Annotated in this window: 60 protein-coding genes, 1 riboswitch and 1 other annotated feature (1 of these 62 running past the window's edge); of the genes, 44 read left to right on the forward strand and 16 right to left on the reverse strand. The window is 36.2% G+C overall.

Annotation, left to right across the window (positions count from 1 at the left end; translation table 11 throughout):
* Nucleotides 1-233: 233 nt before the first annotated feature.
* The 10 genes from GH715_RS08600 to greA all read left to right on the forward strand — a co-directional run bounded on the left by GH715_RS08600 (nucleotide 234) and on the right by greA (nucleotide 9,277).
* On the forward strand, nucleotides 234-428 hold the full coding sequence (locus GH715_RS08600; RefSeq protein ID WP_018931499.1) for a hypothetical protein: 195 nt from the start codon (nucleotides 234-236) through the stop codon (nucleotides 426-428).
* The gene (locus tag GH715_RS08605) at nucleotides 428-1,501 is read left to right on the forward strand and encodes an AI-2E family transporter (RefSeq protein ID WP_153835051.1); all 1,074 of its coding nucleotides are present in this window, start codon (nucleotides 428-430) and stop codon (nucleotides 1,499-1,501) included. Before GH715_RS08600 ends, GH715_RS08605 begins: the two co-directional genes overlap by 1 nt.
* Before the next feature lie 39 nt (nucleotides 1,502-1,540).
* Nucleotides 1,541-1,748 (forward strand) — a binding site (T-box leader).
* Between the two features lie 63 nt (nucleotides 1,749-1,811).
* On the forward strand, nucleotides 1,812-4,448 hold the full coding sequence (gene alaS, locus GH715_RS08610; RefSeq protein WP_153835052.1) for an alanine--tRNA ligase: 2,637 nt from the start codon (nucleotides 1,812-1,814) through the stop codon (nucleotides 4,446-4,448).
* Nucleotides 4,449-4,522: 74 nt separating this feature from the next.
* A complete protein-coding gene (locus GH715_RS08615) occupies nucleotides 4,523-4,789 on the forward strand; it encodes an IreB family regulatory phosphoprotein (RefSeq protein WP_018931502.1) in 267 nt (88 codons plus the stop codon).
* Complete coding sequence (gene ruvX, locus GH715_RS08620; RefSeq protein WP_153835053.1) at nucleotides 4,786-5,205, forward strand: Holliday junction resolvase RuvX; 420 nt, start codon at nucleotides 4,786-4,788, stop codon at nucleotides 5,203-5,205. Before GH715_RS08615 ends, ruvX begins: the two co-directional genes overlap by 4 nt.
* 13 nt (nucleotides 5,206-5,218) lie before the next feature.
* The gene (locus tag GH715_RS08625) at nucleotides 5,219-5,503 is read left to right on the forward strand and encodes a DUF1292 domain-containing protein (protein ID WP_018931504.1); all 285 of its coding nucleotides are present in this window, start codon (nucleotides 5,219-5,221) and stop codon (nucleotides 5,501-5,503) included.
* Between the two features lie 568 nt (nucleotides 5,504-6,071).
* On the forward strand, nucleotides 6,072-7,235 hold the full coding sequence (gene mltG, locus GH715_RS08630; protein ID WP_153835054.1) for an endolytic transglycosylase MltG: 1,164 nt from the start codon (nucleotides 6,072-6,074) through the stop codon (nucleotides 7,233-7,235).
* A 58-nt stretch (nucleotides 7,236-7,293) separates the two neighbouring features.
* Nucleotides 7,294-7,932: an O-methyltransferase gene (locus GH715_RS08635; protein WP_153835055.1), complete on the forward strand. Its 639-nt coding sequence runs from the start codon at nucleotides 7,294-7,296 to the stop codon at nucleotides 7,930-7,932.
* Between the two features lie 17 nt (nucleotides 7,933-7,949).
* On the forward strand, nucleotides 7,950-8,579 hold the full coding sequence (gene udk, locus GH715_RS08640) for a uridine kinase (protein ID WP_153835056.1): 630 nt from the start codon (nucleotides 7,950-7,952) through the stop codon (nucleotides 8,577-8,579).
* A 221-nt stretch (nucleotides 8,580-8,800) separates the two neighbouring features.
* Nucleotides 8,801-9,277 carry a transcription elongation factor GreA gene (greA, locus tag GH715_RS08645; protein ID WP_153791554.1) on the forward strand — a complete coding sequence of 159 codons (477 nt, stop codon included), beginning with the start codon at nucleotides 8,801-8,803 and terminating at the stop codon, nucleotides 9,275-9,277.
* A gap of 103 nt (nucleotides 9,278-9,380) precedes the next feature.
* Here greA and GH715_RS08650 read toward each other — a convergent pair whose 3' ends face one another.
* The gene (locus GH715_RS08650) at nucleotides 9,381-9,608 is read right to left on the reverse strand and encodes a KTSC domain-containing protein (RefSeq protein WP_153835057.1); all 228 of its coding nucleotides are present in this window, start codon (nucleotides 9,606-9,608) and stop codon (nucleotides 9,381-9,383) included.
* A gap of 168 nt (nucleotides 9,609-9,776) precedes the next feature.
* Here GH715_RS08650 and GH715_RS08655 point away from each other — a divergent pair, with 168 nt between their 5' ends.
* Both GH715_RS08655 and mtnN read left to right on the forward strand, forming a co-directional pair.
* The gene (locus GH715_RS08655; RefSeq protein ID WP_153835058.1) at nucleotides 9,777-10,505 is read left to right on the forward strand and encodes a YrrS family protein; all 729 of its coding nucleotides are present in this window, start codon (nucleotides 9,777-9,779) and stop codon (nucleotides 10,503-10,505) included.
* Between the two features lie 11 nt (nucleotides 10,506-10,516).
* On the forward strand, nucleotides 10,517-11,215 hold the full coding sequence (gene mtnN / locus GH715_RS08660; protein ID WP_153835059.1) for a 5'-methylthioadenosine/S-adenosylhomocysteine nucleosidase: 699 nt from the start codon (nucleotides 10,517-10,519) through the stop codon (nucleotides 11,213-11,215).
* 25 nt (nucleotides 11,216-11,240) lie between these two features.
* Here the strand turns inward: mtnN and sigK are convergent, their stop codons facing one another.
* From sigK to sda, 8 genes are all read right to left on the reverse strand, one after another.
* On the reverse strand, nucleotides 11,241-11,939 hold the full coding sequence (sigK, locus tag GH715_RS08665) for an RNA polymerase sporulation sigma factor SigK (RefSeq protein ID WP_018931512.1): 699 nt from the start codon (nucleotides 11,937-11,939) through the stop codon (nucleotides 11,241-11,243).
* A gap of 186 nt (nucleotides 11,940-12,125) precedes the next feature.
* The gene (mnhG, locus tag GH715_RS08670; protein ID WP_018931513.1) at nucleotides 12,126-12,494 is read right to left on the reverse strand and encodes a monovalent cation/H(+) antiporter subunit G; all 369 of its coding nucleotides are present in this window, start codon (nucleotides 12,492-12,494) and stop codon (nucleotides 12,126-12,128) included.
* A complete protein-coding gene (locus GH715_RS08675; protein ID WP_153835060.1) occupies nucleotides 12,475-12,765 on the reverse strand; it encodes a Na(+)/H(+) antiporter subunit F1 in 291 nt (96 codons plus the stop codon). Before GH715_RS08675 ends, mnhG begins: the two co-directional genes overlap by 20 nt.
* Nucleotides 12,762-13,238 carry a Na+/H+ antiporter subunit E gene (locus GH715_RS08680; RefSeq protein WP_153835061.1) on the reverse strand — a complete coding sequence of 159 codons (477 nt, stop codon included), beginning with the start codon at nucleotides 13,236-13,238 and terminating at the stop codon, nucleotides 12,762-12,764. Before GH715_RS08680 ends, GH715_RS08675 begins: the two co-directional genes overlap by 4 nt.
* Before the next feature lie 6 nt (nucleotides 13,239-13,244).
* A complete protein-coding gene (locus GH715_RS08685; RefSeq protein ID WP_163578562.1) occupies nucleotides 13,245-14,726 on the reverse strand; it encodes a Na+/H+ antiporter subunit D in 1,482 nt (493 codons plus the stop codon).
* Entirely contained in the window at nucleotides 14,722-15,060 is a 339-nt protein-coding gene (locus GH715_RS08690; RefSeq protein WP_153835063.1) for a Na(+)/H(+) antiporter subunit C, read from the reverse strand. The genes GH715_RS08685 and GH715_RS08690 overlap by 5 nt, the downstream gene beginning before the upstream one ends.
* Nucleotides 15,061-17,397 (reverse strand): Na+/H+ antiporter subunit A, encoded by a 2,337-nt coding sequence (locus GH715_RS08695; protein ID WP_153835064.1) that lies wholly within the window; start codon nucleotides 17,395-17,397, stop codon nucleotides 15,061-15,063.
* Nucleotides 17,398-17,788: 391 nt separating this feature from the next.
* Nucleotides 17,789-17,929, reverse strand: a complete 141-nt coding sequence (sda, locus tag GH715_RS08700) for a sporulation histidine kinase inhibitor Sda (RefSeq protein ID WP_018931519.1) — start codon at nucleotides 17,927-17,929, stop codon at nucleotides 17,789-17,791.
* Nucleotides 17,930-18,305: 376 nt separating this feature from the next.
* Here sda and GH715_RS08705 point away from each other — a divergent pair, with 376 nt between their 5' ends.
* The 10 genes from GH715_RS08705 to GH715_RS08750 all read left to right on the forward strand — a co-directional run bounded on the left by GH715_RS08705 (nucleotide 18,306) and on the right by GH715_RS08750 (nucleotide 26,109).
* Entirely contained in the window at nucleotides 18,306-18,824 is a 519-nt protein-coding gene (locus GH715_RS08705) for a YqeG family HAD IIIA-type phosphatase (RefSeq protein ID WP_153835065.1), read from the forward strand.
* Complete coding sequence (yqeH, locus tag GH715_RS08710) at nucleotides 18,824-19,924, forward strand: ribosome biogenesis GTPase YqeH (protein ID WP_153835066.1); 1,101 nt, start codon at nucleotides 18,824-18,826, stop codon at nucleotides 19,922-19,924. The genes GH715_RS08705 and yqeH overlap by 1 nt, the downstream gene beginning before the upstream one ends.
* A 48-nt stretch (nucleotides 19,925-19,972) precedes the next feature.
* Nucleotides 19,973-20,812 (forward strand): shikimate dehydrogenase, encoded by an 840-nt coding sequence (aroE, locus tag GH715_RS08715; RefSeq protein WP_153835067.1) that lies wholly within the window; start codon nucleotides 19,973-19,975, stop codon nucleotides 20,810-20,812.
* A 1-nt stretch (nucleotide 20,813) separates the two neighbouring features.
* Nucleotides 20,814-21,107, forward strand: a complete 294-nt coding sequence (yhbY, locus tag GH715_RS08720; protein WP_153835068.1) for a ribosome assembly RNA-binding protein YhbY — start codon at nucleotides 20,814-20,816, stop codon at nucleotides 21,105-21,107.
* A gap of 6 nt (nucleotides 21,108-21,113) precedes the next feature.
* A complete protein-coding gene (locus tag GH715_RS08725; RefSeq protein ID WP_324186985.1) occupies nucleotides 21,114-21,686 on the forward strand; it encodes a nicotinate-nucleotide adenylyltransferase in 573 nt (190 codons plus the stop codon).
* 44 nt (nucleotides 21,687-21,730) lie between these two features.
* A complete protein-coding gene (gene yqeK, locus GH715_RS08730; protein WP_153835070.1) occupies nucleotides 21,731-22,303 on the forward strand; it encodes a bis(5'-nucleosyl)-tetraphosphatase (symmetrical) YqeK in 573 nt (190 codons plus the stop codon).
* Nucleotides 22,293-22,637 (forward strand): ribosome silencing factor, encoded by a 345-nt coding sequence (gene rsfS, locus GH715_RS08735; protein ID WP_153835071.1) that lies wholly within the window; start codon nucleotides 22,293-22,295, stop codon nucleotides 22,635-22,637. Before yqeK ends, rsfS begins: the two co-directional genes overlap by 11 nt.
* A 1-nt stretch (nucleotide 22,638) precedes the next feature.
* Nucleotides 22,639-23,364, forward strand: coding sequence for a class I SAM-dependent DNA methyltransferase (locus GH715_RS08740; RefSeq protein ID WP_153835072.1), 726 nt, complete (start codon nucleotides 22,639-22,641; stop codon nucleotides 23,362-23,364).
* 322 nt (nucleotides 23,365-23,686) lie between these two features.
* Nucleotides 23,687-24,343 (forward strand): type 1 glutamine amidotransferase domain-containing protein, encoded by a 657-nt coding sequence (locus GH715_RS08745; RefSeq protein ID WP_153835073.1) that lies wholly within the window; start codon nucleotides 23,687-23,689, stop codon nucleotides 24,341-24,343.
* A gap of 86 nt (nucleotides 24,344-24,429) precedes the next feature.
* On the forward strand, nucleotides 24,430-26,109 hold the full coding sequence (locus tag GH715_RS08750; protein WP_153835074.1) for an alpha-L-rhamnosidase-related protein: 1,680 nt from the start codon (nucleotides 24,430-24,432) through the stop codon (nucleotides 26,107-26,109).
* Nucleotides 26,110-26,149: 40 nt separating this feature from the next.
* On the opposite strand, the gene GH715_RS08755 is transcribed toward GH715_RS08750, so the two are convergent.
* Complete coding sequence (locus GH715_RS08755) at nucleotides 26,150-27,283, reverse strand: zinc-dependent alcohol dehydrogenase (protein WP_153835075.1); 1,134 nt, start codon at nucleotides 27,281-27,283, stop codon at nucleotides 26,150-26,152.
* 183 nt (nucleotides 27,284-27,466) lie between these two features.
* Here GH715_RS08755 and GH715_RS08760 point away from each other — a divergent pair, with 183 nt between their 5' ends.
* The 4 genes from GH715_RS08760 (at nucleotide 27,467) to GH715_RS08775 (ending at nucleotide 31,354) form a co-directional block, all read left to right on the forward strand.
* On the forward strand, nucleotides 27,467-28,411 hold the full coding sequence (locus GH715_RS08760) for a helix-turn-helix transcriptional regulator (protein WP_153835076.1): 945 nt from the start codon (nucleotides 27,467-27,469) through the stop codon (nucleotides 28,409-28,411).
* A 149-nt stretch (nucleotides 28,412-28,560) separates the two neighbouring features.
* A complete protein-coding gene (locus GH715_RS08765) occupies nucleotides 28,561-28,977 on the forward strand; it encodes a DUF6438 domain-containing protein (protein ID WP_153835077.1) in 417 nt (138 codons plus the stop codon).
* Between the two features lie 217 nt (nucleotides 28,978-29,194).
* Nucleotides 29,195-29,995 (forward strand): SDR family NAD(P)-dependent oxidoreductase, encoded by an 801-nt coding sequence (locus tag GH715_RS08770; RefSeq protein WP_153835078.1) that lies wholly within the window; start codon nucleotides 29,195-29,197, stop codon nucleotides 29,993-29,995.
* 219 nt (nucleotides 29,996-30,214) lie between these two features.
* Nucleotides 30,215-31,354: a hypothetical protein gene (locus tag GH715_RS08775; RefSeq protein ID WP_153835079.1), complete on the forward strand. Its 1,140-nt coding sequence runs from the start codon at nucleotides 30,215-30,217 to the stop codon at nucleotides 31,352-31,354.
* Between the two features lie 39 nt (nucleotides 31,355-31,393).
* On the opposite strand, the gene GH715_RS08780 is transcribed toward GH715_RS08775, so the two are convergent.
* A complete protein-coding gene (locus GH715_RS08780; RefSeq protein ID WP_163578553.1) occupies nucleotides 31,394-32,071 on the reverse strand; it encodes a DUF421 domain-containing protein in 678 nt (225 codons plus the stop codon).
* A gap of 187 nt (nucleotides 32,072-32,258) precedes the next feature.
* On the opposite strand from GH715_RS08780, the gene GH715_RS08785 reads away from it, so the two are divergent.
* The gene (locus GH715_RS08785) at nucleotides 32,259-32,636 is read left to right on the forward strand and encodes a hypothetical protein (protein ID WP_153835081.1); all 378 of its coding nucleotides are present in this window, start codon (nucleotides 32,259-32,261) and stop codon (nucleotides 32,634-32,636) included.
* 278 nt (nucleotides 32,637-32,914) lie between these two features.
* On the opposite strand, the gene GH715_RS08790 is transcribed toward GH715_RS08785, so the two are convergent.
* Nucleotides 32,915-34,072: an MFS transporter gene (locus tag GH715_RS08790; RefSeq protein WP_153835082.1), complete on the reverse strand. Its 1,158-nt coding sequence runs from the start codon at nucleotides 34,070-34,072 to the stop codon at nucleotides 32,915-32,917.
* A gap of 360 nt (nucleotides 34,073-34,432) precedes the next feature.
* On the opposite strand from GH715_RS08790, the gene GH715_RS08795 reads away from it, so the two are divergent.
* Nucleotides 34,433-35,284 carry a patatin-like phospholipase family protein gene (locus GH715_RS08795; RefSeq protein ID WP_153835083.1) on the forward strand — a complete coding sequence of 284 codons (852 nt, stop codon included), beginning with the start codon at nucleotides 34,433-34,435 and terminating at the stop codon, nucleotides 35,282-35,284.
* A 137-nt stretch (nucleotides 35,285-35,421) separates the two neighbouring features.
* Here the strand turns inward: GH715_RS08795 and GH715_RS08800 are convergent, their stop codons facing one another.
* Complete coding sequence (locus tag GH715_RS08800) at nucleotides 35,422-35,832, reverse strand: VOC family protein (RefSeq protein ID WP_018931544.1); 411 nt, start codon at nucleotides 35,830-35,832, stop codon at nucleotides 35,422-35,424.
* A 337-nt stretch (nucleotides 35,833-36,169) separates the two neighbouring features.
* On the opposite strand from GH715_RS08800, the gene GH715_RS08805 reads away from it, so the two are divergent.
* Together GH715_RS08805 and GH715_RS08810 are read left to right on the forward strand one after the other, a co-directional pair.
* Nucleotides 36,170-36,259 carry a putative holin-like toxin gene (locus GH715_RS08805; RefSeq protein WP_324186986.1) on the forward strand — a complete coding sequence of 30 codons (90 nt, stop codon included), beginning with the start codon at nucleotides 36,170-36,172 and terminating at the stop codon, nucleotides 36,257-36,259.
* 459 nt (nucleotides 36,260-36,718) lie between these two features.
* On the forward strand, nucleotides 36,719-38,047 hold the full coding sequence (locus GH715_RS08810; protein WP_153835084.1) for a CoA-disulfide reductase: 1,329 nt from the start codon (nucleotides 36,719-36,721) through the stop codon (nucleotides 38,045-38,047).
* Between the two features lie 524 nt (nucleotides 38,048-38,571).
* On the opposite strand, the gene GH715_RS08815 is transcribed toward GH715_RS08810, so the two are convergent.
* A complete protein-coding gene (locus GH715_RS08815) occupies nucleotides 38,572-39,681 on the reverse strand; it encodes a DUF2515 family protein (protein WP_240469366.1) in 1,110 nt (369 codons plus the stop codon).
* 205 nt (nucleotides 39,682-39,886) lie between these two features.
* The gene (locus GH715_RS08820; RefSeq protein ID WP_163578554.1) at nucleotides 39,887-40,090 is read right to left on the reverse strand and encodes a zinc ribbon domain-containing protein; all 204 of its coding nucleotides are present in this window, start codon (nucleotides 40,088-40,090) and stop codon (nucleotides 39,887-39,889) included.
* A gap of 170 nt (nucleotides 40,091-40,260) precedes the next feature.
* Here GH715_RS08820 and GH715_RS08825 point away from each other — a divergent pair, with 170 nt between their 5' ends.
* The 10 genes from GH715_RS08825 (at nucleotide 40,261) to GH715_RS08870 (ending at nucleotide 53,977) form a co-directional block, all read left to right on the forward strand.
* Nucleotides 40,261-41,175 (forward strand): LysR family transcriptional regulator, encoded by a 915-nt coding sequence (locus tag GH715_RS08825; protein ID WP_163578555.1) that lies wholly within the window; start codon nucleotides 40,261-40,263, stop codon nucleotides 41,173-41,175.
* 96 nt (nucleotides 41,176-41,271) lie between these two features.
* The gene (locus GH715_RS08830; RefSeq protein WP_153835088.1) at nucleotides 41,272-42,405 is read left to right on the forward strand and encodes a 5-methyltetrahydropteroyltriglutamate--homocysteine S-methyltransferase; all 1,134 of its coding nucleotides are present in this window, start codon (nucleotides 41,272-41,274) and stop codon (nucleotides 42,403-42,405) included.
* 313 nt (nucleotides 42,406-42,718) lie between these two features.
* Nucleotides 42,719-43,609 (forward strand): type II toxin-antitoxin system SpoIISA family toxin, encoded by an 891-nt coding sequence (locus GH715_RS08835; protein ID WP_153835089.1) that lies wholly within the window; start codon nucleotides 42,719-42,721, stop codon nucleotides 43,607-43,609.
* A gap of 108 nt (nucleotides 43,610-43,717) precedes the next feature.
* A complete protein-coding gene (locus GH715_RS08840) occupies nucleotides 43,718-43,930 on the forward strand; it encodes a hypothetical protein (protein ID WP_163578556.1) in 213 nt (70 codons plus the stop codon).
* Nucleotides 43,931-44,030: 100 nt separating this feature from the next.
* Nucleotides 44,031-44,186: a hypothetical protein gene (locus tag GH715_RS08845; RefSeq protein ID WP_018931551.1), complete on the forward strand. Its 156-nt coding sequence runs from the start codon at nucleotides 44,031-44,033 to the stop codon at nucleotides 44,184-44,186.
* Nucleotides 44,187-44,510: 324 nt separating this feature from the next.
* Nucleotides 44,511-50,426, forward strand: a complete 5,916-nt coding sequence (locus GH715_RS08850; protein WP_153835091.1) for a lamin tail domain-containing protein — start codon at nucleotides 44,511-44,513, stop codon at nucleotides 50,424-50,426.
* Between the two features lie 170 nt (nucleotides 50,427-50,596).
* Nucleotides 50,597-50,685: riboswitch (SAM riboswitch) on the forward strand.
* Nucleotides 50,686-50,786: 101 nt separating this feature from the next.
* On the forward strand, nucleotides 50,787-51,893 hold the full coding sequence (locus tag GH715_RS08855) for a 5-methyltetrahydropteroyltriglutamate--homocysteine S-methyltransferase (RefSeq protein WP_153835092.1): 1,107 nt from the start codon (nucleotides 50,787-50,789) through the stop codon (nucleotides 51,891-51,893).
* Between the two features lie 254 nt (nucleotides 51,894-52,147).
* The gene (locus GH715_RS08860) at nucleotides 52,148-52,978 is read left to right on the forward strand and encodes a metallophosphoesterase (protein ID WP_153835093.1); all 831 of its coding nucleotides are present in this window, start codon (nucleotides 52,148-52,150) and stop codon (nucleotides 52,976-52,978) included.
* On the forward strand, nucleotides 52,975-53,634 hold the full coding sequence (locus GH715_RS08865; RefSeq protein WP_153835094.1) for a CPBP family intramembrane glutamic endopeptidase: 660 nt from the start codon (nucleotides 52,975-52,977) through the stop codon (nucleotides 53,632-53,634). The genes GH715_RS08860 and GH715_RS08865 overlap by 4 nt, the downstream gene beginning before the upstream one ends.
* A complete protein-coding gene (locus GH715_RS08870; protein ID WP_153835095.1) occupies nucleotides 53,621-53,977 on the forward strand; it encodes a hypothetical protein in 357 nt (118 codons plus the stop codon). The genes GH715_RS08865 and GH715_RS08870 overlap by 14 nt, the downstream gene beginning before the upstream one ends.
* Here the strand turns inward: GH715_RS08870 and ligD are convergent.
* A complete protein-coding gene (ligD, locus tag GH715_RS08875; protein WP_153835096.1) occupies nucleotides 53,961-55,694 on the reverse strand; it encodes a DNA ligase D in 1,734 nt (577 codons plus the stop codon). The two genes, GH715_RS08870 and ligD, sit on opposite strands and share 17 nt — an antisense overlap.
* Before the next feature lie 104 nt (nucleotides 55,695-55,798).
* Between ligD and ku the strand changes: the two genes are divergently transcribed.
* From ku to GH715_RS08895, 4 genes are all read left to right on the forward strand, one after another.
* Nucleotides 55,799-56,647 (forward strand): non-homologous end joining protein Ku, encoded by an 849-nt coding sequence (gene ku / locus GH715_RS08880; RefSeq protein ID WP_018931562.1) that lies wholly within the window; start codon nucleotides 55,799-55,801, stop codon nucleotides 56,645-56,647.
* Nucleotides 56,648-56,973: 326 nt separating this feature from the next.
* Nucleotides 56,974-57,174 carry a hypothetical protein gene (locus GH715_RS08885; RefSeq protein WP_153835097.1) on the forward strand — a complete coding sequence of 67 codons (201 nt, stop codon included), beginning with the start codon at nucleotides 56,974-56,976 and terminating at the stop codon, nucleotides 57,172-57,174.
* Nucleotides 57,175-57,229: 55 nt separating this feature from the next.
* The gene (locus GH715_RS08890) at nucleotides 57,230-57,409 is read left to right on the forward strand and encodes an H-type small acid-soluble spore protein (protein WP_153835098.1); all 180 of its coding nucleotides are present in this window, start codon (nucleotides 57,230-57,232) and stop codon (nucleotides 57,407-57,409) included.
* 230 nt (nucleotides 57,410-57,639) lie between these two features.
* Nucleotides 57,640-57,671, forward strand: partial view of a sensor domain-containing diguanylate cyclase gene (locus GH715_RS08895; RefSeq protein ID WP_153835099.1) — the start only. It continues 1,516 nt past the right edge of the window; the window shows 32 of its 1,548 coding nt (coding positions 1-32); it begins with the start codon at nucleotides 57,640-57,642; the stop codon falls past the right edge of the window.

The raw sequence follows: 57,671 nt of genomic DNA on the forward strand, positions 1-57,671 counted from the left end.
AAATTAAAACCGCCGGTTCTACCGGCGGATACTTACTTAATGATGATCGACACCGCGTGATGATTATACAACATACAGCGGATCGGTTTTCATTTTTTCACCGCCTTAAAAACTCCATTGATCAAAGCCTCTCTTCATATACAGAAACTATACTTCGAAAAACAATACCGTAGTATATGTATAATTCCCTCCAAAAAGGAAAGGATGAAAAATAAAAATGGAAAAGTGAGGGAATGTTAGTGATTTGTCCGAATTGTCGCAGCAAGAATATCGGAATTATCGGTCCTGAGCAATATTATTGCTGGGATTGCTTCATTGAATTATCTGTCCAAAATGATATGCTGCATTTGCATGAAGTAGAAATGGATGGATCGTTAAGCTCATTAGATGATTTATTTTCTGATGAGGAAAGACGTGTAGAAAGGTAATGAAGTCCAATCAAGCCAAAATTCGTCTCGTTCTGCAACTGATTATTCTTTGCTTAGCAGTTCTGTTTCTCTATTTAATGTACATCCTGTTTCCTTTCTATAAGCACGTGCTTATTGTCATTTTACAGGTGTTGGCACCATTTTTAATCGCAGGATTAATCGCATATCTATTACATCCAGTTGTCGAAAAACTGCATCATTTTCGTATTCCAAGACCATTGGCTATTATTTTCATATATATCCTTTTTTTCGCACTTACTGGGTATGGTATTTATATATCATTTCCAATGTGGATGAAGCAAATACAGGAAATGCAACAGAATATCCCACAATATGTAGATGCTTATCGCACATTTATCTATGATATTTATGATCAAACATCATTTCTGCCAGAGGGATTTCATGATCATTTAGACCAACTCTTTGAAAATATTGAAACAACATTAGGGGAACAGTTTACCAACCTATTGAAAAATATCCCTTTGTTGTTTGATATTTTTGTCATGGTAGCAGTGATCCCCATTTTAGCTTTTTACTTTCTAAAGGATTATCAGAAATTGCAGAGAAGCATACTAAGAATGATCCCGCAAAAATATCAAGCTTTCACGAAAAAATTAGCACTTGACATGGAAGAAAGCCTTGGTCAGTATATTCGCGGTCAAATATTAGTCTGTTTTCTTGTAGGCTTAGTGAGTTACTTTCTGTTAAGATGGGTTGGGATGAATTATGCAGTTGTGTTGGCAACAATTATTGGTTTTACCAATTTCATTCCTTATTTTGGACCGATCATAGGAGCTATCCCTGCTGTGTTAATTGCATTTACCATGTCAACGAAAATGGTGTTTTATGTACTGTTGGTCGTGCTAGCAGTCCAAATAACAGAAGGTAATCTACTTTCACCATTTATAGTAGGAAAAAGCATTCACATACATCCTGTGTATTTAATTTTGGCATTATTTATTGCAGCAAAGACCGCAGGAGTGGTTGGGATGATTTTTGCAGTTCCATTCCTAGCTGTTGCTAGAGTAGCCGTGCCTTTAATGGTTAGACAAGTGAAAGCAATTGACAGATAGCCTAAAGTTATCTATAATATGCTAGCGAAGTTAAATAAATCAAAAACGATGAAAAACCTGAGTACTGGATTATCGTTTCAAAGAGAGGAATTTCCGTGGCTGAAAGAAATTCTAAATGCTCTGATTCAGGAAGCTAGTTTGAAGTGCAGCGAAATACTGCCGGTTCCATCACCGTTACAGATGTTAAGGTGACAGTCACGTTGACTGTAATTAGGGTGGTACCGCGGATATAACTCTCGTCCCTGCTGATTAAGGCAGAGATGGGAGTTTTTTTATTGGAAATTAAGCAAATAAACGGAGGCGATTAATCATGAAGCATTTAACATCTGCTCAAGTGCGACAAATGTTTTTAGACTTTTTTAAAGAAAAAGGTCATGGTATTGAACCTAGTGCATCATTAGTACCAAAAGATGATCCGACATTATTGTGGATCAACAGTGGTGTGGCAACCTTAAAAAAATATTTTGATGGTCGAGTAGTACCAGAAAATCCTCGTATTGCCAATGCACAAAAATCAATTCGTACGAACGACATCACCAACGTAGGCTATACAGCAAGACACCATACTTTCTTTGAAATGTTAGGTAACTTCTCGATTGGTGACTATTTCAAGGAAGAAGCAATCGATTTTGCCTGGGAATTTTTAACCGGTGACAAATGGATTGGCTTTGATCCGGAGAAACTATCGGTTACCGTACACCCGGAAGATGAAGAAGCATATGTGCTATGGCGTGATAAAATCGGCTTACCCGAAGAACGCATTATTCGACTAGAAGAAAACTTCTGGGATATTGGGGAAGGTCCTAGTGGGCCAAATACCGAAATTTTCTATGACCGTGGCGAAGGATATGGTAATGATCCAAATGATCCGGAACTGTATCCAGGCGGTGAAAATGAACGTTATTTAGAGATCTGGAACCTAGTGTTTTCACAGTTTAATCATAATCCGGATGACACATATACACCATTACCGAAGAAAAATATTGATACCGGGATGGGACTTGAGCGTCTAGTTAGTGTGATCCAAGATACGAAAACAAATTTTGAAACAGACTTATTTTTACCGATTATTAAAGAAACAGAAAAGTTCGCTAATACTAATTATCAAGCAAAAGAAGAAACAGATGTGGCATTTAAAGTGATTGCTGACCATATTCGTACTGTAACATTTGCGGTGAGTGATGGCGCATTACCTTCAAATGAAGGTCGTGGCTATGTATTGCGTCGTCTCCTGCGTCGTGCTGTGCGCTATGCTAAACAAATTGGAATAGAGAAGCCGTTTATGTATCAGCTTGTTCCGACGGTAGGAGCGATTATGGAAGCTTTCTATCCAGAAGTGAAGAATAAAACAGACTTTATTCAAAATGTGATGAAAACAGAGGAAGAACGATTCCATGAAACATTACAGGAAGGCTTACAAATCTTAAACACGATCATTGAACAAGAGAAGGCAAAAGGAAATAAAGTATTCCCTGGTGAGGAAGTCTTCCGCCTTTATGACACGTATGGATTTCCAAAAGAGTTAACAGAAGAGTATGCTAGTGAAGCAGGATTTACGCTTGACGTGGCAGGATTTGAACAAGAAATGGCCAAGCAACGTGACAGAGCACGAAATGCTCGTCAAAAAGTCGATTCCATGCAAATTCAGGATGGCGTATTAAATGAAATCAACGCAGAAAGCTCTTTTGTAGGTTATGAATACTTACAAGCAGAAACAACGGTACTAGAAATGGTTGCTGATAAAGATCGAGTAGAATCTGTAACAGCAGGAAGTGAAGCATACGTTATCTTAGCTGAAACACCTTTTTATGCTGAAAGTGGTGGTCAGATTGCTGATAAAGGTACGATCTCCTTTGACGGTGGACATGCAGAAGTACAAGATGTACAGAAAGCTCCTAACGGACAAAACCTTCATCGTATATTGATTCAGGAAGGTACGCTAACAAAAGGACAGGCTGTAAAAGCACAGGTTGACAAAAACTCCCGTCAGTACATCATTAAAAATCACACGGCAACACACCTTTTGCATCAAGCTTTAAAAGATGTATTAGGGGAACACGTTAATCAAGCCGGTTCATTAGTAGCGAGTGAGCGTCTGCGTTTTGACTTCTCTCATTTTGGTGCGGTAACAGAGCAAGAAATTACCGAGATTGAACAGAGAGTCAACGAGAAAATTTGGGCTTCTATTCCGGTATCTATTAGTAATAAAGGAATTCAAGAAGCTAAAGAAATGGGGGCTATGGCCTTATTTGGCGAAAAATACGGCGATATTGTACGTGTAGTCCAAATCGGTGATTATAGTATTGAGTTATGTGGTGGTTGTCATGTTCAGAACTCTGCCGAAATTGGTTTATTTAAGATTGTTTCGGAAGCAGGAATTGGCGCAGGTACCCGAAGAATCGAAGCAGTAACAGCTAAAAGTGCTTATCAATATGTGAATGGTAAACATCAATTGTTACAAACTGCTGCAAATCAACTGAAAACAAAAGAAGATCAAGTACCTGAACGTATTGAACATCTATTTAATGACATGAAAGAACAAAATCGTCAAATTGAATCATTACGAGCCAAGCTTTCCCAATTAGAGGCTTCATCGATCCTTGATGATGTTCAAGAAGTAAATGGAGTAAACGTGTTAGCGAAAAAAGTGGATGTTTCTGATATGAATCAATTGCGTCAAATGGTAGATGAAATGAAACAAAAATTAGAATCAGGTATTATTTTGCTTGCTGCGGTCAATAATGACAAGGTACAGTTAGCATCAGGAGTTACCAAGGATTTAGTAGCGAAAGGGTATCATGCTGGAAATTTAATTAAAGAGACTGCTAAGATTTGTGGTGGAGGCGGTGGAGGCCGTCCAGATATGGCACAAGCTGGTGGTAAAGATGCGACTAAATTATCAGAAGCTCTTGCTTATGTAGAAAAATATGCGCAAGAGGTACAATAATTTTGGTAATTTTTATTAATAGAAGGTATAATAGATAGATACAAATCGTTGTAATATTATTTGGGGGTGCTTCCATGGATGGAATGGACAAGACAATGAAATTTGATTTTTCTGAAGAGCCCATTGAGCAGAATGTGGAAGAAGTGTTGTTGTTAGTGCATAATGCGCTCGAGGAAAAAGGATATCATCCAATCAATCAAATTGTTGGATATTTATTATCAGGTGACCCGGCTTATATTCCACGACATAAGGATGCACGAAATTTAATAAGGAGAATTGAGCGCGATGAAATCATTGAAGAATTAGTCAAGTATTACATTAGCGCCAATAACAAGAAATGACAAAAGTATTAGGACTAGATGTAGGATCAAAAACGATCGGTGTGGCGATCAGTGATGCATTAGGGTGGACTGCCCAAGGTTTAACAACGATTCATTGGCAGGAACCAGATTATAAATCGGTACAAGATACGTTTAAACAATTGATCGATGAACATACTATAGAAAAAGTCGTCATTGGCTTACCTAAAAATATGGATGGTTCAATCGGCTTTAGAGGTGAAGCATCGCAAGATTTTGCGAAGTTTATAGAAGATACCTTTTCAAAAGAGGTTATTCTTTGGGATGAACGACTCACAACATTGGCTGCAGAGAAGGTTTTATTAGAGGCGGATATGAGCCGTTCAAAACGCAAGAAAGTAATTGATAAGATGGCAGCCGTCATGATTTTGCAAGGTTACTTGGATAGTCAACCATGAAGGAGGATTACAAATGGCACTAGAAGAAAAAGAACGTATCATCATTCCTGATGAGAACGGCGAAGAACATTTATTTGAAGTTCTGTTTACATTTGATGTCGATCAGACACAAGAATCTTACGTAGCAGTAGTACCAGCTGAACAGAAAGAAGACGAAGAAGTAGAAGTATTCGCATTCCGTTACGAAGAGAAAGAAAACGACGATGATCTCGCTTTGTATCACATTGAATCTGATGATGAATGGGACATGGTCGAAGAAGTATTAAACACAGTAGCAGAAAACGATCTAACAGAATAAAAAGAACAAAACTGACTGGGGTTGCCAGTCAGTTTTTTATTGTTGTCGCATTGAATTCAACTGGTTACAAAGGAATGCTATGTCGCAATAAACAAATGCAATAATGATAAAAAGGTGAACTTTTTAAAAGAGGTAAGCTAATATATTTAGTATTCATCGAACTATGATAAACTAACTTCTTACGCGGAAAACTGTTGATTTGCACGGATAGATTTCCCTGTTAATTAACCTTTACACGGAAATCTTACAGCTTAATTTGGCTGTTTTCCTCGTGAAACGGGCTTTTCTCAGTTGATTCTAAAGTTTAACGGGTGCACTAAGTCTTTTTTCGTTTGGAAAGAGAGAATAAAATTGGTGCATCAACCGGATAACCTCGACTCCGACTGTCCACTTTCCTTTCTGTGGGTTTTGGCCCTTCAGCTAGCTTTTTTTTCGAGCCAAAATTATTCGACAATGTGGATCTTCATGTCAGATCCATTGTAGTGATATTTATTACTTCCTTTTTTTCCGTATGTTTCCCTTTTGCAAAATTTGTAGTATAATATATCGGGTGAAAGGGGAGACCTATATGAGTAATGATAAAAGTAAAGAAAAAGAAGAGAAAAACAACAAGTCTAAAAAGAAACTTACATATAAAGAAATTTCTCAAGAACGGGCGAAAGAAGCTAGTGTTGCACGAAGAATTATCTTAATTGTTTTTATCGTGTTAACAGCAGTTATCATAATTGGCGGCTTTAGCGGTTATAAGTACGTAAAAAAAGGTTTAACACCAGTTGATCCGGACAGTGATGAAACGGTCAATGTTACGATACCATTAGGATCATCAAGCTCAGATATTGCTAATATATTGGAAGATGAAGGTATTATTTCCAATAGTTTGATCTATCGTTTTTACGTTAAATTTAATAATGCTGCTGATTTTCAAGCAGGGGATTACAGTTTGTCACCTTCCATGACGTTAGCAGAAGTGACAGAAGAGCTGGGAACAGGGTCGCTTCAGCAAGAAGCACAATTACGTGTTACAGTACCGGAAGGTAGAAATATTGAAGAAATTGCATCCATCTATCAGGAACATGCAGGAATCGACAGTGAAGAATTTTTAGAAAAAATGACAGATCAGTCATATATCGAAGGTTTGATCGAACAGTATCCAAATGTATTAACGGAGGAGATCTTAGCAGAAGATATTATTTATCCATTAGAAGGATATTTATTCCCGGCAACTTATGCATTTTATACGGATGAACCTACTATCGATGATATCATTACCCAAATGCTCAATAAAACCAATGACGTTGTTGTTGCATACTATGACCAGATAGATGCACTAGATCTCTCCATCCATGAAGTGATTACTTTCGCATCTTTAGTAGAGGAAGAAGCACCATCTGAAGAAGATCGAAGAGAAATCGCGGGCGTGTTTAATAATCGATTGAAAGAAGGAATGAAATTACAAACAGACCCAACTGTTATCTATGCCCATGGAGAGCATATTTCAAGGTTAACGTATGATCATTATGAAATAGATTCACCATATAATACGTATCAAGTACAAGGATTACCAGTTGGTCCAATTGCTAACTTTGGGGAAAGCTCTTTATCTGCAGTGCTTGATCCTGAAGAAAATAACTACTTATACTTCTTAGCAGATTCAGATGGAAATGTACATTATTCCACTACGTATGAAGAACATCAAAACCTGGAAGATGAGTATATTCATAACGAGGAATAGCAAAGCAGGGGGAAACTGCCCCTGCTTTTTACCTTGTTTTAGAAGGGAATGACAAAAAATGAATCATACAGATGTAATCAAATATCTGGATACAATAACGCCAAACCAACCTGATTGGGTTTACCAATTAGAGGAAGAAGCGGAGCAAAATCATGTACCGATAATGGATAAACAAGGGATTGCTTTCATCCAACAATTGATTCGTCTCCATCAGCCAACCAAAATACTTGAAATTGGCACTGCAATCGGGTACTCTGCTTTAAGAATGTTAGAAGCAAAATCTGATGCCCAAATAGTCTCGATCGAAAGAAACCAGGAAATGTATGATCGGGCGGTAAAAAATATACAGGTGCAGAATCAAAAGGAACATATTGATGTTATTTTTGGGGATGCTTTAGAGGTAGATGAAAAAGTTGCAGCAAAAGGACCATTTCAAATGATTTTTATCGATGCAGCAAAAGGGCAATATCGCCACTTTTTCGAAAAATATGAACAAACACTTGCTGATAAAGGCATGATTGTGACTGATAACGTCCTTTTTAAAGGATGGGTTGTAAGTCCTGAAGAAGCGCCGAAAAGGTTACAAAAGCTTGCAAATAAAATCGATCAGTATAATCAATGGTTATTGCAGCATCCGGCTTATCATACTACTATTTTGCCGGTTGGAGACGGTGTGGCAATCAGTGTGAAAAAGTAAAAGTAGAGGTGCACAACATGAGTAAGAAAAAACCAGTTATAATCGGAGTTGCAGGTGGATCGGGATCAGGGAAAACCTCTGTAACAAAAGCCATTCAAAATCGTTTTACAGATCAATCTGTGCTTGTGATTGAGCAAGATTATTATTATAAGGATCAGTCAGATATTCCAATGGAAGAACGACTGCAAACAAATTATGATCATCCATTAGCTTTTGATAATGCTCTCTTAATTGAACATATTAAGAAGTTATTAGATCATCAACCAGTAGAAAAGCCGGTATATGATTACACAATCCATACTAGATCTGACGATGTGATTCCAATTGAACCAAAAGATGTTATTATTATTGAGGGGATATTAATTCTCGATGATCCTAAGTTGATGGAATTAATGGATATAAAGGTTTTTGTTGATACAGATGCAGATTTACGTATTATTCGTCGCTTATTACGGGATATTAATGAACGAGGAAGATCGATTGACTCTGTGATTAATCAATATATCCAAACCGTACGTCCTGCACATTTACAATTTATTGAACCTACTAAACGATATGCAGATGTTATTATTCCTGAAGGTGGACAAAACGTGGTTGCTATTGATTTATTAGCAACAAAAATCGAAAAGATATTAGAGCTTGAATAAAATCCAAAGGTTTCTAAATAGGCGCTCTGCGCTTTTCTTAAATACTATAAATAAAACTATTGAAAAAAATGAAAAAATTTGAGATAGTAGTGGTTAGTAAATAAAGCATTTACATAATGATAAATGCTGTAAAAGAGTGTTCTTTTTTAAGCAGATATCATAAAATGTAAAGGGTATTTGCATAACTGATTCAAAGCAGTAGATTGAAGGAGTGTAGGATCATGCCAGAAGAAAAAGAGTTTTACATGACAGAAGATGGTTTGAAAAAATTAGAAGAAGAATTGGAATATTTAAAGACAGAACGAAGACAAGAAGTTGTAGAACGCATCAAAATTGCTAGAGATTTCGGTGATTTATCTGAGAACTCAGAATATGATGCAGCTAAGGATGAACAGGCTTTTGTTGAATCTCGAATTGTACAAGTAGAAAATATGATTCGAAATGCAGTTATTATTAAAGATGAAGATGTAAACCCTGATGTTGTATCATTGGGTAGAACCATTACATTTCAGGAATTGCCTGATGGTGAAGAAGAAAGCTACACTATCGTTGGTAGTGCAGAAGCAGATCCTTTTGAAGGAAAAATTTCCAATGATTCTCCTATCGCCAAAAGTTTATTGGGTCACTCCATTGGAGAAGAAGTGGTGGTACCGACCCCAGCTGGTGATATGAACGTAAAAATAATTAGTGTACAGTAAGTTAGTAATAAAAATGGATGTCTGTTAAAAATAGACATCCATTTTTCATTAATGAATAATATAGTGATATGAAGCTAGTTTCTCGCTCCTAGGTTAACACGCATTACATGTTAGAAGAAAATAATAATGGTTTAAGTTCTTTTTCAATGAAATATTCTTTGTTCTTAGCGAGTATAAATTGAAAGACAAGCTCTTCCGTAACTGAACAGAATTGCAGCGTGGTGTCATCGAGAAAATGAATAAATAAGACCTGGTTCTCTTTATCATAGCTAATCGATTCAAAGGTAGTTAGTTGCCATAAATTGCGATCAAACGTAGTCGTTCTCAACATAGCACACGCTCCTTACTTTTTCTTTCATTTATTATATTCCATATCTATGGACAAACTCCTGCAAGTATGACAAAAAAAGAAAAAAATCGATCGATTTTCCTAAAAATAGGGCTTGTCATGGTGAAAGAAAATAATTTTTAGTATAATTACGATTGGGAGGGTGGAAAAATGGCGGATGAATTTGGAAGAATTACACGAAAAGATAGGTTTGAGAAAAAAAGAACAAACACAAAAGCTATTACATGGTTAAGTATTGTTGGTGGAGTCTTAGTTATTGTGATCATTTCACTTATTGTTTTTGGTGGAGGTGATCCAAACGAGCCAGTAGCCAATGATGATGATGAAAATAATGATACAGAAGAGATCCAAGATCAGGATCCGGATGAACATACATTAGCAGAAGACCAGGATGAATCGAAATTGGAAGTGGAAGAGGAAGAATTGGAAGTAGAAGAGAATGAAACAGAAGAAGAGGAGAAGGAACAAAATAACGAGAGTGTTCAGCTTAATGAAGTAGAATCAGATAATGAAAATGTTAGTTATGCATATGAAGGAAATTGGGAGCCAATTGGTACGGAACAAGAAGAGCCTCATACGACAACATTTGAGAAAGAAACGGTTGACTGGCAGGAAATGATGAAAGCTGTGGAAGTAGCAACAAGTATTCCGACAGATGAACAGGTTACCTGGTGGTTTGGCCGAGCTGGAGATCAGAAGGTAGAAGCAACTGTTTCACCTAGATCAAATCAGTCTGAAACGTACCGCGTGACAATGCAATGGGTGGAAGAACAAGGATGGCAACCACTCTTAGTGGAAGAACTAATTGAAAATAAATACAACGACAACTCGAGTGATAATGAAGATGAAACAGATGAAGAAACAACAAGTACAGAGTAGGAGGACGAAACATGATTGGTATCATCGGCGCAATGGATGAAGAAGTAGAACTACTTAAGGAGAAAATGGACATAACAGAAACAGAGAGAATTGCCAATAGTGATTTCTTTGTCGGTAAATTAGAAGGAAAGGACGTAGTATTATTAAAATCAGGTATCGGCAAAGTGAATGCTGCGATTGCTACGACTATTTTATTTGAAAGATATCAGCCTGACTATGTGATTAACACTGGATCAGCAGGTGGATTTCATCTCGATCTGGAAGTAGGGGATATTGTTATATCTACGGAGGTAGTACATCATGATGTAGATGTAACTGCATTTGATTATAAGTATGGCCAAGTTCCGGGCTTACCTGCATTATTTCAAGCAAATCCAATATTAATCGAAAAAGCTATGCTAGCCGCCAAACAATTAGATGGGATAGAAGCAATGAAAGGCTTAATCAGTACGGGAGATGCATTTATGCAAGACGAAAAGAAAGTTCAATTCGTTCGTGAAAAATTCCCAGAAATGATTGCAGCAGAAATGGAAGCAGCAGCGATTGCCCAGGTATGCTACCAGTACTCCAGACCATTTGTTATTATTCGAGCACTATCAGATATTGCGGGGAAAAACTCTTCGGTATCATTTGATACCTTCCTTGAAAAAGCAGCGACAAATGCAGCGAAGATAATTATCGATGTTGTTAGAAATACGAATAAGGAATAAGAAATAGCTGTCGAAACTTCGACAGCTATTTCAGTTCATTACGGTAATACTCATGAAATACTTTCATCAAAGCTCTTTTTTCAATACGGGACACATAACTGCGCGAAATATTTAACTTTTTGGCAATTTCTCTTTGTGTTAATTCATCTGTCTTTCCTAATCCAAAACGGTCAATTATCACTTCTTTTTCCCGTTTATCTAACACACGTAAGTATTTTTGAATCTTTTTTAATTCCATATGCAATTGAATCGCTTCGGTAATATCTTCGTTCTCCGCCTCTAAAATATCAATCAGACTGATTTCATTTCCTTCTTTGTCTTGACCAATCGGGTCTTGTAATGATACATCTTTTTTTGTCTTTTTCATTGCTCTTAAATGCATGAGAATTTCGTTTTCGATACATCTTGCGGCATATGTGGCTAATTTAGTCCCTTTGCCACTGGAATAGCTCTCTATGCCTTTTATAAGGCCAATGGTGCCAATCGAAATTAAATCTTCAGCATCTTCTCCGGTATTTTCAAACTTCTTAACAATATGTGCTACTAATCTTAAGTTGTGTTCAATTAGTTTGTTGCGAGCATTTTCATCGCCTTCCTGCATTTTTTTAATCATTTCCGCTTCTTCATCAGCTGGTAGTGGTTGTGGAAAGGTATTGTTTTTTACATAGGCAACGAAAAATAAAGCTTCTTTAATAATCGCCAAAATCCCGAATAATATTGACAATATGACACCTCCTAGACAGACAGTAGGTATTCGCCCATATTTCATCTTATGCCGAACGTTTGTCCATTGTGTCATATGGACAAGTATAATTTTAGTTGTTTTTTCTAACGGAGTGATTTTTTTGTCCATTATAAAATCCATATAAAAAGCCTTGTGATCCTTATCGGATTACAAGGCTACAAAATATCACTCATCTTTAAAAGAATCTGCATAAGCGTCTCTTGTATTGCCATCATGTGACCAAGGCTTCACACCAGTTGTATGTGCTGCACGTCCGATCATATGAGCAGAAACAGGAGCTGTAAGCAAAATAAAAATAATTCCTAATATTAACTTTCCACTTACAATCCCGTGCTCGACATATAGAAAGATAAACGCACCGATCATAATACCGGAAATCCCTAACGTTGCCGCTTTAGTGGAGGCGTGCAGACGGGTGTATACATCAGGGAAGCGAATGACACCAATAGAGGCCGATAACACGAAAAATGTTCCGATCACAAGAAATAAGATAATAATGATTTGCATGATGAATTCAATCGTCGTCCCTGTCAATGATAACACCCTTTTCTAAATATTTTGCTAAAGCAATCGTTCCGATGAATAATAAGACGCCAATTAATAAGATAACATCATTTAAACGTGTAGTGACAAGTAAAATCGCAACCAGACCAGCCATCCCCATCAAGTTAATCCCAATTGCATCCAATGCGACAGCTCTGTCTGGGTTAGTAGGTCCCTTGACCACGCGGTATAAAAGTAAGGAAATCGATATGGTGATGACAATCATACAAACGATTGTAATCATATTAATGATATCATTCATCTTGTCACCTCCATAATCGCTTTTTCAAATGTTGTTTTAATAGCTTCAATTGCTGTTTCGTTATCATCTATATCCATTGCATGAATATAGATAGTATCATTATTCTTTGAAACAGCTACTGAAAGTGTTCCTGGAGTGAGCGAGATTAATGATGTTAACATCGTAATTTCCCAGTTGTTTTTTAAATCAGTAGGTAAAGCAAAAATGCCAGGCTTATAATCTTTTCGTGGCTTGTATACCCACCTTAATATGTCAATATTAGATATCAATAGCTCTTTTATAAAGAGGAACACCAGTTTAATCATTTTCCAGACGCGTTCCAAGTAAAACGCATCTGGAATAAACCTTCTTAACATAAATAACAGTAATGCCCCAATTATATACCCAGTCAGGAATGATACAAATGTATATGTCTCACCTAAAAACATCCACATGATCGCGATAACTAAATTTAAGATTATTTGAAGAGGCATAATGATTTACTCCTTTAAAATAGATTCAATATAGTTTTCTGGATTCATCAAGTACTCCCCGATTGATTCAATACTTGGGTAAAACCATTCAGCACCAACTCCGAGTATTATCGAGAAAAAGAGCAGAAATGCTACAGGCATGATAAATCCTCTTGCTGCCTTTCTATTAGGGGTAATCGATTCGTCTTTCTCTCCCCAAAAACCACGAACAAATATCCGAATTACAGATAGCAAGATCAGCAGGCTTGATCCAAGACCTATGATTGCAATGATAATTCTGTCCGCTTCCATTGCACCTTGTAATAAAACAAGTTTTCCGACAAACCCGCTAAATGGTGGGATTCCTGCTAGTACAAAGGCGGAAATAAAGAACATCCACCCGAGCAGTGGGTAATGATGGATTAATCCCCGTATTTTTCTTAAATCACTAGTACCAACAAGGTATGCTACGGCCCCAACTAATAAAAATAGCGCTGCTTTGATGATCATATCATGCACTAAATAATATACAGTCCCACTAAATCCGGTACTGTTATACACTCCGATACCGACGAGCATAAAACCGACAGCAGGAATGATGTTATAGGCAACAACAAGTTTAATATTGTTGGTTGATAATGCACCTATCGCACCGAAAATCAAGGTGAGGGCCGCAATCCAAATAAAGAATTCGTGTGTTACATCACGCTCATGTACAAATATTAAGGAAAATACACGTAAAAGCGAATAAATCCCGACTTTAGTCAATAGGGCACCAAAAAGGGCAGAGATTACCGGATTCGGTGCAATATAGGGTCTTGGTAACCAGTAATAAAGCGGGAAGAGAGCGGCCTTTGTACCAAATACAAAGAATAATAAGATACCGATCGTAGTCAGAATACCAGTCTGTTCAACTTCTCCAACACGCTCTGCTATTTGTGCCATATTTACTGTTCCGACAACGGAATATAAGAATGCGATCGTTGTAACAAACAACATCGATGAAAATAGGTTAATCAACACATACTTCATTGATTCCCGTAACTGTACTTTTTCCCCACCTAAAACAATCAATCCGTAAGAAGCCATTAATAATACTTCAAAGAATACGAATAGGTTAAACAAGTCACCTGTAATAAACGCACCAGATACACCGGAAATCAAAAGGAAGTAAAACGTGTAGAAATAAAATTCTTCCTGTTTTTGACTAAGTGATTGAGGTGCATAGAAGATACATGCAATTGCGACAATATTAGTAGTTAATACTAGCGTCATGGATAACATATCTGCAACTAAAACAATTCCAAATGGTGCCATCCAGTCCCCAGATTCTAATATAACAGATCCGTTTTGATGAACATAAAATAAAATATACGCAACTACACCCGTATTGATCAATGTAAGTACTTGAGCATATACACGCACTATTTTCAACTTTTTATGAAACAGTGCGGCAAGTACACCAGCAATCAACGGTATGACAATTGGTAAAGCTGCTAAGTTACTAATCATTTTCGTTACCCCTCAATTTTTCCATATTGTCTGTTCCATTCTCTTTAGACGCTCGATATGCGAGTACTAATAAAAGACTTGTTACACCGAAACTGATAACAATGGAAGTCAGAATCAGTGCTTGTGGTAATGGATCTGTATAATTCTCAATGTCGTAATTGAGAATAGGGGGAGCACCTGTTTTTAATTCCCCCATTGTTAATATAAATAGGTGTGCACCATGTGAAATCAGTGCGGTTCCGATAATAATTCGAAGCATCTGTTTCTGTAACAAGTTATAAACTCCTGTTGAGAACAATACGCCTGCAAGAATCGACATGATTATTTCCATTTATTCTGCCTCCTTCTTGTTGCGTAATTTAATTAATCCGTAAATAGCAAACGCAGCAATTCCTAATACAACAATTTCAAATAAGGTATCAATGCCACGCATATCGACTAAGATAACGTTGACGACGTTATCCCCACCTCCAAGTTTATAAGAAGTTTCTAAGAAATAATCTGAAATTTTATCAAATAACTTTGTACTATGAGCAGAGATTGCTACTACTGTCATCAATGTACCGAAAGCAACAGAGATAACAATATTGATAAATTTTTGTGATGCTTTTTCTGTTCGTTCACGTAAGTTCGGTAAATGATAGAAACATAACAGGAATAATGCAACGGTAATGGTCTCTACCACTAATTGTGTTAACGCAAGGTCTGGCGCACGATATACTACAAATAATAAAGCTAAACCGTATCCGACAACACCTAATATGAGAATCGCTGCAATTTTATTTCTTGTAAAGATCGTACAGATAGCAGCAACAGCCATTGTTAAAGCAATTAATATTTCATGTACTGTAATTTCAGCAAGTCCAGTTGTATCGAAAGCAAATCCATCGGTAATCCATAGCACACCGAAGCTACACACTAAAATAGCAACTAAAATCAGTGCCATATAAAGACGTAGTGAACCGGTCATATACAGATTAGTAATTTTGGCAGATGCCTTCTCTGACTGATCTACTAAAAAGTCATAGACTTTGTTGAAGCTTAATTTGCCAGGGAAGAAGTTGTAAATGCTATTCCAAGATTTTCTTGTGAAAGCAAGTACTACACCAACACCTACTACAATCAATGACATGTAAAGTGGTGGTATCCAACCATGCCAGAATTGAATATGCTTTACTTCCATTGGCTGACCATAAATCGCTTCTGCGGTATGAGCAAGGAAAGTGCTATTCACCAGATTAGGGAAGATTCCAATGATAACAACCCCTAATACTAAAATAATTGGTGAAATAAGCATACCAATCGGTGCTTCATGTGGCTTCATCTTAAGCTGATCCAGCTTCTTCTCACCCATAAATGTTCCAAAAACAAGATACATGGAATATACAAATGTAAAAATACTACCAAATACAGCTAAATATGGAATGGCTTGCGCCAAGAAATTTGCAAAAGGTATTGATGATTCATGGATTTCTAGTGTTGCTTCAAAAAACTTCTCTTTACTATAAAATCCGTTTAAGAATGGTAATGGGACACCTGCCATAGAGAAAGTGCCAAAAAAAGCTAAGGTGGCAGAAATAGGCATCAAAGTAGCTAATCCCCCTAAACGGCGAATATCACGAGTACCTGTTTCATGATCGACGATACCTGCAATCATAAATAAGCTACCTTTAAATGTAGCGTGGTTTAGAATATGGAATACAGCAGCAAATATCGCTACACTTGTGCCAAATCCTAGCATCGACATAATCATACCCAACTGACTGATCGTAGAAAAAGCAAGTATTCCCTTTAGATCCGTCTGACGAACCGCCATATATGAACCCCAGACAAGCGTCAGGATTCCGATTCCACTGACAAATACGAAAAACCAATCACTACCTGAAAAGATTGGTGTAAATCGAGCAACAAGGAATATCCCCGCCTTAACCATGGTGGCAGAGTGCAAATACGCACTTACTGGAGTAGGTGCTTCCATTGCATCTGGTAACCAAATGTGAAAAGGAACTTGAGCAGACTTTGTAAAAGCCCCTAATAATACTAGCGCTAAAATTAAGCCAAAATATTCGCTAGATAGAATTACATCTGCTTGTTCCATCATTGCTTGAATACTTGTAGTTTCGGTTATAATAGATAACAGGATAAAACCACCAAGCATACTTAAACCACCAAACACGGTAATAAGCATGGATTTCAAAGCACCATATCGAGATCCTTCTTTATAATTCCAATAACCAATTAACAGGAATGATGAAATCGAGGTAAGTTCCCAAAATGAATAGAGAACAAATACGTTATCTGATAGGACAACCCCAAACATGGCAGTCATAAAAAGCAGGAGATAAACGTAAAATTGATCCAATCTTTCTGATTTGTGTAAATAAAAAATGGAATAAAATGTGACTAATGTTCCAATTCCACTAATCAATAAGACAAACAATAAACTTAACCCATCCAAATAAAAATCTAATCCAATGTTGAGAGACGGGATCCAGTTGTACGATTGACTAACTGGTGAAAAGTCATTCCCTACATGTGGAACGAAATAAATAAATACTGCTAATGGAGCTAAAAGGACAAAGTAGCCAGTATGAATTTTTTCCTTCCATTTGCTAAAGAATGGGATAAAAATCGCCAGCAAAACTGGCAAAAATACTGCAAATAACATCTAATGATGATCCCCCTTATGAAAATTTATCTCGGCGCTAACTGTCCGTAATCCGGTAATTCAAGTAAGTATGTTAATGAAATGAAGTGAAGAATAACGGACACTAACCTTCCTGAAAAGTGTCGCTAACCATCAGTGGAGAACAAAAATCCGTAGATGGAAGTATCACTTTATCAATATGTAAGTTAATTTTGATGGTATCCTATTATATTCTAATCTAAAAATATCAAAGAATACAAGAGAGGAGTTCTTATCATCGGTGTTGCTAAAGTAATTTTGACGAGAAATATCCTATTTATATTATGCCAAAAAAATTTTTTTCTACTAAGGGGATTGAGAAATAAAAAAACACTTAGTCGGAAATACCGCCTAAGTGAGAATCCATTCTTATTTAATTCGGGAATTTGAGATAGTCCATTAAGGAACGTCGTCTCATCTCTTCTTCCATTAACTGTATAAATTCATAACTGAGTCTTAGTTCTGTAGCTTTTTTATAGGATTCAATTAGCAATTCATCCGATAAGTTTTCCAAGGCTTGTCCCTCCAATAGAGTAGGATGTCTGCTACATGTTATAGTTAATGTAGCATGAAATAGGAAAACGAACAACTGTTAACTTATCTACATACACCTGTTTATAACTTGTGTATAAAAAGTGGGAAACTATCTCAGAACTTGATAGGACAAGTGTGGATGATGTGAACAAAGTTATCCACAAGAAAAACTTTTGTAAGAAAATGTCGAACGATTTTACGAATACAGTTCAATTTTCCTATAATTATAAGACATTTTGTCATATTATATGATATAATTTCGATTTTGTAGGAGATATCTTTGAACATAAAGAGAAAATTGTTTATGATAGGAAAAGATATGTATATTCTGAAGAAAATAGTAGAGGTGGACCTAATTGCTGAAGAAATTTTTACCAAATGAACATGTGCAACGTGTTTTAGATATAACCCCAGCGAAACTTCGTGATATGGGAATTAAAGGTGTGATCACTGATTTAGATAATACATTAGTTGCATGGGATGTGAAAGATGCAACACCTGAAGTAATTGAGTGGTTTAAAGAGATGAAAGAAAACGATATAAAAGTAACGATTATTTCCAACAATGATGAAGAGCGAGTCAGTGTATTCTCAGAGCCATTAGAAGCACCATATGTATATAGTGCGAGAAAACCGCTCGTCCGTGCATTTAATCGGACGGCTAAACAAATGGGATTACCTAAAGAAGAAATTGTCGTAATCGGAGATCAGCTTTTGACTGATGTTCTAGGCGGGAATTTTGCAGGGTATCACACGATTTTAGTAGTACCGATAGTCGAGACGGACGGAAAGATAACTAGATTTAACCGAATGATTGAACGTCGAATATTAAACTGGATGCGTAGAAAAGGCATGATCACGTGGGAGGAAAAATGATGGAGAAGATTTTTTGTGAAGGCTGCGGAGCCGAGATTCAAACGGAAGATAAATCGAAATCAGGCTATGTGCCAAAGAGTGCGTTAGAAAATGAACAAATTATTTGTCAGCGCTGCTTCCGTTTGAAGCATTATAATGAAGTGCAAGATGTGGAATATACTGATGATGATTATTTAAGAATGATTAACCAAATAAGTGATACCAATAGTTTAGTTGTTAAAATTGTTGATATTTTCGATTTTAATGGCAGTTTTATTACAGGATTACAGCGTTTGACCGGAAATAATCCAATCATACTCATTGGAAACAAGGTAGACCTTTTGCCAAAATCGACAAATAAAAACAAATTGATTCAATGGATGAAGAAAACTGCGAGCGATTATGGTTTGAAAGTGCAGGATGTCTTTCTAGTGTCAGCGGCAAAAGGTCAAGGCTTTGATAAGGTTGAAGAAGAAATCGAAGCGAGAAGAAACGAAAAAGACGTCTATGTGGTCGGTTGTACGAATGTTGGTAAGTCTACTTTCATTAACCAATTGATTAAACGATCCAGTGGAATAAAAGATGCGATCACTACTTCCTATTTTCCGGGGACTACGTTAGGGTTTATTCAAATACCATTGGATAGAAAATCTAACATGTACGATACACCTGGTGTTGTCAATCGCAGACAACTTGTCCACTATGTTACAGATAAAGATTTAAAAGTGATTACACCTAAGAAAGAAATTAAGCCAAAAATATATCAGCTACAAGACAAGCAAACGCTCTTTTTCGGCGGTTTTGCTCGCTTTGATTTTGAAAAAGGACTTAAACAATCCTTTGTTTGTTACTTCTCGAATCAACTGATGATTCACCGTACGAAACTCGAACATGCAGATGATTTTTATGATAAGCATGTCGGGGATTTATTAGAACCACCTAGTCCAGAGACACTTGAACAGTTGCCGCCTTTAGAGAAACAAAGTGTAAAAATCCCAAAAGATAAAACAGATATCGTCATACCAGGTCTTGGTTGGATTACTGTACCTGAAGGAGGCATAACCGTTTCGGTTCATGTACCGAAAGGGGTGCAGATCTCATTACGTCCTGCTTTAATTTAGTAGTAAAACTTATCAGGTGTCCGCGATAAAGACGGAAGGGGAGAAGTCATGTTATATAAACTTGGATTGATCGGCCATCCAATTAGTCATTCACTATCACCATGGATTCACCAACAATTTTTGGATTTAGCTGAAGTAGATGGGGAATATAAATTATATGAAGGAGACCATGAAGCACTGCCGGAGGTATTAAAGCACCTAAAAGAAATCGGAATCGATGGCTTTAATGTCACCGTTCCATATAAACAGGTCATTGTAGATTATTTGGATGAAATTGATAAAGATGCTGAAATTCTTCGTGCCGTAAATACGGTCGTTAATATCGATGGAAAGTGGAAAGGCTATAGTACAGACGGGGAAGGATATGTTCGCTCACTAAAGGAGCCGTATCCTAACCTTTTAAATCATGAGACAACTGTGTTATTATTAGGTGCTGGTGGAGCGGCACGTGGAATTTATCGGGCGTTAATGGGGCAGGGTGTTGACACCATTGATATTGCCAATCGTTCTCACGATAAAGCGAAAGACCTATTGTCATTACGCCTTGGTGATGTGAACTCGAACGTATTAAGCTATCAAGAAGCAGAGCAACAGCTTGCGAAATATGATTTAATTGTTCAGACAACCTCTGTCGGAATGAAACCGAATGTAGAAGGTCAAGTCATTCAACTTGATCAAATAAATAAAGATGCGGTGGTAAGTGATATCGTCTACCAACCGATCACAACACAATTGTTACATGATGCAAGTGAGCGCGGTGCCAATATTCATCATGGGCACGCAATGCTGTTATATCAAGGACAATTAGCATTTGAAAAATGGACAGGAAAAAATCTTGATGTCGCACATTTAGTTGATAAACTGGAAAATAAATTAAGAGGTGAATAATTTGAAATTAACCGGAAGACAAAAGCGCTTTTTACGCGCGGAAGCACACCATTTGAACGCAATCTTTCAGGTAGGAAAAGATGGTGTCAATGACAACATGATTAAACAAATTAGCGAAGCATTGGAAAAACGTGAATTAATTAAAGTTTCCGTTCTACAAAATTGTATGGAAGATAAAGATGATGTGGCAGAAGCAATTGCAGAAGGTACTGGAGCTTATATTGTGCAAATCATTGGAAATACGATCGTGTTATATAAAGAATCAGAAGAAAATAAGAAGATAACGTTACCGTAAAAGAAGGTGGGAAGCTTGAAAAGAATAGGGTTGTTTGGAGGTACGTTTGATCCGCCTCATTATGGGCATCTGCTAATGGCAGAGCAGGCCTATCAGCAATTAGCGCTTGATGAGGTCTGGTTCATTCCGTCCTATCAACCGCCACATAAAGAAGAGGCCAAAACAACAGCCAAAGACCGCGTCGACATGACGAAAGCTGCTACTCAAGGCCACCCTGCTTTCCATGTTATAACGTTGGAAGTGGAACGTGAAGGTAAATCATACACATTAAATACAATTCAAACATTGAAAGAACAATTTCCTGCTTATCAATTTTATTTTATTATTGGTGGCGATATGGTCGAATATTTACCAAAGTGGCACCGGATTGAAGAATTGGTGGAGTTAGTTACTTTTGTAGGTGTGAATCGTCCGGGATCAACAACGAATTCGCCATATCCTGTAGAAAAGGTTGAAATGCCGTTAATTGACATTTCTTCTACCATGATTCGTAAGCGCCTCAAGGAAGGACAATCGATCCGATATTTAACGACACCAGAAGTAATCGCAATTATTAATAAATACGAGTTATATTCATAAAATGTAATAATCCTTTTTCTAACAAAAAGGGAGAGTGTAGAAAATTGCAAAGAAAAGAAGCACTAAAAATAGTAGAAAAACAACTAACGAAAAAACGGTACGAGCACACTGTACGTGTAATGGAGACAGCGTTGGAACTGGCAAATCATTATGATGTCGATTTAAAAAAAATAGAGCTTGCAGCTATTTTTCATGATTATGCCAAATATCGTCATCCAGAGGAAATGAAACGATGGATTATCGAAGAAAAATTACCTCAAGATCTGTTGGATTATCACCAAGAATTGTGGCACGGTCCTGTTGGATCCAAGATGATTGAACGGGAAGTGGGAATTTGTGATCCAGAAATACAAAGTGCGATTTATTGGCATACTACAGGTAAACGATATATGTCACGTATGGATCAAGTGATATTTATTGCAGACTATATTGAACCGGGGCGGGATTTTCCAGGAGTTGATGAGGTTCGAAATATCGTCTTTGATGATATTGAGCAAGCATGTTGGATGGCAGCACGAAACACGATTAGCTTTTTGATGAGTAAAAACCAGCCGATCTATCCAGATACATTTCAATTATATAATGAAAAAATAGGGAGGAACATGAATGGAAAGTAAACAATTAGTCGATTTAGTTGCAAAAGCGTGTGATGACAAGCGAGCAGAGGATATCGTCTTATTAGACATGCAAAATGTTTCCTTAATTGCTGATTATTTTCTAATCTGTGAGGGGACCAATGAGCGCCAAGTCCAAGCAATCGCACGTGAAGTGAAAGATATTGCAGATGAACAAAACATTGATGTGAAGCGGATGGAAGGATTCGAGCAAGCAAGATGGGTACTTGTCGACTTGGGAGACCTTGTTTGTCACGTATTTCACCGTGATGAACGCCAATATTATAACATAGAAAAACTTTGGGGAGATGCTCCTCAACTAGAAGTGAAATTATAAAATGGCATATTCCAAATTAGCATATATTTATGATGTATTGATGGATGATGCCCCATATGATCAATGGCAATCATTTGTCGAACATTTTTGTAAGCAAGGGAAGATGCTAGACCTTGGTTGTGGGACCGGGAGGCTAAGCCATCAATTTGCGGATTCAGGTTTTTCCGTTACAGGTGTTGACTATTCTGAAGATATGCTTGCGTTTGCCCAGGCCAATACATCTGGTGTCCAATATATTCAACAAGATATTCGTCTATTACAAGGATTAACTGAATTTGACATCGTCGTGAGCCTCTGTGATGTACTTAACTATATTACTACTACAGATGAGTTGGAAAAAGTATTTACAAATGTAAGGGAAAGTCTCGTAAACGACGGATTATTTATATTTGATGTCCACAGTTTAAACCATTTTAATGAGAATATGGTCGGACAAACATTTGCTGAGATTTATGATGATATTTCATATGTTTGGTTTTGTGAACAAGGCAGAGAATATGGAAGTGTCGAACACGATCTTACCTTTTTTCTGTTGAACGAAGAGACTGGTCAATACGAACGCTTCGATGAACAACATTATCAACGAACGTTTCCCGTTGAAACGTATAAAGAACTACTTGAAAAAACGGGTTTTCAATCTGTCACGGTTTATGGAGATTTTTCAATTGAGGAAGCAGAAGAACCCGAAGAGAATCAGCGCATCTTTTTTGTATGTAAGAAGAGATAAGCCACATATGGTTTATTTCTTTTTATATGGAAAGTATAAAATAAGCGCAATGACAGTGTTAAGTGAAGTAGTTATTTTGATATGTTTGATTTATATTTGCACCGTTCCGATTAATTACTTCATGCTATTATTGTAGAGCAGTTCTTAACGATCGCCGCGCTTTTCCACTCCTGTAGGATTTGTTTGTCCTATAGATCCACTTTTTCGAGCGGGTTTGGGGAATCATAGTTCAATCATTTGACGTTTGTTACCAATATCAGTTATTTTTACTATGTGCATGAAAGTACAATATGCCAATTACCTTCTAAAGGAGGAAAGAATAATGTCAAAACGTATTTTAATGGTAGTTACAAATCACACAACCATTACAGATGATCATAAAACAGGATTATGGTTAGAGGAATTTGCTGTTCCATATTTAGTTTTTAAAGAAAAAGGTTATGATGTCACAGTAACCAGTATCAATGGTGGAGAAGTAGCATTAGATCCTAACAGTATAGAAGATAAGCCAGAATGGAAAGAAGCAGAGGAAGAATTAAAATCAACAACTAAACTAACCAGAGAACATGCCAGTGGTTATGATGCAGTATTCTTACCAGGTGGTCACGGTACGATGTTCGATTTTCCTGATAATGAAACCCTACAATATGTATTACAACAATTTGCTGAAGATGATCGTGTTATCGGCTCTGTGTGTCATGGTCCTGCAGGAATTGTGAATGTTACTTATAAAGATGGTACACCACTAGTGAAAGGTAAGAAAGTGACAGCATTCACGGATAGTGAAGAAATGGAAATGCAATTAGACCAACATATGCCATTCTTATTAGAAAGCAAAATCCGTGAAAAAGGAGCGGATTTCCAACAGGATAAAAACTGGTCTGACTTTTCTGTCCGTGATGGCAACTTGGTTACGGGGCAAAACCCGCAATCAAGTCGAAGTACTGCTATGAAAGTAATAGAGGCACTGGAAGCATAAATTTAAAAATGGGACAAGTTAACCACAACTTGTCCCATTCGTTACAATTTTATGTAAGCGATAACATAAGGAGGGAGGGGGATTACATGAAGTCGATGTCAATAGGAAAGAGGGACCACCGTATTCGCGAATATGTTACTCCGAAGAGGATTGTATGGAAAACAGCAGATGCTGCATTTGAAAACGAAGAGTTATTATTACAAGACAAAGATTCCCAGGTACTTATTACACCTGACAACCCAGTCATCATAAGAAACGATGGTATAACCCCGGGAATTTTACTGGATTTTGGACTCGAACTTCATGGTGGAATCCAATTAGCAATCTGGAATTGTGTCAAAAAGGGAGAACTGACTAAACGTGCAAAAGTTCGTGTTCGATTTGGGGAATCTGTGATGGAAGCAATGAGTGAAATCGGCGGAGAGACGAATGCTACCAATGACCATGCAATACGTGATCAGATTTTAGATATCAGCTTTTTAGGAATGAATGAATTTGGTAATACCGGCTTTCGATTTGTTCGGATAGATTTATTAGAAGAAGATTGCTTTATCCAAGTTAATACGATCAAGGCGATATTCTATCATCGTTATCTGCCTTTAAAAGGATCATTCAACTCCAGTGACCCATTGTTGAATCAAATTTGGGATACAGGAGCTTATACTGTTTACTTGAATATGCAGGATTATATATGGGACGGAATAAAACGAGATCGTATGGTGTGGATTGGTGACATGCATCCGGAAGTTGCTACTATTCAAGCAGCATTTGGTCCGGAAAAAATTGTTCCACAAAGCTTAGACTTCGTTAGAGATCGAACAACATTACCTGATTGGATGAATACTTTCCCGAGTTATTCTGCTTGGTGGATGATCATTCAACATGATTGGTATATGTACACTGGTGATAAAGCCTATTTAAATGAGCAGAAAGGTTACCTGATTGCTTTACTTGATCAAATGGGATCACATATTAAAAACAATGGAACAAACACAATGCCTAATCCATTTCTTGATTGGCCAACAGTACATAACAAGAATGGAGTACATGCAGGTGTTCATGCATTATTTATCCTTGCTATCGAAAAAGCTACTCATTTAATCAAGATATTAGGTGATTTTTCAGCAGCTGAACGTGGAGAATCTTATTTAAAGAAGTTGACTAAATATAAGCCAAATCACGGAAATAGTAAACAAGCGGGAGCGCTTTTGGCATTGAGTGGGCAAGAAGAAGCACTACAAATCAATGAAAATGTATTATCAAAGGCAGGCGCAAAAGGGGTATCTACCTTTTACGGGTATTATATTCTTCAAGCAAAAGCTTTGGCAAAAGATGTTTCAGGAGCATTAGATTTAATTAGAGAGTATTGGGGTGGCATGTTATCATTAGGTGCTACGACTTTCTGGGAGGATTTTGATATCGATTGGCTTCAAAATGCTGCTCGTATCGATCAACTAACACCAAAAGGCAAAATTGATGTACACGGAACATATGGTGACCATTGTTATGTCGGTTATCGACATAGTCTTTGTCACGGTTGGGCATCTGGTCCAACAGCGTGGCTCTCGCAGCATATTTTAGGAATTAAGATTAACGAACCAGGATGTAAAGTGATTGAAATTACACCATCATTGGGAGACCTTGAATGGGTGGAAGGTTCCTTTCCGACCCCATATGGTACAATAAAAGTAAAACATTATAAACAAAAAGATGGTTCCATAGAAACATCATACGAGGCACCAACTGAAGTAGAAATTATAAACTAATAAATCCAGCTCTTTCCGTAAAGGACAGAGCTGGATTTCATTATGGATTTAAGACAACCTTTATACAATTATCTTTCTTTTGATTAAAGATTTCGTATCCGTGAGCAGCTTCTTCTAACGCAAGTTCATGTGTTATCATAGTTGTTGGATCAATTTCACCATTGACAATTTGTTTGTAGATGGGTTCCATTAAAGATCTGGCATGAGCTTGTCCCATTTTGAGTTGTACATTTCTTGCAAAAAATGCGCCTAAAGGGAAGAGGTTGTAATTGCCGCCATACACCCCTGTAATTTGGTAAGTTCCACATTTCTTGACAGCCTTTGTTGCGATTTGAATAGGTCCAAGTGTCCCACCTTGTAGCTTTAATTTTTGCTCGACAAACTCTAAAGGCGATTTTTTCCCATCCATACCGACACAATCAATTACAACATCGGCACCGCCTTTTGTCACTTCTTTTAACGTCTCACCCATATCATCATATTCCGTAAAATTGAATACTTCTGTTTGATGATGCTTTTTAGCATGCTCTAGTCTGTAAGGAATATAATCAACCGCAATGACACGTTCTGCCCCTTTTTGCCAGGCAAATTGTTGCGTCATCAATCCTACTGGACCACATCCGAGGACAATTACGGTATCGCCAGCTTTTACTCCAGCATTTTCAACACTCCAGCGGGCAGTCGGTAATACGTCAGATAAAAATAAAAGAGAGGAGTCATCCAATTCACAATCTTTTGGTACCAGAAAGGGAGTATAATTACCATAAGGTACGCGTAAATATTCTGCTTGTCCTCCCGGATAATTACCAAACTTCTCAGAGTAACCTAAGTATCCACCAGAGTCATAGTGTGGATTTGCGTTGTCACATTGACTTTCATGATGTGATTCACAATAAGGACATTTACCACAGGCAACGGTAAATGGTATAACTACACGGTCCCCTTTTTTAACTTTTGTTACATCAGGACCTACCTCTTCCACAATTCCCATTGGTTCGTGTCCAATCTGATAACCGATAGGTAGGGGGAAATTCCCTTGATATAAGTGTAGATCCGAACCACATATAGCTGTCGAAGTTATTCTAACAATAACATCCTCTGGTTGTTGAATATCTGGAAAAGAGACATCCTTTACTGCTATTGAATATTTCCCTTGGTATGTAACAGCCTTCATTAAAACTCACCGCCTTTGTTAATTATTTTTTAGGATTCCAACACAAGTCGAAGTTATACATCAGACAAAATCTATGATGTGTGTTACATTCTTAAATTATTTGAATTATGACAAAGATAGTGCCTATTTTCATGGTAAAATAGTCTTACGAAATTTATATATTAATGAAAAAGGAAGTGCTTTATGGGCAAACTAAGTAATTGTCTCAGTATGATTCAGATTTTAATGGCAAGACCGAAAGTAAAAATTGATGATTTAGCAGCTGAACTTGGAGTTAAACCTCGTATGATTCGTGTCTATCGTGATGAACTTGAGAAAGCAGGTATTTATATCGAAAGTGTCCGAGGAGTAAACGGCGGCTATTCACTAGACAGGCGGTCGATCCTACCAATACGGAACTTTAATTCAACAGAGGTACAAGAACTGCAAATCGCAATTAAATCCTATCTTTCCAAGCAACCAGATCATGATAGTACACTTGATAATGCATTAGAAAAAATCAAAGCAGCCCAGCGTGATCAAGCGTTAAGCAGCAAGCATTTTTATTTTGCCAATGACTATTTAATTAATGCAGAAGTGGGCAATGAATCAGAGCATTATAAAAGACTGTATCATGCATTTAACCATCGAAAAAAGGTAATGATTACATATGAGGCGGCATCGACAAATGCTGTCACGAAAAGAACAATACATCCTTATGCTTTTGTCGTTTATGATGAAAATATTTATTGTGTGGCATATTGTGAACAAAAAGAAGCGCTTCGTACATTTAAAATTATTCGGATTCATGATGTAGTTTTGGTAGATCAAAGTTTCTACCTACCTGAGAATTTTGATATAAGAAAACAATTCCCGCACTTGGGGTTTATTCGTGAGCCGCAAGAAGTGGAATTAATTATTGACACACCTTTCTCTAACCAAGTGAAAGAATCCATTTACAGCACCGATCAAATTATCGAAGAATTACCTGATAATGCGATTCGTTTTAAAGCAACGTTAAACGGTGAACAATCTATTAAAAAATGGATTTTAGGAATGGGGACAAAGGCAAGAGTAATAGCACCTGAGCATTTGAAGAAAGAAATTCAGTTAGAAGTTGAACAAATGCTACAGAATTTTCAAAAATAATGAAAGAGTTTGAGTTATCTTCTTATTGATTTAGTAGGAAAGTAGTTTTTAGTCAGCTTTTTCGTTCAACTGACACTTTTATTGCCTTTATTTCCTCTATAATCAAGTAATAAACATGTATGTTTCAATTAAAAGGGGGGCGAAGTATATTGTTTGAGAAAATCATTTTCTCACGCTCAACATGTTATGGAAGTTGTCCTGAATTCGATGTGATCGTGAATAGTAATGGTACTGCCAAGTGGTTCGGAGGTATGCATGTATATCATGTTGATGAGAAAGAGTTCTGTATTGACCAAGGACGTTTAAAACAATTAGCTGAGAAGCTACGGTCAATAGATTTTCGTCATTTCACTTATCCATCCACTACTGTATTTGCAACAGATCAACCGTATTGCACCATTTGGGTAAAGTATGAAGACGGATTCGTCAAAGAGGTGGAGCATTACTTGGGAGATAGTGCAGAAAAAGGTTCAAAAACAAAACAGGATTTTCAGAAACTTGAAAAGTTAGAAAATGAAATAGAGATGATTCTAGGTTTGAAAAAGTTAATTGAATTCCCGAGATAACTAAGTATTTGTCAAGGGAAATATTGGTATTATCCTGGAGTAAATTGGATGACCACCTGTATTGGTGGTCTCTTTTTTGTAAGCATAGAGTACTTTACGGTATGTCTATTTCCTCAAACAATTTTATATCATACGCTTATTCAGATAATTGGGAATTTATGCTAAAACCAGTTATCATAATATATAAACAATCATGTGCAAATGGAGGGAAGAAGTGATGTCAGTTTTCGCTATAGATGCATTGAAAGATAGGCATGTACTCATTACAGGTGCTACTGGTGGAATAGGATACGAGACAGCAAAAGTGCTCATAAGTATGGGGGCTAAGGTGACAGTCACAGGCAGAAATCAAGATAAGCTTTGTCAGCTTGAGAAAGATTTGCTACAACTTGCATCGAAAAACAAAATTTGTGTTGTTTTGGCAGACATTACTAAGGAAAAAGATCGAACCAATTTGCTACAAACTGCAGAAGAAATGCAAGGTTATATTTCTGATTTAGTCAATGCTGCTGGTGTAAGTGGAGGAGCACCTGTAGAACAGTTAGAAACTGATGTGATCGAGCAGTTGATGGATATAAACTATTTTTCAACTTTCCGTTTAACAAAGGAAATCTATCAGAAAATGATACCAGAGAAAAGAGGTAATATCGTTAATGTTGCATCATTATCTGGACTGAGAGGAACATATGGAAACAGTGCTTATGCTTCTACTAAATTTGCAATGATTGGCTGGACACAGTCCATGGCATTGGAAGCCATCGAGTATAACATAAGAGTAAATGCTGTTTGTCCAGGTTTTGTCGATACTGATATGGCGCATCACATCCTAAAGAAAAAGGCAGAGAGAAATGACATTTCCTATCAACAAGCGTTAGAAAATGCGACAAACAATATACCATCAGGGCGTTTAACAACAGCTTTAGAAGTAGCAAATACGATTGCTTTTTTATTAACTGATGCTGCGCAAAACATTGTTGGTGAATCAGTGAAGATTTCTGGTGGGAGTGTGTTGAGGTGAAGTAAGAGAAGGGCTTAACAAGTGGTAGAAGACAAGTCGTGGTTGTGCGAAACCTTTGGTATTATTCAGTCGTATATGTATAACAGAAAGATAAGAAGGTTAGGTAGGTGTTTTGCATGAAACAATCCCTAGCTGAACCAGAAGGAAGAAAAATCTTGCTAAAAGCAAGAAAAACATCTGGAACTATTCTGAAACCACATCCATAGGGAGGGGATGGATATGGAAGATGACAAAAAAGTTACGTTTAAACACGAGGTGAAAATGGGATCTAAAATAGCTGTAAAAATACTTACCGGCATCTTTTTATTGATTGCTGTGGCTATACTTTTATTGAGTATCAATTTATTTTTTTCAGTTGATGGTCAGGGAGTAGGTATCTTTATGTTTTTTCTATCATTTGTCTTTTTTTGCCTGACTAAATTTAGTTATGATCAAATGAAACAAATGAAGGAAAGTAAAGAAGTATATGAATTTAGAGAAGATGAAATGTATTATTGGTATGAGGAGAAAAATCAAAATATCACGATAGAATCAACAATTTCCTATGATCAAGTTAAAACAGTCTATTTGGCAAGAGGACATCACTTATTCCCTAATCAACCTTCATCCATGAAAGTTAAAATCTTTCCTATTTTAGTTATGGAATACGAGCAAGATGGGGAACTGTATTATATCGGGCGAGGTATGGATCCGGTGAAAATGGCAAAGGTGTTGAATTTAATACCTGTCACGATTCCTTTAAAAGCGATTGAATATGATCTCACGCACACCCCAATGTTACTTATGCCAGAGATTGTGAGAACATCAGAATTAATTCCTGTACCCAGAGAAGGTATGGTGGAACTACCGTTTCCTGTTCATGGCAGCTTTCCTTCAAGTCCACCAGTATGGGAACCAAATCATGTCAAAAAGAAGAAACAAAAACGTGAGGACCGTAGTAGATGGATTAGAGATGGTGCAGTTGGGATTGCGGTAACTGTCCTTTTTTTCATTGTTTTATTTATTATGCCTAATTGGGAGATACTTGAAGATGGTACATTTGATGAAGATGGGATAATACATCTTTCGTACGGTATCGTGATCTTACTGTTTGTTTTCTTGCGACATTTTATTATTCATAAAGATATGTATCCGATTTTGAAAGTCTTCATTTACGTAGGATTAATAGGGGGAACATTTGTCATTGGTGGATTATTAGCTACAATTCTGATGGAGACACCAGAAGAATTTATCAATGCTATAGTCACAGAAGCATTCTTATCAGTTATCGTGATAGGAGTAGCCTATATTGTTCATCTTTTTGTATTTTTTATATGGTTTTTACTTTTTTTGGCCGGAGTAGTGGGAAAGGGTGACTGATGGTATCTCCCTTTCCTAAATGTATGATTGTAGAAATTTTTAATATGTATCTTTTTGTTTGGTATAAACTTTTAGGTCATAATCTTTATCTCTGACTGTAGCGTACAATATCTTCCCAATCTGATCATATCCTTGAGAAGTAAGTTCTTCTCGCAACCATTGTTCATCTTTATTCATAATGGTTAAGTTATTGTGTTGTATTTCGCCTTCCATAACGACAATAATTGGTAAGCCACGATCTTCTGTATTTAATCCTAGATGATAAGGTGTTAAATATACTTTATCTTTTTTAGGTAGGATACTAATTTTTCCATTTGGTTCAAGAATCGCGTAATCGACTTCACTAATATCAAAGAAACCAGCGTTACGAATAGTTGCTAACAGTTCTATTAATGTAAAATGACTTTTTCGTAAACTATCAATATTTATTTTACCGTCTCTTACTAAAAAGGTAGGCTCTCCAATAAGCAGTCTATCCAACTTATTCCAAAGGCTCAATTTTGAAATAATAAAGTATAGTATGATGATTGTAATGCCTCCGACTATGCCTTGCATGATACCATCCACTTTTACTGAACCAAAAAGTATATACGCTAAAAAAAATAATGCGCCAAAGTCATGTGGTGTAAGCTGTGCTAATGCAATTTTTCCTAAAATTCGAATGGCGACAACATAAATAATAAATAGAATGATGATCTGACCAATAAATAAAAGCACAATCAATGACACCCTTTATGCTAAAAATCTTAGATTATTACTTCAATAATAGTGTGTAATAAAATTGATGACTCATACGTTATATTTCAAGATGTAATTCCCATAGTTATAATTTTACCTGTACTTTGTAACATTAGCGGATAAATTGAATATTTTAGATATGAATAACATCATAGGGAGTGATAGCATGTATCAAGAGCGACCACATCATCATAATCCACACCATCAACAACCATATGGTCAAATGATGGAGCCTCAACAAATGGATTATCATCATTATCAAAAACAGATGCATGAAATGTGCAAAAGTTACCATCTTTATTTTATGCAATTTCAAACAACGGAAGGAGAAACAATCGAGGGAATTATTGAAGACATAGATGATGACGGTGTAATCATACTCATTCCAGTTGGAGATATGGAAAGAGTGGACGAAGAAGAACGGCAATACGGTTATGACTATGGCTATGGTTATGGCTATTTTCCTAGAAGATTTCGCAGATTTAGACGACGTAGACTTCCATTTTTCTTATTACGCAGCTTGTTTTTCCCATATTATTATTAGTTTTTTTTATTTTGAGCCCAATTTTCATAAAGGTACCAGAATGCCTCTGTCATTGATGATAAGAGGCATTTTTTATCTTTTAATGAAATTTAAAAGATAAATGGTTTCTTGTGTTGCTAATATATGCAATTATATTTTATATGAATGGGTGAATGATAGTGAAATAGAGTCCATTTTTATCTACTATAGAAACAGTAATGTGAGAAAATCAAGGGAACAAACCTACAATCACTTAAGGTGTTTAGATGAATATTCTCAATGGAAAAGAGAAGGGAAAGTTATCTCTGTTTCCATTTCCCCTTCCCTGCGATGATTACAAAAATAATGAAGAATAGCGCACTAATTAAATAAAAAAAGCTTACAGATGTTACAAATTGGATAAATAAGCCGCCGACCGATGGACCTACTAGGCTGCCAAAGCTGAAAAATACGCCGCATAACAAGTTACCCGTTGGTAATAATTCTGTAGGTGTTAAGTCTGTCATATAGGTAATTCCTAAAGAAAACATGGATCCAACAAACATTCCAACTAAAAATAAACAAGTAAATAAACCGTAGAATGACTCCTCTAATAATCCTGCTGCGAAAAAACAAATAAAACCTAACAGCAGTACAGCAGTTAATACTTTTCTTCGCCCCAATTTGTCACTCAACATCCCGAGAGGCAGTTGAAAGATGATAGCTCCGATTGCAAACGCAAATAATAATGCTGATACATTTTCTACTTCGATACCGATTCGTAGCGCATAGACAGGAAAGTTTCCATTAAGTGATGTTTCTAAAAAACCATAAGCAAACGGCGGCAAAAATGCAACCCATGCATAATTCCACGCTTGTGCAAATCGTTTAAATGTATTTTTGAATGAGCTCATCCGCAAATCCTGTTCTGGCAATTCATTTCTAAGCGCAAATAAAAACAGCCAGCCAATAAGACTTAATCCAGATGCGAGTATGAATGGCAAGCTTTCACTAATATTTACTAGGGGAACCATTAATGGCCCGACAGCAAAACCAATCCCGAAAAATAAACCATAGACAGCAATGTTTCTACCCCGTTTCTGTTCCGGTGAAAATGCAGTGATCCATGTCTGTGCTCCGAAATTAAGTGCATGATCACCGATTCCAATCAATAAACGTAATAAAAACCAGAACCAAAAGGAGTGCCACAAAGGAAACAATGCTAATGAAACCAGTACAAGCAGTCCACCAGTTATAATTAATGGCTTGTATCCGAATTTTCTTAACGGTTGTTCCATAAAAGGGGAGGCTAACAGGATTCCAATGTATAAGCCTGTTGCATTTAGACCATTTAAAAAAGAAGACACACCACTACCTTCAAAAATTACTGCAATTAATGGTAAAAGCATACCTTGACTAAAACCAGATACAGCAACAATGCTAACTAAAATCCAAAAACGAAATCGATTTTTTTTCATAATAATCCCTTCACCTTCTTACTATACAGATAAATATCGTACACGAAATAAAAACATAATAGCAACAATTTACTTAAAGTATGATCCCCTGTCAAATGAGGGGCTTACAAAGACAATTAGCGTTACGATAAAGAAACAAGACACCCATTCATTTTATTTTTACTGATTAATAATGGTGATCTTCGATTTATTGGGCGCTTTTATATAATAAATCAATTATTGCAACATTGCTATTATATACATTAATAGAATGGAAAATTAACCTTTCTATAAATGATGTAAGATTCAAAACTGGATTTGATTAAACAGCTATTGTATCATGTACATATTGTAAATTATAGGAAAGTAAGAGGCGATAGAATGAGAGACGTTGGATTGGTTTTAGAAGGTGGAGGAAGCAGAGGAGTATATACAGGAGGAGTGCTACAATATTTAATGGAGCAAGAGATTTACATACCTTATGTGATCGGTGTTTCTGCAGGAGCTTGTAATGGATCATCCTATATTTCCCGTCAAATAGAACGAAACAAAACAGTCAATATCGATTATGTCAGCCACCCTGAATATTTATCATTCCGAAATTGGATTAAAAAGCGTGAATTATTCGGAATGGATTTTCTGTTTGATACGTTACCAAATGACTTGGTTCCATTTGATTATGAAACATTTAATAAAGCAACGGAAGAATTTGTGGTAGGTGTAACAGATTGTAAAACGGGTGAACCATTATTTTATCATAAATCAAATTATGCGAATGATATGCTTACACTTCTACGTGCATCAAGCTCTTTACCAATGGTAGCACCTGTAGTCCAATATGATAACCTTGCTTTGATGGATGGCGGTATTTCAGCACCACTTCCTATTAAGCAATCAGAAAAAGATGGTAATAGAAAAAATGTAGTGATTTTAACGAGAAATAGAGGTTACTTTAAAAAGCCTCAATCATTCAGTTGGTACATAAAACGAAAGTACCGTGACTACCCTGGCTTATTAAAAGCTCTGGAAAAAAGGCATATTGAATATAATGACACATTAAACTATTTGTTTGAAGAAGAGAAAAAGGGAAATGTTTTCATTATTTCTCCAACAGAGAAATTAACTGTCGGACGTGTGGAAAAGAACAAGAAGAAGCTAATGGATTTATATCAAAAAGGTTATGAAGATGTGAAAAAACTTGGTGAAGAATTAAAAGGGTTTTTAGATAGCTGATTATTAGGCAATTTTTATAATTCTTTTAATATTAAAGTGTTGGTAAAAACTTAGTAGAAATGCAAAAAATCAAATATGTTTCAGTAAGAAAAGAGCTGTCGACAAGTCATAAAAACTGGTTGACAGCTCTTTTCTAATTATTCTACATAATTCTCATCCATATAAACTACTTCCCAAATATGACCATCTAAATCCTGAAAGCTCCAACCATACATAAAGCCATGATCTTGTTTCTCGTTTGCGTGGCTTCCGCCTGCTTCTATAGCCTTATTCACCATTTCATCCACTTGCTCTGGACTTTCAGCTGATAAAGCGATTAATACTTCTGTTGCTTTTGTTGCATCAACAATATTTTTATTAGTAAACGTTTGAAAACGACTTTCTTCTAACAACATAACAAAGATATTATCATGAACAATCATGCATGTTGTCGTCTCATCTGTGAATTGTTGGTTAAACTCAAACCCTAACGTACTAAAGAAATCAACAGACTTTTTTAAATTCTTAATTGGTAAGTTTACGAAAATATTGTTCGATCTAAAACTCATTTTCTTCACCTCTTGATAATGTATTTCTTTTATATTACTTAATATAGGAAAAAGATATTTCTTATATTTTGCTGTATTTTGTGTTTCAATCAATTCAGTAAGTTGTAATGAGAATTTGTTACTTGCAAGGAAAGAATAAAACCAATATGTGGTTGCTGGGTAGTTCCCTACAACGCTTGCTAGCATTTTCTTAGTGATTAAGATATTTAAATCAAATAAGGTAGAAAGGGATAAGCATGTATGTTGTTGCATAGTGCGGTATGTTACAATAAAGTTGGATAATGTTCTTTTAGGGAAGGTCGGCTAATCTCCGGGGAAGGGGGTGATGCCTCTGGGTATGTATGAAAGTTTCATGGTGTTGTTTAGTTTTGGAACTTTCTTGATAGCATTACTCGCTTTGATCGTTTCGATGATCAATCGAAAATAGACCTCCCTATTTACCCTGACAAGTGACTAGGTGAGGCCTATCTAACAGATAGCCGAACCCTTCTGGGGGAACCGCTTATCCAAAGCCCACAGTTACCGCTGTGGGCTTTTAGTATGAGTATATGCTTTACCTAATGTCATTATAGCAATACTTTGCTGATTTGTCACTAACTCTGATAGTATAATGGGCAAATAGGAAGGAGAATTAAAGGGCAAGCTGCCTTGTCTGAAGATAAACAGAAATATAACAGCTTGAAAAACTGGAGACGTCTTGACGACATTTCTCACAATAAAGTATCTATCGGTAGATCTTTTTTATTCTCTTGTTATTCCTTGGATGATATATGTCCAGTTTTAACAAAGCTACAAAATAAAAGCTGATTAAATGATGGGCTAAGAATAGTCGGGTATAATACTAATAGGCATTTGAAATTTCTATTTCAGAACGGAGAGTTGATGGATGAAATACATTATAATCGGTGGAGTTGCGGCAGGGATGAGTGCAGCGATGGAAATTAAGCGAACAGATGATTCCGCGGAGATCACAGTGTTGGAACGTGGTGAAGACTATTCATATGGGCAGTGTGGGCTACCATATGTAATCAATGGACTTGTACCGTCTACTAAAGATGTTATTGCGAGGACGGTTGAAACGTTTAGAGAAAAGTATAGTATTGATGCCAGAATATATACGAATGTGACAAAAGTAGATCCACAAAACCACCAGGTCATTGGTTTCCATCTAGATTCGAATCAATCCTTTACTTTAAAATATGATCGATTGTTAATCGCCACAGGTGCTGATCCTATTTTGCCAGAATGGCCAGGAATTAATTTAGAAGGCATTCATACATTAAAAACTTTACAAGATACAAATGGATTAATGACTGATTTAACAGAAGAAATCAAGCATGTCACCATTGTTGGGGCAGGCTATATCGGACTCGAAATGGCAGAGAGTTTTCGATCAATCGGAAAAGAAGTAACACTCATTCAAAGAGGCGGTCAGTTAGCGAAAATTTTCGACGAAGATATGTCAAAGTTAATTGAAAAAGAAGCATTGTATCATCAGATTGACATTAAGTTAGAGGAGGAAGTAACAGGGTTTTCTGGTAAAGAACGTGTGGAAGCAGTTATTACCAACAAGAGTACATATTCAACTGATTTAGTTCTGCTAAGTGCTGGAGTAAAACCGAATACTGATTTTTTAAAAAGTAGTGGGATTCAGATGAACAGGGAAGGTGCGATTCGTGTAAATGCTTATATGGAAAGCTCGATTCCAAACGTATATGCTGCAGGTGATTGTGCTACACATTATCATATGATCAAACAGTTGGATGATTATATTCCATTAGGTACTACTGCCAACAAGCAAGGTAGAATTGCTGGTGCAAACATGGCTGGAAATGCCATTACGTTTAAAGGAATAGTAGGTACATCCATTATCAAATTCTTTGACTTAGATCTAGGCAGAACTGGAATTACGGAAACAGAAGCAAAAAGGTTGAACATACCTTATCAGATTGAAACAAGAGATGACACGAATCAGGCAGGTTATTATCCAGGAGCGAAACCACTAACTATTAAGTTGATTTTCCATCAGAAAACGAGCCAATTATTAGGTGGTCAGATTATTGGAAGGAAAGGTGTCGACAAACGGATTGACGTATTGGCCACGGCATTATTCAATAAAATGACCATCCAACAATTGCAAGACCTTGACCTGGCATATGCTCCGCCATTTAACAGTGTTTGGGATCCAATTCAAAAGATTTCACGAAAAACGTAAGATTTATTGATCGTATAAACTAAGAAAAAACGGCAAACCCCGCCGGTCCATTATTAAATGCTAATAGAAGTCGATTACTGTATTAGTAATAATGGAATATTTGAACATTTGAACAGCTTAACCACCACTTCGGCTGCCAACTTCCCTTTTCGTCTTTCAGCTAACTTTTTCGAGCAAAAATTGCTCGGAAAAGTTGATATTCAGGCCCAACACTTCCCAAGGGAGTCAAAGTTGGCGCCTACGCTAAATCTGTTCTACAACGCTAGCATGAAGTAATACAGTTGCTTTATCATTACTAATAGCAATTCTTCACTTTTTCTATTGTAAAAAATCAACCTAATACTTATGACAAGAATTGTTGCCCCTTCTCATAGCAAAGTAATTAGTCGAAGCGTTGCAAATATACATCAAACATTTTTAAATAACTACTTCTCTTAACAACGTCATTACACTGATTTTATACTTTCTTTCCATACAAGCAAAAGACTTCCATCGTATTGGAAGTCCTTTAATCATGGTTACACTTATTTGCTTATTGGCTCTTTAGCAAGGATAGCAAGTTCCATCTTTTCCAATGATTCACAATATTCGTCTTGAATATCTCCATTTACTTTGGAAGGATCTTTTTGTAAATAGTGAATCACTCTCCAATTGGAATACCAGTCGCCTTTTTCTGCTGGTTGCTGTTCAACATTACTCCAAGCATTCACTAATGAAGGACTATACAAACGGTTTGCTCCAGGTTTTAATTGGCATCCTTCTAGTCTTTGTTGAAAAGGTTCGACAGGATTGGATTCGTTGATATCATTAAAAATGTCTGGCCAGTAGTCTTTCCTTGACCCTGTGTGTGGTTGCCTTCGTGCCATATCATAAATGTTGGAGAAGAAATTATCATCAAATAATAAGTGATACAACCGTTTACCTAATAGAATTCGCTCCTTTAAAGAAGCAAATTGATGTACAGATTGCCCGACTAGTTTAACTTGCTTTCCATCTATAAAGGGAAACAGTATTTGATTCAGTTGCAATAATTCCTGTATTTTAAATTCTAACGACTCCAATAATGTAGCATGATATTCTTTGTTCTGAATGACTCTGCCCTCGATATAGTTTTGTTCGTTAATAATAAGTGCGACAGTTATCAGGTAATTATCTTTCTTTTGATAATAATGATCCCACATCACCTTCATAAAATAAGATATACCGAATTGTGGAAGTAAATAGAATAAATTTTTGTTTGCTTTTTTACTTTCTTCATATAACAGCAATTGAGGATAGGCGTCATGAAAAATCAGCCAATTACTCCGTTCTAAAAATGCAAAAAAATAAGCTTGCTGCTCTTTAGTCATGAGCCGTGTCAATAGGCTTCCCTTCAAATCAGTCATGTTCCATCCAGCATTTCGGGACACCATATGTGCCAGAAATGCCCATTCGATTTCAGGATTTCTTTTAAAAAATGCAAGATATGCTTTCGTTCTAGTAACGTTATTCAGATTATTTTCCCTTGTTTGCCCTTTGATAAATTGTACCAGTTTTGCTTCATCGTCTGTAAGGCTGTCAAAGTCAGTAAAGGAATCTTTCTTTTGCTGTAATGTTTTTTTTATTGACTTCAAATCAGCAGGTAATCTTTTCAATGGGTTAAATATTCGTGATCCCTCCTTTATGATCTTTACGTTTAGGTTATGTATCCATACTATTATGTTTACTATATGAAAAGGGATTTATACAATTAGGTGAGCTAAATATATTCACTAGAGTGCTTTGTAGAAAAGTTATGTTTAACAAAAGATGGGAAATGCATAAAAAAATATAGGGATGACGTACATCCCTATAATAGTTTTAGCCAAAAAATAAGTCCAAAATGTTAGATCCTGTAGTAGATTCTTTATTATAAAATTCAGAGTAACCACAGTCCTCACAATAGACCACAAGAAATCGATTATTTTGCACATCAAACATTTTGGAGAGACCTGTTCCAGTCATTGCTACTTCTTTTTGTGCTGCTCTACTACTTCCACATTTAATACAACCTTTGTGTTCCACTATGTTCATACCTCCTAAATTGCTAACTGAATACATATTCATAAAGTATTCTTTCTTATTGTTTACGATTCAGATATCGATATGTTTCATTTTTGGTGAACAAAATCATCTTCTCAACTTTCGTTTACCTGTTAAAATAAGGTTAATAAAAAATAGGAAGTGAATATAACATGACATTGCAACAATTGAAATATGTAATTGAAGTAGCACGGAGTCGGTCTATTAGTAGAGCTGCCCAGAATTTATTCATTAGTCAGCCAAGTTTATCTAATGCAATTAAAGAGCTGGAGAAGGAAATGGGAATTATTATTTTTTCCAGAACGAATAAAGGAATCATTATCACACCGGAAGGATCGGAATTTTTAGGTTACGCAAGACAAGTGCTAGAGCAAGCTGAACTGTTGGAAAATCGTTATGCACATACATCATCGCAACAGCATTTTGCGGTATCAGCTGAACACTATGCCTTTGCGGTTAGTGCATTCGTACGCTTATTACATGATTATAAGCGTGATGAATATGAATTTACTTTGCGTGAAACTAAGACATATGAAATCATCGATGATGTAAAAAATCTACGTAGTGAAATTGGTATTTTATATGTCAATAAATTCAATGAAAAGGTCATACAAAAGTTTTTACGTGAAGGTAATCTCATTTTTAATGAATTGTTTGAAGCAAAGCCACATGTCTTTATCAGTTCAGGCAACCCACTAGCTGAAAAGGAGTATGTAACATTATCTGATTTGCAAAGCTACCCGTACCTTTCTTATGAACAGGGGGAATATAATTCGTTTTATTTCTCAGAAGAGATTTTAAGTACATTGACAAGACCTAAAAATATCCATGTTACAGATCGAGCGACATTATTTAACTTGCTTATCGGTCTTAATGGTTACACCATTTCAACAGGTGTCATTAGCAAAAAATTAAATGGCGATAATATTATTTCTGTCCCCCTGAAGGTTGAGGAGCGCATTAAAGTTGGCTATATTATACATAAATATGTCACATCAAGTCCGATGGCCAACATTTATATAGAGTATTTAAAAGAAACCATTGCAGAGGAATTACTTCAGCTATAGGATAAAGCTATAGCAAAAGATAGATTTTAAGTGTTACCTAATAGTAAACCTTTCATGCTACACTTTCTGTACATTTACATAAGGGAGAGAAAGAACATGACAGTGGAAATTCAAGCAGGAAAAAGAACGGTAACACCATTTCGTTATGACAATGTAGGCAGTTTTTTGCGACCTGAAAAATTGAAAAAAGCACGTGCATCTTTTACAGAAGGGACTATAACCGAACAAGAATTGAAACAAGTAGAAGATGAGAGTATCGAAGAACTTGTTCAAAAACAAAAAGAAGTTGGATTAAAAGCAATAACTGATGGGGAATTCCGTCGCTCCTGGTGGCATTTAGATTTTATGTGGGGACTGACTGGTGTCAAAAAAGAAGTCATCGATAAAGGTTACCAATTTAACGGGGAAGAAACAAGACCTGAGACAGCTCGTTTAACTGGTAGAATCAGTGGTAAAAATCATCCATTTGTCGAGCACTTTACTTTTGTAAATCAGTTTGCTTACGATGATGTAATCGCGAGACAAACGATTCCAGCTCCAGCACAATTTTTGGCTGAATTGCAAAGGCCGGAGAACAGTGATGTTACTGCAACTATCTATTCAGATATTGAAGAGCTAATTACAGATATAGCGAAAGCCTATCAAACGGTGATTAAAGATTTATATGATGCAGGGTGCAGAAGTCTTCAGATCGATGATTGTACATGGGGGATGTTAGTAGACCCAAACTATTGGGCAAGCAGACATGGCAGTGCAAATGTACAAGAAGTCGGTGAATTAAATTTACGAGTAAACAATGCAGCTCTTGCAAACTTACCAAAGGATTTAATTGTAACCACACATGTTTGTAGAGGGAATTATCATTCTACTTGGGCTTCATCAGGTGGTTATGATCCGATTGCGAATATTCTTTTTTCAAAAGAGGATGTATCTGCATTTTATTTAGAATTTGATACAGAACGCTCAGGAGGATTTGAACCTTTAGCTCATGTGCGTGATGATAGATTGGTTGTACTCGGCTTATTTTCTTCTAAAACAGGTGAGTTAGAAGATAAAGATGCCATTAAAGCTCGGATCAAAGAGGCAACAAAATATATCGATCTGGAACGTTTATGCATCAGTCCACAATGTGGTTTTGCTTCAACTGAGGAAGGGAATATTTTAACTGAAGAACAACAATGGAAAAAGCTTCGTCTCATCAAAGAGGTAGCAGAAGAAATATGGGGATAATAGTTTAATTGTGAAAGGATAAGGGTGTTTTATCATCTTTATCCTTTTTTGCATTGAATGTTTTTATAAAAAAAGATTACTAGAATTAAGGAGTAATTAGGTATGGAAGACGGCTATAAGTCCTATAACGAGTTAGAAAGTGTGTGTAGTTTCGTCACTTTTTAACTCGTTTTTTTTGCTGGATAATCATTTAGTCAAGAATGAATTGAAATTAACAAGCATATACTATAATAAGCGCTTTTGGAAAAAATAGGGCATTAACGTGTTTATGGAAAAATCTATCTTCTATACAGGAGAGAGGGTGTGAATAAAGATGGAGAAAGAAACTGTTATTATATCAATTCTGGTAGGGGTTCTCCTGTTGTTTATTTTATTCGTATACATCCAAAGTTTACGGAGTTTCCATGATAAAGAGGATAATCGTTTTACTGAAAATCTATATCAATATCGAAAAACTTTGTACTTTTTATTTGTCTTAGTGATAGGGGCCTTGTGGCTAGTTGAAATCATTTCTATTGATGATTGGCAAAAACTCGTGATATTAGCTGGAATGGCAGTATTTATTGATATATTTGTATTTTCTACGCCAACAATAAAGAAGATTTGGAAGACAGAATTTCAAAGCTATGATCCATTAAAAACATATATACAAGAGAATAGTTTGATAGAAGAAAAGCAACAAGATAAGCTAAATTATTTCTCCCAATTGCTGCAAATCGCTCCATTTATTAAATCCGATATTGATAAGAAACAGCTTGATTTTCCAGATTCACTTAATTTATTTCTCAGTTATTATGCAGATACTTTTGGTTTACGTGTACACCTTTATGAGGTAAAACCGAAAGATCTCGAAGCAGAATATGAAACTATTGATATTTTTATAAAAACGATTCAAACGATAAAGCAAACACACACGTTGGATTGGGAAAGTATGCTGGACAACTTGGTGATAGACAATGAAGATAATATTGAAAAGGTAATTATGGAAACATTATGGAACGGAGATATTGTGGCATTGGATCGTGAAGAAAAACATGGAAAGGGTATGGCACACATATGCCCTGCTTTTGTAGGAGAAAATCATACGTTTATTTTATTTATAGAGGAAATACATGAAAGAGTTTATGAGATTGACGCATTATTTATCACCAATTTAGCTTGTCTTTTCTGTTTTCTTGAAGATGAAAAATTAGTGACAAATTAAATAAAAAAGTAATAAATCGAGAACTATTCCCGTAAAATGATGAAGAGTATCTTAAAGTCGAGGTAATTTAAGAAAGTTGATGTAAAGAAGTTGAGGAGGAGGAGTTTTGTGATTGAGACAGTGCTAGGAGCCAATTTAAAAAGAGATGAAAAGAAGGAACTTAAATCACATAATGTGAATACACTATACCAAGAAACCACTCCCTTGAGTGATATTCTCAGTCGTAAGAAATCACCAATTACACAAATAGCGGATGCATCTAAAACCCGATATACGAAAGATTTGGAGAAGTTAAGGAGAAAAGCATTAAAAAAGTTATAATGGAGAAGCGACCCTTTTTTCTAAGTAATGTGATAAGGGAGATGGGTTGTATTTTTTTTTTGTTAAAAAGGAAGAAGATTGATGAGGAGAGATGGAAGACATGACTAAAATCAAAAAGGAAAGCACCGATCTCATCAAACGAAAAAAATTTCCTAAAGTTACACAATGGAAAGGCAAGACTAGAGAAGAAAAACGTCATCAAGCTATGTTAAATCAAATTAAGAAATTACAAAAAGATGATAGGACTTATTTATAATCTTACTTCTAATGATGTGATGACTCGGCTTTAAGCAAAAAGGAGTGCTGTTGTGAGACAAGTAAATAGCAGAACTTATAAAGACACTTGGATTAAATTTTAAATTTATCCAAGTGTTTTCTTTTTACAATAAAGATCCTATAATTTATCACCCTGATTAAATTCGCTATGATATATCGCCTATCTTACATTCAGGTTACTAATGACTAGTAATCCCTCCAAAATATTACGATTTTTTACATTAGTTTACTAGTAATTTACTTTGAATTAACACTTAACTTGTATATTGAAAGAGTATCTAATATTAGAAGGGGATGACGAATAATGGGACAGAAATGGACAAGTAGATTGTCACTTCTTGTTATCTTTTTGTTAATTTTTACAAATGTCTTTGCATACGGCCCTGTTGCATATGCCAATACAGAAGAAGAGATTGAACAAGAAGAGACTGCACCGGAGCAAAACGAAGAAACAAACTCAACTGGAGAAAGTTTAGAAAGTGAGACAGTTGGAGGAGATTCATCCTTAACACAAGAAGAACAAATAAATAATGAAGAAACAGAGACAGAAAGCCAACAAGATAATAAGAAAAAAGAGTCCATTGATGAAGAAGTAGCTTCGGAAGAGAATTCTCAAGAAGAAGTAACCAATTCTGGTGAAGAGTCTGAGTCTACCGAGGAAGAGGCTGCTACTGAGGAGAGTTCAGACAAGAAGTTGGAAGCGCAATCCACAATTGATTATCAAACACTCCCACCACTTTTACTAACCGAAATTATGCCGAATAATGATGGTGCAGATAACTTTGAATACTTTGAGGTATACAATAATAGTAATCAAGCTATTTTATTAGATTATTATACCGTCGCACTGCGTTATACGGATGGTAGTGCTAATGACAAAAAATTCGATTTCCCAAAAGTATCGATCCCAGCAGGGGAAACACTTGTGTTCTGGCATAACCCAGAACAATTAACTGAAGCTGATTTTAATGCACACTATTCAACCGAATTAACGGAAGATCAAATTGTTTCCTATCAGGGAACGAACTTTTATAACAGTGGAAACCGTGGTGTGGTTATCAAAGATGACAATGAAGATATCGTAACGAACAGCTACCTTGCGGAAGATATCGCATCCGGGAAAGTTGTAACTTACCAATATCCAGCGGAATCAATAGAAATGGAACGATATCAAACAGTGACTGACCCAACTCCTGGAACGGTGGAAGAAGAACAACTTCCTGAAGAAAAAGTAATGCTTGATGAACTCGATAAACCTGAAATTGATCATACACCAATCGCAGAAGGACCAGAAGGTAAATCGATCACTATAACTGCAGAACTCACGAGTGCAGAACATAAAGTAAAGGGAACATTACACTATCGTTCAGAAGAAGGTTCATTTGAACAAATGGACATGACCTCAGTGGAGAATAATGTATATGAAGCAACCATCAGTAGTGAAAATGTTAAAGCTGGTGAACTTGAATATTATATTACAGCAGTAAATTCGCAACAACGTATACGCTTACCTGAGACAGATAGTGAAACATTCACAATTGATGTAACATCTATCGACAAGTCTGAAGAGGATTTTCAACAGTATCCCCATTTACTTATTACTGAAATTTCACCAAACACAGAAGGTGGGGGCACAGATTACTTCGAATATTTTGAACTTTATAATAATACCAACCAGACTTTATCCTTTCATCAATATGCGCATATTTATTATTACACAGATTCTGGACGTGAAGTACAGTTCAAAGTTCCTCCGGTAGATATTGAATCACAGGAAACTCTCGTTTTCTGGTATAACAATGGGAATTATTCATTAGAAGATTTTAATAACCATTTCTCGACTAATCTAACAAGTGAGCAAGTGGTAGAAGTAACCGATACGACATTTCCTGGGTTTGCAAATGGAGGAAACCGAGCTTTAATCTTAAGAGATGCATCACAAGAAGAAGTTATTTATGCAGATTATGATGGAGCAGATAATGATAATAATGGTGGTGTCATTCAATACAAATACCCATATGAAGGAACACAAATGACTAAACTAGAAACGTTGGCAGATCCTACTCCAGGAACGATTTCCTACGAGCAAGTTCCGTCTGAAGTTGTAAAAATCGAAGAACCAGAAGAAGATACTACTGCTCCAGTCATAACACATGAAGCAGTAACTGGTGCAGAAGCTTTTTCATCTGTCACAATTGAAGCTGAAGTGACTGACAATCTAGCAATCCCCGATGTAACCCTTTTTGTAAAAAATGAAGACTCTGAATATCGTAGTTTATCTATGGTATCAGATTCACAGGAACCAGATAAATATAAGGTTGAAATTCCAGGAATTTATGTGGAATCTGACTTGACTTATTATATCGAAGCAACAGATGGTATTAATACAGAAAGAACAGAAGAATTCACCATTTCCGTTTCACAAGATGAAGTAGATACGCAAAGCTTGCCTCCTTTATTAGTAACGGAAATTGTGCCTGATTCTACAAATGTAGGTACTGCTGATGGTTATGAATTTATTGAAATTTATAATAATACCAATCAAGATATCCCTTTTGAACACTACAAAATGCAGTACCGCTACGGCAATGATCCAGCAAGTGATGTGATTTGGCCATCTATTCCAGATGACGTCGTGATTCCTGCAGGTGAAACATTGGTGTTTTGGATTATTAATGGACAGAATAATGATCAAACTGTAGCAGACTTTAATGCTAATTATGGATCTGATTTGATCGAAAATGAAAATATCGTAAGAATAGAATCTGCTGGAATGGCAAATGGCAGTATGCGTGGATTAATTATTGCTTCCAATATTGGCCACGAATATTCGATTGCTTATTATAATGATTTGGATACAACAGATGATACTGCCCCGAATAAAGGTATTGTCTATAAATATCCAGCAGATGATTCGAATATCATGGAGAAAGTAAGTGCGGGAACGATTGATGCTACACCTGGTGTTGTGGAAGATTATCAGGTACCAATAGATCCTGTTCAAGTAGAACAAGATCAAACGCCACCTGTTGTTGAAGATATCACAGGCGTTGAGACTATTAACCAGACAGATGACTTAGATGTTACAGCAGAAGCAAGTGATCAAGAAGAATTAAAAACAGTTGCGATCTACTACCGTACAAATGCTAATGAAGATTATAAGAAAGCATTGATTGAAGAGGGAGAAGAGGAAGGAGTATTTACGTATCGCATTTATGCTCCTGAAATGATTGGCAATACAGAGGTCGAATATTATTTTGAAGCTTCAGACGGTGAAAATACAACAACTACTAATCCAGAGACAGTAACGATTGAAAGTAATTTGGATCATAGTCCTTTACGCTTAAATGTCGAAGAAGGTCAAGTATTAAAGGAAACATTTGTGCTAAAAGGTACATCCAATATCGATCAACCTGCAGATATGAATATGGTTATTGATGGAAATCAAGTGCCCACAAGTTATCAAGCAATAGAACATGAAGCATACTTCGCTTTTGAAGTAAGCGGAATTAATACCTATTTCCAAAATGGTGTAACAATTGGTGATGAGATCATTCATATATTTGATGATTGGATAGCGCAATGGGAGACGATCACAGTTCCGATAGATCCTAACTATTTGGAAATCGGGGAAAACACGATTACGATACGTGCCGGAAACAAAGCTACACCATGGGAAGGTGACCCGGGTGAGAATCGTGATGACTATAATTTACGCAATGTACGTCTCGTATTGGCTGATGGTACGATTCTAACAGATCCTAATCATTCAGATCCTGAGAATGTATTAGACATGGGGGATGATGGCACACACCGGATTGCGGAGGACTTTACATTTACTATTTCGGAAGATCATGCACAATCTATTGCCTATGAATGGGATACAACAGAAGTAACAGATGGTGAACACACAGTAAAAGTAACCGATTCAAAAGAGACCATTCAAGAACAAGTACTTGTAGATAACACAGCTCCAAATATTGAAGCTACAGTTGCTAATGAAGAAACATACAAAGGTACCTTTATAATTGATGCAGAGATTGATGATGACGTAGCTGGCGTGGATACTTACCAAGCAAAACTTGATGGAGAGGAGATAGATTTGCCTTTTGAAACTTCGTCAGGTGAGCTTGCGAATGGAGAGCATACGTTAAGCATTACGGCTACAGATCAAATTGGTAACAAAGGGACAGAAGAAATTACTTTTTATACAGTTGAAGAGAATCCAGAGGTACCGGAAAATCTATCAAATGTTCAAGACGGTGATCCAACTTTAAAGGTCCGTGTTAATGATCCGATGGGAGACAAGATGGATGTTGGTTTCTATCAAGGGTTCCAGTATAAACCCTCTGATACAGAGGCCGTGGTATCTTATCAAGGTGCTTCAGCTGTGGAACCACCAAACACAAATGAAATAGATAGCTCAACATTGCTGGAAGAACAGGACATTTCACTAGTAGCTGAAAAAGATGGTGAGTATTTGGTACATGATGCAACAACAGAATTTCCATATCACCGTTTTGACGTAACACTTGATGATACAGTCGATGAGAATGATTTGGTTGAATTAGAATGGAACGGTAATTCTCTAGAAGGTAGAAAAGTAACGATGTATGCATGGAATGTGGAGTCTTCTAAGTGGGACATTGTCGATTATCAAATTGCCGGTGAAGAGGATTTTACACTGAAAGGCGATGTCGAAGTTGCTTCATATAGTAATGAACATCAAATTCAAGTAATGATTCAAGATGAAATACCTGCTGATCGGGATGACTATGACTATACGTTTGTTTGGATGTCAGATACACAATATTATTCTGAGAGCTATCCCCACATTTTTGAGCGCCAAACGGAATGGATTAAAGAGCAGCAAGAAGAAATGAAGATTGAGTATGTTTTTCATAGTGGAGATTTAGTAGATGAAGCAGATCAACCATACCAATGGGAATACGCGGATGAATATATGAGAACATTAGATGATGCAGCCATACCATATGGAGTTCTTGCAGGAAACCACGACGTACTCCAAAAGACTGAAGACTATACCGAATATTATAAATATTTCGGAGAAGATCGTTTTCAAGATAAGCCTTATTATGGTGGTTCATATCAAAATAACCGTGGTCACTATGACTTAATATCTGTTGATGGCAACGACTATATTATGCTTTATTTAGGTTGGGGTATTGATGATGAAGGTATCGCATGGATGAATGAAGTATTGAGTCAACATCCAGACCGTACAGCGATCTTAACCTTCCACGAGTATTTACAGGCAACAGGAACACGTCATCCATTAGGCGAAAAACTATATCAAGAAGTAGTGCTTCCAAATGAAAATGTTGTAGCTGTTTTATCTGGTCATTATCATGAAGCACAGACATTAGTGGATGAAATCGATGACGATGGGGATGGTAACCCTGATCGTAAAGTATATCAAATGTTAGCAGACTATCAAGCAGGACCTGAAGGTGGACAAGGGTATATGCGTTTGTTACATTTTGATACAGATAATAATCAAATATATGTGAACACCTATTCACCATATATGGATGATTATAATTATTATGATACGGATGAATACCCAAATAAAGATGAATTCACTATTGATTTAGATTTAACAGCTAAAGAAAAGCGAGTTGCGACGGATAGTTTTGTAGTGAATGTTTATACTGATAATGAAATAGGCAAGGTAGATAATGTCGTGAGCGGAGATACTGCAAAAGTTACATGGGAGGGCCTTACTAAAGGAGAACGGTATTTCTGGTATGCTACAGTGACTGATAACTATACAGGTGAGACTCGCTCACCTATCTGGTCTTTTGTCAAAGGGGAAGATGATACATCAGGTAATGGCAAAGATAAAGACAAGGATAAGGACAAAGACAAGAATAAGGACAAAGACAAAAAAAAGGACAAGGATAAAAATAAACCTGAGAAGCATCCAGACTCTAATACTGATTCGGATTCTACTTCTGGTTTTGATAAAAACGACAACAATAATAATCAAAATTCTGAGAGGAATAACGTACAAGAAGCAGAAGACCAAAGAAGTAAACAAGAGGTCAAGAATAGTGATAAACAATCACCAATAGCAAGTAATGATAACATTAATCTCCCAAATACAGCAACAAATATATTCCAAATTATGGCATTGAGTATCATATTGCTAATCATTGGAACGATATTATATGTCAGAAATAGAACACAATTAAATTAAATAATTTAGAAGGGATGCAATATATGTTGCATCTCTTTTTCTTTGTTTCTTGAATGTTAGCTATAAATTTATAACTATGATTAACAATTGTGTTATACATTTTCAAAAAAATAGGGTTGTATTTTCCAACAGCATATTGTATGATGTATGTATGGTAAAAATTGCATATATTCTTATCCAGAGAGACGGAGGGATTTGGCCTTATGATGTCTCAGCAACCAGTCATTTTTGACACGGTGCTAATTCCAATAGATAAGAAGATTGACTTTCGTTCATGATAAAGGCCTTCTTCTTAGAAGGTCTTTTTTTACTGGGTAAGATATGCTGACCAAATTCATTTTCATTATAAGGAGAGGTAGTATGACAACAAAAACAGTAACAGCACCATTTCGAGCAGATCATGTGGGGAGCTTATTACGCCCGGAGAATTTACTGAAAGCGAGAAAGGATTTTGAGGAAGGTAATATTACAAGTGCACAGTTACGTAATGTGGAAAACAAAGAAATAGCTCATATCATTGATAAACAGATTGAAGTGGGATTGAGTCTTGTTTCAGACGGAGAATTCCGCCGTCGTTTCTGGCACACAGACTTTTTAGAGCATTTAAATGGCATTGAAGGATATGTACCTGAAGTAGGTTATATATTTCATGGGAATGAAGAAACAGAACGCTATAATATTCGAAATACAGGTAAAATCTCATTTAATCCTGATCATCCATTTATCCAAGATTTTAAAGAGTTTAATGCATTAGTAGATGGTCGAGCGGTGGCAAAACAAACCATTCCAAGTCCTAATCAGCTTTTCAACGAAGGAATTCGTGATGTTAGCATTTACCCGGATATTGAGGAATATGCCAGAGATGTTATTCAAGCATACCGTGATGCAATTAAAGCATTTTATAATGCTGGTGTGCGTTATTTACAGTTTGATGACGTTTATATAGCAGGATTGTCTTCACCTGATATTCCATTTAATGATGGTGAGTTTTCACGGGAATTTTTAATTGATCTGGCATTAAGAGTAGTCAATGGCGTTTTAGAAGATAAACCAAGTGATCTTGTTGTCACTACCCATTTATGCCGAGGAAACTATCGCTCCAATTGGGCTTTTGAAGGAAGCTATGATTTAATCGCTCCAACCCTATTCGCTAAGGAAAAAGTAGACGGTTTCTTCCTTGAATATGATGATGAACGCTCAGGTGGATTCAAACCGTTAGAACATATCCCAAATAATGGCGCACGTGTTGTGCTAGGATTAATTACATCAAAGAATGGAGAGTTGGAAGACAAAGAACAAATTAAAGCACGAGTGGAAGAAGCCGCAAAATACGTACCACTTGAGCAATTATGTTTAAGTCCACAATGTGGCTTTGCATCTACTCACCATGGAAACAAACTAACCGAACAAGACCAATGGAACAAACTCCAACACATTGTACAAATTACAAAAGAAATCTGGGGTTAAAGAATTATCTCTTGTTATCGGTTGAATTCAATTGAATTAGGTAAGCAATCACAAGGAACCTTTGTTGCATGAATGGCAATGAAGGTTCTTTTTTTCTGTAACAGGTTATTAGGTTTAAGTAACATAAAATAGAAATAAAGAGAGATGTACAAATGTCAAGTATGCTGTGGGAAACTATGTCGACTACACACGTACATTTCTATCCATTTATGTTAAAATGACAATACATTATCCATATAAAAAGAGGTTGTTAGATGAGGCGTGGTCGCATGTTTTTATTGATATTTATGCTGGTTATTGTTATAAGTGGCGGTGTGAAAATATACTATGATACAAATTTATTCAAGGTTGAGAAACTGGAGATAGCTACTTCAAAATTGGATAAGGATCAATCTTTTACTATATTACAATTAACGGATTTACATAATAAACAGTTCGGTGACAATAATAAGAAATTATTAGATGAAATCAAACAAGTAGATGTAGATGTTATCGTTATGACAGGTGATTTAATTGACAGGAAAACGGATGATTTACAGTTTGTCTTGGACTTTGCGGACAAATTAACTATGATTAATTCCAACGTCTATTTTGTAACTGGTAACCATGAATGGGAAAATCCGTTGCGAGAATCATTTATTCAAGGCCTTGCCGACAAAGGAATTCATCTACTAGATAATCAAAACCGTGTCATTGAACTGGCAGGGGTTTCTTTTCAGTTGATAGGTGTAGGTGACCCATCAACTAATCATGATGATATGGAAACTGCTATGTTAGGGGTGCATGAGGAGGATGTGACGATCCTGTTATCACACGCTCCTGATTTATCACGTTCAAAGTATCCAGAGGCGATTGATTTAGTATTAAGTGGTCATACCCATGGAGGTCAAATTCGCTTACCTATCATTGGAGCAGTTGTTGCTCCAGGGCAAGGTTTTTTTCCGAAATATGATCAAGGATTATTTGATTTAAATAAACATCAACAATTATACATCGATAGTGGTCTTGGTACGAGTGTAATAGATGTGAGAATCTTTAATCAGAGTCAGATGACACTAATTAAAGTAAAGGGTGTCGGTAAATGAAACGATTAATGTTGTTCGTTGTTATTGCTTGTCTTGCGATGGCAGTGATCGAACTATATATTGCTCCTAACTATTTAGTTAAATCGATATGTAAGCTGTTGCTTTTCTTGTTCATTCCATACTTATATATTCGATTTGTTGTCCATTTATCTTTTAAAGATTTATTTTCTTCTAAAAAGAAATATTTAAAATTACCAATTATTCTTGCAAGTAGTGTATCCATCATTATTTTATCGTTGTATTGGATCATTGGTAGCTTCTTTGATTTTTCGAATGTGACTGTTATGCTGGAAGATAACATGGCAGTTGATAAAAATAACTTCCTTTTTGTTGCGATCTATATTGCACTCGTTAATTCGTTATTAGAAGAATTTTTCTTTCGTGGCTTTGCCTTTTTAGCTTTATTAAAAATGACAAAAAGATGGGTAGCTTACCTTTTTAGTGCTGGTACGTTTGCACTTTATCATATTGCGATGATGACGGATTGGTTTTCTATTTACTTATTTGTCCTCATCCTGTTCAGTTTATTTGTTGCCGGTTATCTATTTAATAAATTAGATGAGAAGGCAGACAGTATATTGCCATCATGGTTAGTTCACATCAGTGCGAATGTATCCATCAATCTGATTGGGATGATGTTATTTGGAATTATATAAGTTTATATTAAGAAAAAGGTTCTTCATGGTAATTGTTTTGGTATTTTTAATAGCCTGTCAATCAGACATCGAAAAATATGATTATCAAGACCATTCGAATGATGAATTTCTAGCTGATCAGGCCGATTATTTTCATTACTTTATTGAAGAAGTGAGATCTGACACGATTAGTATAGCGCCAATATTAGATGTCCACGATCGATCTTATGCACCAGTTGAACTTGAAATTACTGATCAAACAGAAATAGAGGGGAAGGATGTGTTAGAAATCGATGATAAAGTAAATATATGGGTCACAGGTAAAAATATAGCTGAGCGGATCAAAGTCAAATCATCGAATTAAATGGGCAGCCTTTCTCTTTAATTCTTGTTGGTATCGTGTGAATCGTAAACTTTCTTGGGTCTAATGTTTCTGTTACCTCATTCCAATATAACGGTGTCGCGACAGTTGCTTCATCAGTTGCCCTTGTCGAATAGGGAGCAATGATTGTCTTTCCTGGAGCATGTTGAACATAATCGATATAAAGTCTTTTGCCACGATTTTTCTTTAAGCGCTCGATGGTAAAATGATCAGGATCAGAGTCAACCAATACTTTTGCTGTAGCCTCCATTAATACTCTTGTTTCATCGTACGTCATATTTTCAATCGGTATATGAACTTGTAATCCAGTTCTTCCGGATGTTTTGACTAAAGGTGTGAAGCCCTGATGTTCCATCATTTCTTTAATCAAGTGGGCAGCACGAACAGCAATAAAAAACTGATCTAATGATGGCGGATCAAGGTCGAAGACTATTTCTTCGGGATCTGCCTTGTTAATTTTATTAAAAGGAACATGGAACTCCAATCCACCATGATTACCAAACCAGATTAGACTTTGCAGATCTTGACAAAGTATATCCATTTCTCCATCATTATTAGAGATAGTTTGAATGAAAGAAGGGGCATAATCTGACAGATGTTTTTGATAAAAGGAATGTTCATGTACCCCATCAGGAAAACGAATTAATGTCAGTCTGCGATCCTTCAGACCAGGAAGCATAAAAGGTGCAATCCATCTTAAATAACACAAGTAGTTTAATTTCGTAACAGTTGGAAACAATTCTTTTTCTAATCGGGATAAGTTAACCGTTGATGGAAATTGTGCCAATCCTTGATCAATCGTAAGTTGATTACAATCGGTTGGGTTGATATCAAATCGGAACTGATGAAAAACCGGTTCACGGAGTTCTTGATCTTCAGCACTCAGACAATTTATATCCATACAAACAGAAGGATCCAGCTCCCACGTTGTCCCATTTACCTTCTGCCCATAACGTTTGAAAAAAGTAGTTAACGTTTCTTTCTCTCCTTGTTCTAGGCCATTCTTACATTTCCCGAGTATGCAGAGTGTTTCGTTGTGATAATATCGTAACGTGAAATAATCATTTTCGGTATTCCAATTCGTAACAATCCCAGAAATGGTTCGAAAATTTTTGATTTTTAGCCATGTATTACTTCGCTTTCCTTCTGTATAAGTCGCTTTCTTTTGTTTGGCAACCATTCCTTCTGCCTGATGGATATCGACCACTTCGAGAATGCTATCCAGTTTTTCGAAAGTAGGTGCCTTGCGAATCCTTCCTGTTAAACCTTCCAAAATCGTGGATAATAATTGATCACGCGTAGAAAAGCTTTTCTTTCGTAAACTTTGAGCTTTTGATTCTAATAAGTCAAAGGCGACAAAAGTAGCAGGGCGATTCTGACTAAACTGGTTTATATTCTTTTTTATTCTGGACCGCTTTTGTATTTGTTCAAAATCCGTTCGATAGGCAGTAATCGTAATGATCAATTCTCCATCAAGAAAAAGTGGTAAATAGGCTTGGAATCTAGAAGTATGTTGTTGGCACCACGAAATGATTTCAGGAAATGAATGGCTAAGGTCATGACCGTTTCGACTCCATAAGGTAATGTCCTGATCGGTCCATTGTAAACCACAACGAAATCCATCATATTTTACTTGATATATCCACTCATTTCCTGAAGGTGCTTCGTTTACAAGTCTAGGCAGCATCGGTTTCCACATAGTATAGACTCCTTTTATCAGACACAGTTATCAGAAATATTTTTGACAAACTGTTGCATGATTATGTCATAAAAAGAAAAACTATTGATAAAGAGGTGATTATGATGCATACGATGTGGAAAGGAACCATTAGTTTTGGTCTTGTTAATATCCCAGTCAAGCTTCATTCAGCAACGGAAAATAAAGATATAAAGCTCAGAAATTTGCATAAAGAATGCCAATCTCCTGTGAAGTACGAAAAAGTATGTCCTGTCTGTGAAAAAGAAGTGGAGCAAGACGATATTGTAAAAGGATTTGAGTATACGAAAAATAAATTTGTTATTCTAGAAGATGAAGATTTAGAAGCATTAAAGGAAGAAAAAGAGGATAAGTCGGTCGATATTGTGGATTTTGTAAAGTTAGAAGAAATTGATCCGATTTATTTTGACCGCAGTTATTATTTGTCTCCAAATGAAGGTGGAGCAAAGGCGTATGGCTTATTGCGCAAAGCACTGGAGGAAACAGGGAAAATCGGTTTGGCAAAAATTACGATTCGCTCAAAAGAACATTTAGCAGTTGTTCGCATTTATCAAAATACGTTAGTGATGGAGACGATTTATTATCCTGATGAAGTTAGGGACTTCCAAGAGGTTCCAAATGTACCGGAAGAAGCAAATATTGTTGAGAAAGAGCTGGAAACAGCAAAATTGTTGATTGAACAATTATCAACAGAATTTGAACCGGAAAAATACCATGATGAGTATCGTACCGCATTATTGGAACTTATTGAACAGAAGAAAAATGGAGAAGAAGTTTCAACGGCAAAAGAGCCTGCCAAAAAAGACAATGTTACAGATTTAATGGAAGCTCTCGAAAAATCATTAAACAAAACTCAAAAAGGAAAAAAGAAAACGACAACGAAACGAAAGAAAACGACAAAGAAAACAGCTTCACAAAAAGCAAAGGCAAACTAAAAAAGGACATGGCTTATCAGTAGATAATTTGCATATACTATCGGATTCTCCTCCTTGGATATAACCCCAAGGAGGAGAAAACTATTTTATAAGGGAAGTGGGGAGCCGCAGTGGTGGTTAGGCTGTTCAAATATTTTAAAATGGATGCTAGAGATAAAAAAGCGAACACCACAAAACCAAATACTTATTGAATACATATTAATCAATTTACCAAGCATCCATAAACTGCAAAAAAGGATTGTTTTTTTCTTCCAATCATTCTTTAGGAAAGTAAGATAACGTGATATCATAGTAATAAAATTATCCATTAAAAAGGAGGTTATGTTATGAGTGTAAAACGATTTATTATAACGGAAATCATTTATTCGATTCTTATTGGCTTTGTTTTAGGACTTGTATTTGATAACTTTTTGTTAGGTATGCTGATTGCGATTGGAGTAGGAGCAATAACGATCGCGGTGTTCAGTGTAGCCGTTAAAAAAAGGAATAAACAACAAGAAAATAATTCCAGAGAGAGCGGTACATAATTTACAGTTAGAAATAGTAAACTATTCTCAATAACTAGCTAAGGAGGATAGAATAATGGACGCACAACGCGCACAAGAAATTTTGGATTCGCCTGATATGCGTAATGTAACTTATAATGGCGATAAAGTATATATTGAGCATGTCGATCAAGGAACAGGTCATTGTACCATCCACCCGATCGAAAATCCCGAACAAAAATATATGGTGACAGTGGAACAGTTGCAAGAGCAATAACAAGTAAGCACCCCAATTAATGACCTTATTCAATTGGGGTGCTGTTACATGATAAGCTCTTCCACTATAAAAATTTTTAATATTTTATAAATATTTTGCAGGAAATAGCCGATTCGTATCGAATAGTATATAGTATAACGAGTAAAAATATACACTAGTGATAATTTATTCCAATATTCTGTTATGATAGTTTGAATTCAAAAGGTTATTATCTACTCGGGGGATGCGTAATGCAATGGTTTGAACCTTATCCACTCTATAT

Source organism: Gracilibacillus thailandensis (assembly GCF_010994055.1).
GTDB classification, from domain to species: domain Bacteria; phylum Bacillota; class Bacilli; order Bacillales; family Amphibacillaceae; genus Gracilibacillus; species Gracilibacillus lacisalsi.

Coding starts and splice junctions, on each gene's coding strand:
- GH715_RS08600 (WP_018931499.1), top strand. CDS start 234: ATGTTAGTGATTTGTCCGAATTGTCGCAGCAAGAATATCGGAATTATC.
- GH715_RS08605 (WP_153835051.1), top strand. CDS start 428: ATGAAGTCCAATCAAGCCAAAATTCGTCTCGTTCTGCAACTGATTATT.
- alaS (WP_153835052.1), top strand. CDS start 1,812: ATGAAGCATTTAACATCTGCTCAAGTGCGACAAATGTTTTTAGACTTT.
- GH715_RS08615 (WP_018931502.1), top strand. CDS start 4,523: ATGGATGGAATGGACAAGACAATGAAATTTGATTTTTCTGAAGAGCCC.
- ruvX (WP_153835053.1), top strand. CDS start 4,786: ATGACAAAAGTATTAGGACTAGATGTAGGATCAAAAACGATCGGTGTG.
- GH715_RS08625 (WP_018931504.1), top strand. CDS start 5,219: ATGGCACTAGAAGAAAAAGAACGTATCATCATTCCTGATGAGAACGGC.
- mltG (WP_153835054.1), top strand. CDS start 6,072: ATGAGTAATGATAAAAGTAAAGAAAAAGAAGAGAAAAACAACAAGTCT.
- GH715_RS08635 (WP_153835055.1), top strand. CDS start 7,294: ATGAATCATACAGATGTAATCAAATATCTGGATACAATAACGCCAAAC.
- udk (WP_153835056.1), top strand. CDS start 7,950: ATGAGTAAGAAAAAACCAGTTATAATCGGAGTTGCAGGTGGATCGGGA.
- greA (WP_153791554.1), top strand. CDS start 8,801: ATGCCAGAAGAAAAAGAGTTTTACATGACAGAAGATGGTTTGAAAAAA.
- GH715_RS08650 (WP_153835057.1), bottom strand. CDS start 9,608: ATGTTGAGAACGACTACGTTTGATCGCAATTTATGGCAACTAACTACC.
- GH715_RS08655 (WP_153835058.1), top strand. CDS start 9,777: ATGGCGGATGAATTTGGAAGAATTACACGAAAAGATAGGTTTGAGAAA.
- mtnN (WP_153835059.1), top strand. CDS start 10,517: ATGATTGGTATCATCGGCGCAATGGATGAAGAAGTAGAACTACTTAAG.
- GH715_RS08675 (WP_153835060.1), bottom strand. CDS start 12,765: ATGAATGATATCATTAATATGATTACAATCGTTTGTATGATTGTCATC.
- GH715_RS08680 (WP_153835061.1), bottom strand. CDS start 13,238: ATGCCTCTTCAAATAATCTTAAATTTAGTTATCGCGATCATGTGGATG.
- GH715_RS08690 (WP_153835063.1), bottom strand. CDS start 15,060: ATGGAAATAATCATGTCGATTCTTGCAGGCGTATTGTTCTCAACAGGA.
- GH715_RS08695 (WP_153835064.1), bottom strand. CDS start 17,397: ATGTTATTTGCAGTATTTTTGCCAGTTTTGCTGGCGATTTTTATCCCA.
- yqeH (WP_153835066.1), top strand. CDS start 18,824: ATGGAGAAGATTTTTTGTGAAGGCTGCGGAGCCGAGATTCAAACGGAA.
- aroE (WP_153835067.1), top strand. CDS start 19,973: ATGTTATATAAACTTGGATTGATCGGCCATCCAATTAGTCATTCACTA.
- rsfS (WP_153835071.1), top strand. CDS start 22,293: ATGGAAAGTAAACAATTAGTCGATTTAGTTGCAAAAGCGTGTGATGAC.
- GH715_RS08740 (WP_153835072.1), top strand. CDS start 22,639: ATGGCATATTCCAAATTAGCATATATTTATGATGTATTGATGGATGAT.
- GH715_RS08745 (WP_153835073.1), top strand. CDS start 23,687: ATGTCAAAACGTATTTTAATGGTAGTTACAAATCACACAACCATTACA.
- GH715_RS08750 (WP_153835074.1), top strand. CDS start 24,430: ATGAAGTCGATGTCAATAGGAAAGAGGGACCACCGTATTCGCGAATAT.
- GH715_RS08755 (WP_153835075.1), bottom strand. CDS start 27,283: ATGAAGGCTGTTACATACCAAGGGAAATATTCAATAGCAGTAAAGGAT.
- GH715_RS08760 (WP_153835076.1), top strand. CDS start 27,467: ATGGGCAAACTAAGTAATTGTCTCAGTATGATTCAGATTTTAATGGCA.
- GH715_RS08770 (WP_153835078.1), top strand. CDS start 29,195: ATGTCAGTTTTCGCTATAGATGCATTGAAAGATAGGCATGTACTCATT.
- GH715_RS08775 (WP_153835079.1), top strand. CDS start 30,215: ATGGAAGATGACAAAAAAGTTACGTTTAAACACGAGGTGAAAATGGGA.
- GH715_RS08785 (WP_153835081.1), top strand. CDS start 32,259: ATGTATCAAGAGCGACCACATCATCATAATCCACACCATCAACAACCA.
- GH715_RS08790 (WP_153835082.1), bottom strand. CDS start 34,072: ATGAAAAAAAATCGATTTCGTTTTTGGATTTTAGTTAGCATTGTTGCT.
- GH715_RS08795 (WP_153835083.1), top strand. CDS start 34,433: ATGAGAGACGTTGGATTGGTTTTAGAAGGTGGAGGAAGCAGAGGAGTA.
- GH715_RS08800 (WP_018931544.1), bottom strand. CDS start 35,832: ATGAGTTTTAGATCGAACAATATTTTCGTAAACTTACCAATTAAGAAT.
- GH715_RS08805 (WP_324186986.1), top strand. CDS start 36,170: ATGTATGAAAGTTTCATGGTGTTGTTTAGTTTTGGAACTTTCTTGATA.
- GH715_RS08810 (WP_153835084.1), top strand. CDS start 36,719: ATGAAATACATTATAATCGGTGGAGTTGCGGCAGGGATGAGTGCAGCG.
- GH715_RS08825 (WP_163578555.1), top strand. CDS start 40,261: ATGACATTGCAACAATTGAAATATGTAATTGAAGTAGCACGGAGTCGG.
- GH715_RS08830 (WP_153835088.1), top strand. CDS start 41,272: ATGACAGTGGAAATTCAAGCAGGAAAAAGAACGGTAACACCATTTCGT.
- GH715_RS08835 (WP_153835089.1), top strand. CDS start 42,719: ATGGAGAAAGAAACTGTTATTATATCAATTCTGGTAGGGGTTCTCCTG.
- GH715_RS08845 (WP_018931551.1), top strand. CDS start 44,031: ATGACTAAAATCAAAAAGGAAAGCACCGATCTCATCAAACGAAAAAAA.
- GH715_RS08850 (WP_153835091.1), top strand. CDS start 44,511: ATGGGACAGAAATGGACAAGTAGATTGTCACTTCTTGTTATCTTTTTG.
- GH715_RS08855 (WP_153835092.1), top strand. CDS start 50,787: ATGACAACAAAAACAGTAACAGCACCATTTCGAGCAGATCATGTGGGG.
- GH715_RS08860 (WP_153835093.1), top strand. CDS start 52,148: ATGAGGCGTGGTCGCATGTTTTTATTGATATTTATGCTGGTTATTGTT.
- GH715_RS08865 (WP_153835094.1), top strand. CDS start 52,975: ATGAAACGATTAATGTTGTTCGTTGTTATTGCTTGTCTTGCGATGGCA.
- ligD (WP_153835096.1), bottom strand. CDS start 55,694: ATGTGGAAACCGATGCTGCCTAGACTTGTAAACGAAGCACCTTCAGGA.
- ku (WP_018931562.1), top strand. CDS start 55,799: ATGCATACGATGTGGAAAGGAACCATTAGTTTTGGTCTTGTTAATATC.
- GH715_RS08885 (WP_153835097.1), top strand. CDS start 56,974: ATGAGTGTAAAACGATTTATTATAACGGAAATCATTTATTCGATTCTT.
- GH715_RS08890 (WP_153835098.1), top strand. CDS start 57,230: ATGGACGCACAACGCGCACAAGAAATTTTGGATTCGCCTGATATGCGT.